This is a genomic window from Pseudomonas sp. LB3P58 (assembly GCF_054897895.1).
In genome coordinates, this window is record NZ_JBUBVE010000001.1 from 113,890 (window position 1) to 171,560 (window position 57,671).

Genomic DNA, 57,671 nt, shown 5'->3' on the forward strand with positions numbered 1-57,671 from the left:
TTCAAACGCACGCCCCCCCTCGCCAAACCTCAAACGGCGCCTTCGTCACTCTTGCGCGCCAGGCTTTGCGACGACCATTTGGGCGGCACCCTTGCCGCCGATCTTTACCAGCGTCTGCTGGATGCGGGCTGGATCGAACAGTTCGATCAGCGGGTCATGATCACCCACAAGGGCGCCACGCAATTGGCGACGCGGGGTGTGTTCATCCAGGCGCTGGCTCATCGCAACAGCCGGGTCGCCTGCGCTTGTCCGGACTGGAGCGAAAGACGCCCGCACATGGGCGGATCACTGGGGGCGGCGTTGCTGCAATTGTTCATGCAGTCAGGTTGGTTGAGCCTGCCCAACGATTCTCGATCCTTGCAGATCACCGCTGCGGGGCAGCGTGAAATCCATCGGTTCGCCAAGGAAACCGAGCTGGAAATGGCGTTGTAGACGCATCGAGATCGACGTTCGAAGCTTCGGGCGTCGTTCAGAGCTGCGAACAGGTCGCATCCAGCAGTAACCCCCAGCAGCTATCGCGCACACTCGTCCGGGGACTTTCGGATTGGGGGAATGTGGCATGGAAACACGAGGCTTCAGCGCGGCAGAACGACTGGAACGGCTGCCCATCAGCGGTTATCACCGGATCATTTTCATCATCATTGCCCTGGCGTTTTTCTTCGACTCCATGGACCTGGCGATGATGACTTTTCTGCTCGGCTCGATCAAAACCGAGTTTGGCCTGAGCACGGCACAGGCCGGGTTGCTGGCCAGCTCGAGCTTTTTCGGCATGGTTGTGGGGGCGTCGCTGTCCGGCATGCTGGCCGACCGCTTCGGGCGCAAACCGGTGTTCCAGTGGAGCATCGTGTTGTGGGGGATCGCCAGTTATCTGTGCTCCACGGCGCAGAACGTCGAAACGCTGACGTTGTTTCGAATCCTGTTGGGGATCGGCATGGGCATGGAGTTTCCCATTGCTCAATCGATGCTCTCGGAGCTGATTCCTGCCAAACGGCGCGGGCGCTACATTGCGTTGATGGACGGTTTCTGGCCGCTGGGCTTCGTCGCCGCCGGGGTACTGTCGTACTTCCTGCTGCCGGTGGTTGGCTGGCGGGACATCTTCCTGGTGTTGGCGGTGCCGGCGGTGTTTGTCCTGGCGATTCGCTTTTTCATTCCCGAATCACCGCGCTGGCTGGAACAGGCCGGGCATCATGACGTGGCAGACAAGGTCTTGCTGCGCATCGAAAATCGGGTCCGGACATCTCTGGGGCGTTCGGATCTGCCTGAGCCGATCCGCCTGCCGAGAGTGGCGAGTACGCCGGGCCATTTCTTTTCCGCGTTGCGGCAGATCTGGTCGCCGCTGTACCGCCAGCGCACGATGATGATCTGGAGCGTCTGGTTCTTTGCCTTGCTGGGGTTCTATGGCCTGACGTCCTGGCTCAGTGCTTTGCTGCAGCAGTCGGGTTTTGCCGTGACCCAGTCGGTGTATTACACGGTGTTGATTTCCCTTGGCGGGATTCCCGGTTTCCTGATGGCCGCCTGGCTGGTGGAGCGTTGGGGGCGTAAACCGGTGTGCGTGGTGACGTTACTCGGCGGCGGGGTGATGGCGTTTCTTTATGGTCAGAGCGCGGTGTTTGGCGGCAACGTCAGCCTGTTGATTGCGTCGGGGCTGTTGATGCAGTTTTTCCTGTTCGGCATGTGGGCGGTGCTTTACACCTACACGCCGGAGTTGTACCCGACATCGGCGCGGGCCACGGGCTCGGGTTTCGCTTCGGCGATTGGCCGCGTGGGTTCGTTGCTCGGGCCAATGGTGACCGGGCTGGTGTTCCCGATGACCGGGCAGGGCGGGGTGTTTGCGCTAGGGGCGATGTGTTTTGCGATTGCGGCGGGGGTGGTGTGGGTGTTCGGGATGGAGACCCGGGGCAAGACGCTGGAGGAGTTGAGCGAGGCGACGATCGTCAGTTAAACACTGAGTAAATGTGGGAGCGGGCTTGCTCGCGAAGGCGGTATGCCAGTCGATATCATCGTTGACTGACACTCCGCCTTCGCGAGCAAGCCCGCTCCCACATTGGATTGCGGTGAACCTTATGGTTTCACTAGCCGCGCATCCAGGCTGTTTTGCGCCAATCGCTTGGCCTGATCCTGGGTCATGCCCAAATGGGTGTACAACGCGTGGAAGTTCTCGGTGACATAACCGCCGAAGTACGCCGGGTCATCCGAGTTCACGGTCACTTTCACGCCACGCTCGAGCATGTCGAGAATGTTGTGCTGAGACATGTGATCGAACACGCAGAGCTTGGTGTTCGACAACGGGCACACAGTCAACGGGATCTGCTCGTCGATGATCCGCTGCATCAAACGTTCGTCTTCGATGGCGCGCACGCCATGGTCGATGCGCTGGACTTTCAGCAAGTCGAGGGCTTCCCAGATGTACTCGGGCGGGCCTTCTTCACCGGCATGGGCGACGGTCAGGAAGCCTTCGTGACGGGCACGATCAAACACGCGCTGGAACTTGCTTGGCGGGTGACCCATTTCCGAACTGTCCAGACCGACAGCCACAAACGCATCACGGAACGGCAGCGCCTGGTCGAGGGTTTTCTCGGCTTCTTCTTCGCTCAAGTGGCGCAGGAAGCTCAGGATCAAACCGCTGGTGATGCCCAGTTGCTGCTCGCCATCCTTCAACGCGGCGGCGATGCCGTTGAGTACCACTTCGAACGGCACGCCACGGTCGGTGTGGGTCTGCGGGTCGAAGAACGGTTCGGTGTGAATCACGTTCTGCGCCTTGCAACGCAACAGGTAGGCCCAAGTCAGGTCGTAGAAATCCTGAGAGGTGCGCAACACGTCGGCGCCCTGGTAATACAGGTCGAGAAACTCTTGCAGGTTGTTGAAGGCGTAGGCCTTGCGCAGGGTTTCGACATCGCTCCACGGCAGGGCGATCTTGTTGCGTTCGGCCAGGGCGAACAGCAACTCAGGCTCCAGCGAACCCTCAAGGTGCAGGTGCAGTTCTGCCTTGGGCAGGGCGTTCAGCCAGTCGTACATAGTCTTTTCTCATCAGGTGCAGATGGCGAGCATTCTACAGATGCCCGTGGAAACAATTAGCAAAACCTGACCAGCCGGTTCATCACAGCGCTTCCTGTTCCCGTCGATAGGCGTAGGTATCGGCGAAGCGCGAGAGCAGGAATTCGGCGCAGGTGGTGGCCGGATACTGTGCCGGGTGCCGTTCATCCTGACAGCCGGGCAGGCATTCGATGACCGTGTCGGGGTGCGGCTCGGCGAAGAACGGCATCGAGTAACGGTCCACGCCCAGCGGGCTGATCACCCTGTGCGGCGTCGACAGGTAACGGTCGTTGCTCCAGCGCGCCATCATGTCGCCGAGGTTGACCACGAACGTGTCGTCGATCGGCGGCGCGTCGATCCACTCGCCTTTAACGTTTCGCACTTGCAGGCCGCCGGCGGCATCCTGATACAGCAGGGTGATGCAGCCGTAATCGGTGTGGGCGCCGGCGCCTTGCTGCTCTTCGGAACTGGCGGTGTGGCGCGGTGGGTAATGAATCATCCGCAGCACGCTGACCGGCTCAACGAAACGGGTGTCGAAAAAGTCGCGCTTGATGCCCAGCGCCACGGTTATGGCCCGTAGCAGGGTTAGGGCCAAGGCCTGCATGTCGACGTAGTGCTGCTCCATCAGCGATTCCCAGCCGGGCATCGACGGATGACGGTTGGGGCCGCGCAGCGGTTTTTCCGCCAGCACCTCAGGGTGATCGGCCGGCAGGTGCAGGCCCATGTCGAAGGTTTCTTTCAGGTCGCTGGGTTTGCTCGGGTCGAGTTGTTCGGTGGCGATGGCGCCATAACCGCGGTGGTGGCGGGTTTGGGTAATGTCGATCTTGAGTTTTTCGGCGGCGGGCAGGGCGAAGAAACGTTGGGCGTTGTCGAGCACGGCGTCGATGCGCGCAGAAGGGATTGGGTGACCCTTGATATAGAAAAAGCCCCACTCGCGGCAGGCGTGGTCGATTTGCGTGGCGATTGATTGCCAGGCGGATGGGTCATGGGTGTAGAGCGGGGCGATGTCGATGATAGGAAGACTGTTCATGCACAATCCTTGAAAGCGATGAAAATCCATTGTGGGAGCGAGCCTGCTCGCGATGAGGCCATCACATTCAACATCCAAGTTGACTGATAGTCCGCCTTCGCGAGCAGGCTCGCTCCCACAGGGTTTTGTGTCTGGCGCTGGGATTACTTCGGAATGTCGGCCTTCATGCCTTCAACGTAGTAGTTCATCGATGCCAGCTCCGCATTGCTCGCCGTCGCGCCCGCCGCAATTTTCTCGACGCCCGCCTGATCCTTGATCGGCCCGGTGAACGGGTGGAAAGCACCGCTCTTGATGTCGGCAATGATCTGCTCTGCCTCGGCTTTCACCGGCGCTGGCACCAGATCGCTGATCGGCAACTCAACCGTACCTTCCTTCAAACCACCCCAGTAATCCAGCGACTTCCACGTGTGGTCGAGCACGCTTTGGGTCGCCTGAATGTAGTGCGGGCCCCAGTCGTTGACGATGGACGTCAGCACCGCTTTCGGCCCGAAGTGCGCCATGTCCGAAGCGTAGCCCACGGCATACACGCCGCGACGTTCAGCCGCCTGGATCGGTGCCGGGCTGTCGGTGTGCTGGAACACCACATCCACGCCCTGATCAATCAACGCATTGGCGGCATCGGCTTCTTTGCCCGGATCGAACCAGGAGTTGACCCACACCACTTTGATCTCGGTGCCGGGGTTGTACTTGTTCAGGGCCAGTTGAATGGCGTTGATGTCGCGGATCACTTCCGGGATCGGGAAGGACGCGACGTAACCGATCTTCTTGGTCCTGGTCATCTTCGCCGCGAGAAAACCGCCGACGTAGCGACCTTCATAGGTGCGCGCCAGGTAGGTGCCGAGGTTCTTGTCCTGCTTGTAGCCGGTGGCGTGTTCGAAGGTCACCATGGGAAATTGTTTGGCGACTTTCAGGGTCGGGTTCATGTAGCCGAAGGACGTGGTGAAGATCAGGTCGTACTTGTCCTTGGCCATGTTGCGGATCACCCGCTCGGCGTCGGCGCCTTCAGCAACGTTCTCCACATAATTGGTGGTGATCTGGTCGCCGAATTTTTCCGCCAGCGCCTTGCGCCCCTGTTCATGCTGATACGTCCAGCCGTGGTCGCCAATCGGACCAATGTAGACGAAGCCGACTTTCAGCGGGTCGGCGGCACTGGCGGTCAGGCTGGCGCTCAGACCGATGGCCGCCGCAACGGCGCAAAGCAGCTTCTTCAACGGACGTTTGTGCATGAATTCGAACTCCATGTTGTTGTGAGGTTGGCAAGGCCAATGCAAGTTGCTGACCAACAGGACAACAAATGCCGAATCCGCGTAACGGCCTTCGCGAGCAGGCTCGCTCCCACAGGAGAACGCATTCCAATGTGGGAGCGAGCCTGCTCGCGAAGGGGCCCGCAATACCAATAAAAGTGCACGCCCTGAACTCGTTGCCATCCACTGGTGCGCTAAGGTGTAACGAAACGTTAGCGCCGCCCCACAGTCAGTAGCTCATCACCCTGGTTTCGCTTCACTCGGCAAAAAGGCCCGCAATGCTCACACTCCTCAAGCAAGAAAAGTTTCTGCTGCTGGCCCTGCTCGCCGCCGTCGTCGCCTATCCGCTGGAACACTGGATGCTGCACAGCGGTCAGCCCATCGCGCTCACCGCAGGCCTGGTGTTGATCGCGTTCATCGTCGTTGCCTCCATGCGCGTCGCCCATCACGCTGAGCTGCTCGCAGAAAAAGTCGGTGACCCTTACGGCACGATGATCCTGACCCTGGCCGCCGTGCTGGTGGAAGTGGTGATCCTGGCGATCATGATGAGCAACGAAGCCTCGCCGACCCTGGTACGCGACACGATTTATTCGGCGGTGATGCTCGACATCAACGGCATCCTCGGCCTAGCTGCGTTGATGGGCGGGCTCAAGCACGGCGAACAGTCCTACAACGACGACTCTGCCCGTAGCTACAGCGTGATGATCCTCACCGCCATGGGTGTGTCCATGGTGGTGCCGGAGTTCATTCCCGAGGCCAGCTGGAAACTCTATTCAGGCTTCACCATCGGCGCGATGATCGTGCTCTACGCCCTGTTCCTGCGCATGCAGGTCGGGCCGCACAGTTATTTCTTCAGCTACAGCTATCCGGAAAAGCGTCGAAAGAAAGTCCCGGAGGAAGAACCTGAACCCATCAATCTGGCGCTGAGTATCGGGACATTGGTGTTTGGCGTGGTGGTCATCGGCGCATTGGCCGAAGTGATGTCCAAAACCCTCGACCTGGGCCTGGAAGGGACGGGCGCACCGCCGGTGATCACTGCGATCCTGGTGGCGGCAATCTCGGCGGCGCCGGAGATTCTGACGGCGTTGCGGGCGGCTCTGGCCAACCGCATGCAGTCGGTGGTCAACATCGCCATGGGCGCGTCGCTGTCGACGGTGATCCTGACGGTGCCGGTGATGGAAGCGATGGCGCTCTATACCGGCCAGCCGTTCCAGATGGCGATGACCCCGGTGCAGACCGTGATGGTCTTCCTCACCCTGATCGTCAGCGCGATCAACCTCAACGATGGCGAAACCAATGCCATCGAAGGCATGACCCACTTTGTGCTGTTTGCGACGTTCATCATGTTGTCGCTGCTCGGTCTCTGAACACACCACAAAACCCATTGTGGGAGCGAGCCTGCTCGCGAAGGGGGCGGATCAGTCAACATAGATGTTGAATGTCAGTCCGCTTTCGCGAGCAGGCTCGCTCCCACAGGGTTGGATTGTGTTGTGTCAGGTGCCGGCGATTAGCTGCCGAGCCGCCTGGCTGTGATCGGCAATCAACCCCTTCAAATCCAGCCCTTCAACCTGCCCATCGATTACTCGCCATTTGCCGCCAACCATCACCCGATCTGCACGATCAGCGCCGCACAGCAGCAACGCCGACACCGGATCATGACTGCCGGAGAACCGCAGCTCATCGAGCTTGAACAGTGCCAGATCCGCCTGCTTGCCCACCGCCAGTTCGCCGATATCGGTACGCCCGAGCAAACTCGCCGAACCCTTGGTCGCCCACCCCAAAACCAGTTCCGGGGTGATCTTCTCGGCGCCATAACGCAGCCGCTGAATGTACAGCGCCTGACGGGTTTCCAGCATCATGTTCGACGCATCGTTGGACGCCGAACCGTCCACGCCCAAGCCCAGCAACGCGCCGGCAGCGGTCAGGTCCAGGGTCGGGCAAATGCCGGAAGCCAGGCGCATGTTCGAACTCGGGCAATGGCAAATCCCGGTGCCGGCGGCGCCGAGGCGAGCGATTTCATCCGGGTTGAAATGGATGCCATGAGCGAGCCAGGTGCGCGGGCCGAGCCAGCCGACGCTGTCCAGATAATCCACGGTGCGCAAGCCGAAGCGTTGCAGACAGAAGTCTTCTTCGTCGAGGGTTTCGGCCAGATGGGTGTGCAGGCGCACGTCGAGTTTGTTCGCCAGTTCGGCGCTGGCGGACATGATTTCCGGGGTCACCGAGAACGGCGAGCACGGCGCGAGGGCGATCTGGATTTGCGCACCGTCGCCACGTTCATGGTACTCGGCGATCAAGCGTTGGCTGTCGGCGAGGATGACTTCGCCTTCCTGCACGGTCTGCTGCGGCGGCAGGCCGCCGTCCTTTTCACCGAGGCTCATGGAACCGCGCGTCAGCATGGCGCGCATGCCCAGTTCGCGGACGCTCTCGACTTGCACGTCGATCGCATTTTCCAGGCCTTCGGGAAACAGGTAATGGTGGTCGGCCGCGGTGGTGCAGCCAGACAGCAGCAACTCGGCCAACGCGACTTTGCTGGCGAGGGCGAGTTTTTCAGGTGTGAGGCGGGCCCAGACCGGGTAGAGAGTTTTCAGCCACGGGAACAATGGCTGATTGACCACCGGTGCCCAAGCGCGGGTCAGGGTTTGATAGAAGTGGTGATGGGTGTTGATCAGTCCCGGCAGGATCACATGCTCGCGGGCATCGAAGACTTGTCCACAGGGTGCGGACGGTTGCTGGCCGGCGGCGAGCACTTCGACGATCAAACCGTCTTGCAGCACCAGGCCGCCACGGGCATCGAGGCCATTGGCAGTGAAGATCGCGAGGGGATTTTTTAACCAGGTACGGGTCGCAGGCATGTTGGCCGGCTCCTCTGAAAGTTGGGTTCAGGTTAGCCAGCTCAGTGATTACCCTGTCTGCTGATCCAGGGTCGTCGCGGGGACGAGGTGCGGAGTCTCAATCAAAAAAGCATCGCAGGCAAGCCCGGCCCGACCAGACGACGCATAACCCCATGTGGGAGCGGGCTTGCTCGCGAATGCGGTGCGTCATGCAACATTGATGTCGACTGACACTCCCTCTTCGCGAGCAAGCCCGCTCCCACAGTAGATGGTGGTGATTACCAAGGAATGGTTTCACCCCTGTAATTCACAAAATGATGCCCGCCCTTGCCGGTATGCGCATTCACCTGATCGACCAACCCACGCGTACTGGTGTCCACATCAATGTCAGCGCCTTCACCGCCCATGTCGGTTTTCACCCAACCCGGATGCAGCGACAGCACGGTGAGTTTCTGCTCGCCCAACTGAGTGACGAAGCTGCTGGTCATCGAGTTCAGCGCCGCTTTGCTGGCCTTGTACAGCGCCAGTTCGGGCGCATCCGGCATGGTCACGCTGCCCAGCACCGAACTCATGAATGCCAGCACGCCACTGTCCGGACGAATCTGCCCGACGAAGCGCTGGGCCAGGTTGATCGGTGCCACCGCATTGGTGAAGAACAGTTGGCCGACCTCGGCCAGGGTCGCACCGCCCGGCGTTTGAACTTCCGGGCCTTTGACCCCGGCATTCACGAACAGCAGGTCAAACACTTCGCCCTTGAGCTGCTGGCTGAGGGCGATGACTGCCTGCTGATCGTCCATGTCGAGTTTTTCGATCCGCACCTTGCCCAAGGCCTGCAAGGCTTCGGCGTTCTGCGGGTTGCGCACGGTGGCGGTGACTTGCCAACCGTCGGCCAGCAGGGTTTTCACCAGCCCGAGGCCCAAGCCTCGGGAGGCGCCGATGATGAGTGCGGTTTTTGCCGTAGACATAAGTGGCTTCCTTGAAAAATGAGGATCACGGATTTAATGGACAACGCTGACCGAGCCGTTGCTGCAACTCCTGACGCAGCGCGCCGAGTTCTTCCATTTGGGTTTCGATCAGTTTGAGTTTGTCTTGCAGCAATTGCGTGACGGCGCTGTCCGGATCGGGCGACTGCCATATCGCAGCGACGCTGTTGCCGATCTCGCCGAGGGTAAAGCCCAATCGCTGAGCGGTCTTGATGTACTGCACCAGTTGCACCATGTCCGCCGGATAGTCGCGGTAACCGTTGGCGCTGCGTTGCGCCGCAATCAACCCGCGTTGCTCGTAGAAGCGCAGCGTGTCGCGGCTGACGGCGCTGGCCTGGGCTAATTCACCAATGCGCATCATGACGTCTCGAGAGGGCTTGACCCTGGAGCATACTCCAGGCTTTAGCCTTGTTGCTCCCTGAGTTTACGGAGCAAGACGGATGTGGACTTCAACGCAATATCGCCGGTTGGTGAAGGGTAGCGCCTGGTATGACTTGATCGTCATGGTGGCGTTTGTCACGCCGTGGAGTTTTGCGGCGTTGCATGGCGTTTTGTTGAGTGTGAGTCAGGCGTTCAACTTGTCTGGCGAGCTGCCGCCGTTTGAGCCGATGCACCTGCTGATGGCCAATCTGTTGGGGTCGATTGTCTGCGTGTGGGCGGTGCTGCGGATTCGGGATCCGCAGCAGGTGTATGGGCGGTATGACGTGGTCGGTAGATTTCTGTTTTCGGCTTGGCAGCTGTATGCCTTGCTCCATGGCGCCAGCTCTTTGTTGGCGATTTTCCTGTTCTTTGAATTGGCGTGGGGCGTAGCTCAGGTGTTGCCTGTTCGGGCGCTTTCGCGAGCAAGCCCGCTCCCACAGGGGATCCGTGTCGACCCGCAATCCTGAGTTAAACCCGGACTACTGTGGGAGCGAGCCTGCTCGCGATGAGGCCGGTGCAGGCAACCGCTAATGCCCAGCCTGCCACGGTTGCCCCAACGACACCGGCGCATACAACCGCGTACGCACCGCATCCCGCGACAACAGCACCAACACCACAATGGTCGCGACATACGGCAGCATCGCCAGCAGACTCGACGGAATCGCCAGCCCCAACCCCTGCGCCACCAAATGCAGGATGCTGGCGAGCCCGAACAGATACGCCCCCAGCAGCAACCGCCACACCCGCCAACTGGCAAACACCACCAGTGCGAGGGCAATCCAGCCCCGGCCGGCGCTCATGTTCTCCGCCCACATCGGCGTATAAGCCAGCGACAAGTAAGCCCCGGCCAACCCGGCCATCGCCCCGCCAAACAGCACCGCCAATGTGCGCACGCCCAACACCGGCAAGCCCATGGCACTGGCCGCATCCGGACTTTCTCCGACCGCCTGAATAATCAGCCCGACGCGACTTTTCACAATCACCCAGGCCACCAGCGCAAACAGCGCGAACGACACATACACCAGCAGATCCTGCGCAAACAGCATCCGTCCGATCAGCGGGATTTCACTCAAATAAGGAATCGCCACCGGTTCGAAACCCGCCAGCGGTTTACCGACCCACGCCGCGCCGACAAAGGTCGACAGGCCCACGCCGAAGATCGTCAGCGCCAACCCGGTGGCCACCTGATTGGCGTTGAACACCAGCGCCACCAGCGCAAACAGGGACGACAACAGCATCCCGGCAAGCATCGCCAGCAACACGCCGAGCCACAGGTTGCCGCTGTTCAGCGCGACGATAAAACCGATCACGGCACCAAACAGCATCATGCCTTCCTGGCCGAGGTTCAGAACGCCGCTCTTCTCGCAGATCAGTTCGCCCAGCGCCACCAACAGCAGCGGCGTGCCGCAACGGACCATGGCGTAGAAAATATTGCTCAGCAGATCGATATCCATCACAGCGCTCCTGCGTGTACGGCGGTGGCTTGTGCACGACGGGACCAGCGCAGGTTCAAGCGTGGTCGGTAGAGAATCAGCACGTCACTGGCCAGCAGGAAAAACAGCATCATTCCCTGGAACAATTGGGTGATTGCCTGGGGCAGATTCATGCTCATCTGCGCGCTCTCGCCGCCGATGTACAGCAACGCCATCAACAGGCTGGAAAACAGAATCCCGACGGGATTCAACCGCCCGAGAAACGCCACGGTGATTGCGGCATAGCCATAACCGGGCGAGACTTGAGGCACCAATTGGCCGATCGGCCCGGTGACTTCACACACCCCGGCCAGCCCCGCCAATCCTCCGCTGATCAATAGCGCCAGCCAGATCAGTCGCTTCTCGCGAAACCCGACGAACCCCGCTGCGCGCTTGTCCAGCCCGAGCACTTTGATCTGGAACCCGATAAAGCTTTTCTGCAGCAACACCCACACAGCCACCAATGCGAGCAAGGCGAAATACACGCCTGCGTGAACCCGACCGTCCTCCATTAACAAAGGCAAACGACTGGCCTCACCGAACATCGCCGACTCGGGAAAGTTGAACCCGGCCGGATCCTTCAGCGGCCCATGCACGCAGAACAACAACAGGTTCAGGGCGATGTAATTGAGCATGATGCTGGTGAGGATTTCGTTGGCGTTGAATCGCGTACGCAACCACGCCGTCAGCCCGGCCCACGCGGCACCGGCCAGGGTGCCGACAAGCAGGATCAACACCAGTGCCCAGCGACTCTCCATGCCGATAATGTTCACAGCGAGCGCACTGCCGGCCAGCGCGCCAAGCAGCAACTGACCTTCGGCGCCGATATTCCAGATTCGCGCTTGGTACGCCACCGCCAGCCCCAACGCGCAGAGCAGAATCGGCAGCGCTTTGACCAGCAGTTCGGAGACGCCATACAGGTCGCTGACCGGGGCGATCAGCAAGGTGTGCAAAGTCAGCAATGGGTCATGCCCCAGCGCAATAAACAGCAGCGAGCCACAGGCCAATGTGAGGGCCGCCGCCAGCAACGGCGAGCACCACAACATCAGTTGCGATTGCTGGCCACGGGGTTCGAGAGAAAGCAGCATGTGAAACTCCGTTAAACCATTGCACGTAATTGAGGAGCGTCGAACTGGCCGGCCATCCAGCCGCCGACATTGATCAGGCGGGTGTCGACCGTGGGCTTGAGCGGTGACAATCGACCACCGCACAAGGCGCCGAGGCGGTCGCTGATCTGGAACAGTTCGTCGAGGTCTTCGGAGATCACCAGAATCGCCGCGCCGGCGTCGCGCAAGGCAATCAGCGCCCGGTGAATGGTCGCGGCAGCGCCGACGTCCACGCCCCAGGTCGGGTGCGCGGCCACCAGAAGTTTCGGTTGCTGCAGGATTTCCCGGCCGAGGATGAATTTCTGCAAGTTGCCGCCGGACAGGCTGCGGGCCGGTGTCTGGGTGTCGGGCGTCTTCACCCCGAAGCGACGGATGATTTCTTCGGCCAGCGCTTCGACCTTGCCGCGCTGGATCAGTCCGTTGCTGACCAGCCCTTGTTGAAAGGCGGTGAGCAGGGCGTTGTCCGCCAGGCTCAAGTCCGGCACTGCGCCGTGACCCAGACGTTCAGCGGGGACGAAGGCCAGGCCCAGTTTGCGCCGTGCATCCGGCCGCAAATGCGCCACCGGTTGCCCGGCGAAACTGATCGTTGCGCCGTCGTTGCGGCTGAGCGGTTCTTCGCCGCTGAGCAGGGCCAGCAACTCATCCTGACCATTGCCCGCGACACCGGCGATGCCGACGATTTCACCGCTGCGCACTTCAAGCTCAATGTCATTCAGCGAGCATCCGAACGGGTCCGGGTTGTGCCAGGACAATCCGCTCACACTCAAGAAGACATCACTGCCGATCACCTTCGGATAATCGGTAATCAACTCTGCCGCTTCACCCACCATCAACTGCGCCAGTTGCCGATCCGAACACTCGACCGGCACGCAATGCCCGGCCACCCGACCGCCGCGCAACACCGTGGCGCTGTGACATAACGCGCGAACTTCACCGAGTTTGTGGCTGATAAACAGAATGCTGCATCCCTCGGCCGCCAGTCGGCGCAAGGTGACGAACAATTCGTCGGCCTCCTGTGGAGTCAGCACCGAGGTCGGCTCATCGAGAATCAGCAGGCGGATGTCCTGCATCAGGCATCGAATGATTTCCACCCGCTGGCGTTCGCCGATCGACAGGCTGTGGACAAGTCGCTCCGGCTCCAGCGCCATGCCGTAGCGCCGGGAGACTTCACGAATCTTTGGCTCAAGCTGTTTCGGTGTACCAGCCGCCGCGCCCATCGCCAAGGCAATGTTCTGCGCCACGCTCAGCGTCTCGAACAGCGAGAAATGCTGGAACACCATGCCGATCCCGAGGCTACGAGCCTGAGCCGGGTTGCGCAGAGTCACGCGTTGCCCTTGCCAGTTCATCTCACCCGAGTCCGCGTGGGTGACGCCGTAGATGATCTTCATCAGCGTACTTTTACCCGCGCCGTTTTCGCCAAGCAGGGCATGGATTTCGCCAGGGGCTATGCTCAAGTCGATAGCATCGTTGGCCAGGCAACCGGGGTAGCGCTTGCTGATTCTGCGCAGTTGCAGACGAGGTGTTGGATCGGGGATCGGCACGGGGTTAGGCATGACAGGCTCGGGTCGATTGAAGTGATGCCGGTGGACACAGCAATTTCCTGGCCATTGAGTCAGAAAAAATCAAATGCGTTACAGATAAAGGCTTTGAGGACGGCGCCTTGCCCTATGTCGATCCCGAACCAGGCACCACTTGAGGGCAGCGCCGTTGATCAGGCTCCGGTTTTGCTCAGGGTGTTTGGTCAAAAAACGAGCAACTGGCGGCAAGCCATACCGGACATGGGGCGGCGACAGCCATGAACGGGTTATCCACAGATTGCTCCACAGTATTTGTGCGCAAGCCCGACGCTCGGGCATAAGCACTGTGCGGCTTTCTTCTAAAGGTGATAAACCGCTCTAACTGATTGTTTTTACGTGGATTTAGCTTTTTTGATGGTGGATTGGACGAAAAGTGAGCAAAGCCCGCAAAGCCGCATGACAGAAGGGTTACAGCCGGGTGTGCTCAGGTTATCCACAGCCGGGTGCACAGTAGATGTGGGCAAATGCACCGGTTCGACGAAAGGGCTGTGAACGTTGTTGGTGCGATTAGTGCTGCAACAAAATGCGTCCGCGGCTCAAGCCCGCCAGCTGCGTTTGCAGGGTATCGATCTGGCTTTCGCTGATCGCCAGTTGCAGTTCTACGCCGTTGGCCGTGAACGTTTCTTCCACAACCAATCCACCCAGTTCCGCCACCCGAAGCTTCACCAGCGGCAACTCTGCAAAAGCACAGGCGCAACTCACCGGCACCCGACTGATCAACTCAACCTTCGCCGCCGCTTGCAGGCACTTGTTGGCGCCGCCGCCATACGCCCGGGCGAGGCCACCGGTGCCGAGTTGAATGCCGCCATACCAACGAATTACCAGCACCGCGACTTGATCGCAATCCTGCGCGTCGATTGCCGCCAGAATCGGCCGGCCAGCGGTGCCGCCGGGCTCGCCATCGTCAGTGCTGCGGTATTGGTCGCCAAGTTTCCAGGCCCAGCAATTGTGCGAGGCATTCAGATCGCTGTGCTGTTCGATGAACGCCTGGGCTTCAACAGGGCTGCTGATTGGCGCGGCGAAAGTGATGAAGCGGCTTTTGCGAATCTCTTCGCGGTACTCGCAAAAACCGCTGAGGGTAAAAGGCATAAGTGTCTTAGATCGTTGGCGTCAGGCCGCAGCCCTTGAGAATGATGCGGATCAGGTTGTTGCCGGCGTCTTCCATGTCCTGCTTGGTGAGCTTGGTACGCCCGCTGACACGGCAGATCTGTGTGGCGAAATCCGCGTAATGCTGAGTGCTGCCCCACAACAGGAAGATCAGGTTCACCGGGTCGACCGGGTCCATTTTGCCGGCGTCGATCCACGCTTGGAACACGCCCGCCCGGCCCTGGAACCAGGCGCGATAATCCTGGTTGAAGTATTCGGTCAGGCATTCGCCGCCGCTGATCACTTCCATCGCGAAGATCCGCGAGGCTTGCGGCTGACGGCGGGAGAATTCCATCTTGGCGCGGATGTAACGCGTCAGCGCTTCGGCCGGATCATCATCAAAGGTCAGGGTGTTGAAGGTGCTGTCCCACAACTGGAGGATGTTGCTCAGCACCGCCACGTACAAACCGAGTTTGTTGGTGAAGTAGTAATGCAGGTTCGCCTTGGGCAACCCGGCATTCAGGGCGATGGTGTTCATGCTGGTGCCTTTGAACCCGTGACGAGCGAACTCGTCTTCGGCGGCTTTGATGATGGTCTCTTCGTTCTTCTGACGAATGCGGCTGGCAGGTTTGCCGCCGTGAGCGGGGACTTCAAAGGTCATAGGCACTTCCGAGCAAGTGAGTGGGTGCAACCAGTGCGTTGATAGCGCACCCACCGGCATCAGACAAGTCCTGACGCGATAAAACCTAGCGTGTCGCCGCCAGGCTCTCCAGAAAACTCTCCAGCACCAAATGCGGGCGACGGCCCTTGCGTGTGACCGATGCAAGGCTCAGGTCATAAAAACGCACCTTTGGTTTCAGCGCACGTAATCGGCCTTGCTGCACCCAGAGGCTGGCGTAGTGGTCTGGCAGGTAGCCGATGTAGCGTCCGGTGAGGATCAGGAACGCCATGCCTTCCCGATCCGAGGCACTGGCCGTGCAATTGAGTGCCTGGTAATGCGCCTGGATTTCCGCGGGCAAACGGAAGGTCGGCGCGATGGCGTCCTGGCTATTGAGGCGCTCGTCATCCAGTTGTTTATCGTCGACATAAAACAACGGATGACCAACCGCGCAATACAGTAGCGAGCGTTCGCTATAGAGCGGCTGATATTCCAGCCCCGACAGCGCGCTGGCCTGCGGCACCACGCCGACATGCAATCGACCGTCGAGCACGCCTTGTTCGACTTCATTGGGCGCGATCATACGGATCTGAATCTGCACGTCCGGCCCGCGTTCCTTCAATTGCGCCAAGGCGTGGGTGATGCGCATGTGGGGCAGGGTGACCAGGTTGTCGGTCAGGCCGATGGTCAATTCGCCGCGCAGATGTTGGTGCAGGCCGTTGACCTCGGTGCGGAAACTTTCCAGCGCACTTAATAGCTGCAAGGCCGATTGGTAAACCTCGCGACCTTCCTCGGTCAGGGAAAATCCAGCGCGACCCCGTTGGCATAAACGCAAACCGAGGCGCTGTTCCAGATCGCTCATTTGCTGGCTGATGGCCGAGCGACCGATCCCCAGCACCGACTCCGCTGCCGAGAAGCCGCCGCACTCCACCACACTGCGAAAAATCCGAAGCAGGCGGATATCAAAGTCACTGACTTGCGCCAGCGGATCGGGGCGACGGCTGCTCATAGTTTAGTGATGACCTGACTGAACGTTAGAAGAGTTGGATTTCACCGACTTTATCCCCGTGGCAATTTAGCTGCAAGAACGCTTTTGATCTCTATGCCGCTTATTGCCCTGCGAGGTTTTGCCCATGAACTTGCCTGAAAACAACCCGACTTCCCTGGCCAGCCAGCTCAAGCTCGATGCTCACTGGATGCCCTACACCGCCAACCGCAATTTCCAGCGCGATCCGCGACTGATCGTGGCGGCAGAAGGCAGTTGGCTGATCGATGACAAGGGCCGCAAGGTTTACGACTCGCTGTCCGGTCTGTGGACCTGCGGCGCCGGGCATACCCGCAAGGAAATTCAGGAAGCAGTCGCCAAGCAATTGGGCACCCTCGATTACTCGCCAGGCTTCCAATACGGCCATCCGCTGTCGTTCCAGCTGGCTGAGAAAATCACCGACCTGACCCCGGGCAATCTGAATCATGTGTTTTTCACTGACTCGGGCTCCGAGTGCGCTGACACGGCGGTGAAGATGGTGCGTGCTTACTGGCGTCTGAAAGGCCAGGCGACCAAGACCAAGATGATCGGTCGTGCACGTGGCTATCACGGCGTGAACATCGCCGGTACCAGCCTCGGCGGCGTGAACGGCAACCGCAAAATGTTCGGTCAGGCGATGATGGACGTCGATCACCTGCCGCACACGCTGCTGGCGAGCAATGCCTACTCCCGTGGCATGCCGGAGTTGGGTGGTATTGCTTTGGCCGACGAGCTGCTGAAGTTGATCGAGCTGCACGATGCGTCGAACATCGCCGCCGTATTCGTCGAGCCACTGGCCGGATCCGCTGGCGTGCTTGTTCCGCCGCAGGGCTACCTCAAGCGTCTGCGCGAAATCTGCGATCAGCACAACATCCTGCTGGTGTTCGACGAAGTGATCACCGGTTTCGGCCGTACCGGCAAAATGTTCGGTGCCGATACCTTTGGCGTCACCCCGGACCTGATGTGCATCGCCAAGCAAGTCACTAACGGCGCGATCCCAATGGGCGCGGTGATTGCCAGCTCCGAGATCTACCAGACTTTCATGAACCAGGCGACGCCGGAGTACGCGGTGGAATTCCCGCACGGCTACACCTATTCCGCGCACCCGGTGGCTTGCGCTGCTGGCCTGGCAGCACTCGATCTGCTGCAAAAGGAAAACCTGGTGCAGAGCGTGGCCGAAGTCGCGCCGCATTTTGAAAATGCGTTGCACGGTCTGAAGGGCTCGAAAAACATCATCGATATTCGTAACTACGGCTTGGCCGGTGCGATCCAGATCGCGCCGCGTGACGGCGACGCCATCGTGCGTCCGTTCGAAGCGGGCATGGCGTTGTGGAAAGCCGGGTTCTACGTGCGCTTCGGCGGCGACACCCTGCAATTCGGCCCAACCTTCAACAGCAAGCCGCAAGACCTTGATCGTCTGTTCGACGCGGTCGGCGAAGTGCTGAACAAGATCGACTGATTCTTCCCTCTATTCCCTCTAATAGAAAGAAAGGCGCCCTTTGAAGGGCGCCTGTGGACAACTTTTCAGGAGTGCTGCATGAGCCTTATCCCGCATTTGATCAATGGCGAACTGGTGACCGAAGAAGGTCGCACGGCCGATGTGTTCAACCCGTCTACCGGCCAGGCGATCCACAAGCTGCCGTTGGCCAGCCGCGAAACCATTCAAAAAGCCATCGACTCGGCCAAGGCTGCGTTCCCGGCTTGGCGTAACACTCCGCCGGCCAAGCGTGCGCAGGTGATGTTCCGCTTCAAGCAATTGCTGGAGCAGAACGAAGCGCGTATCGCTCAACTGATCAGCGAAGAACACGGCAAGACGCTGGAAGATGCTGCTGGTGAACTGAAGCGCGGTATCGAGAACGTTGAGTTCGCTTGTGCTGCACCGGAAATCCTCAAGGGTGAATACAGCCGTAACGTCGGCCCGAACATTGATGCCTGGTCGGACTTCCAGCCGTTGGGCGTGGTGGCCGGTATTACGCCGTTCAACTTCCCGGCCATGGTGCCGCTGTGGATGTATCCGCTGGCGATCGTCTGCGGCAACTGCTTTATCCTCAAACCCTCTGAACGTGATCCAAGCTCCACGTTGTTGATCGCTCAATTGCTGGTGGAAGCCGGTCTGCCTAAAGGTGTGCTGAGTGTGGTGCACGGCGACAAGGCTGCGGTGGATGCGCTGATCGAAGCGCCAGAAGTCAAAGCGTTGAGCTTTGTTGGTTCGACGCCGATTGCCGAGTACATCTACGCCGAAGGCACCAAGCGCGGCAAACGCGTTCAGGCACTGGGTGGCGCGAAGAACCATGCGGTGCTGATGCCGGATGCGGATCTGGATAACGCGGTCAGCGCATTGATGGGCGCGGCTTATGGTTCTTGCGGTGAACGTTGCATGGCGATCTCGGTGGCTGTGTGCGTCGGTGACCAGGTGGCGGATGCGCTGGTGGCCAAACTGGTACCGCAGATCAAGGCGCTGAAAATCGGTGCCGGTACTTCATGCGGTCTGGACATGGGGCCGCTGGTTTCCGGTCAGGCTCGCGATAAAGTCAGTGGCTATATAGAAGACGGTGTTTCTACTGGTGCGACCTTGGTGGTGGATGGTCGTGGTCTGAGCGTGGCCGGTCATGAGGAAGGTTTCTTCCTGGGTGGCTGCCTGTTCGACAACGTCACGCCGGAGATGCGTATCTATAAAGAAGAGATCTTCGGACCGGTGCTGTGCGTTGTCCGGGTTAACAGCCTGGAAGAGGCGATGCAGCTGATCAACGATCACGAGTATGGCAACGGTACCTGCATCTTTACCCGTGATGGGGAAGCGGCGCGTTTGTTCTGCGACGAGATCGAAGTCGGTATGGTCGGCGTCAACGTACCGCTGCCGGTACCGGTGGCTTATCACAGCTTTGGCGGCTGGAAGCGCTCGTTGTTCGGCGACTTGCATGCGTATGGTCCGGATGGCGTGCGTTTCTACACCCGTCGCAAGGCGATTACCCAGCGCTGGCCTCAACGGGCGAGCCATGAAGCTTCGCAGTTCGCATTCCCTAGCTTGTAAGTAGAAGGGAAGAAGGCCGGCCCCTTGGGGCCGGCCTTTGCGTTTAGGGGCTGTTTTTATCTATATGACAGAATTATGAAGATAGGTGTTGACGGCAGATTCTGGAAGTCTATAATTCGCCCCACTTCCGGCGCAGTCGAAACGGAAAACTCCTTGGTAAACAATGAGTTACGCAGTTTTCGACAGCGAGTTGCTTCAGGTTATCGAAGCCCAGAAGGAGTCGGTCAGGCAGGGTGGTTTAGCTTGATTGACGATTCGATCTTCTCGGTCGAAAGCGGTGTAAAAGAGGTGTTGACAGCAGCGAGTAACGCTGTAGAATTCGCCTCCCGCTAACGAGAGATCGAAAGCGCAAGTGGTTGAAGTTGCAAAGGAAACTTTGAAAACTTCGGAAAATAACCGCTTGACAGCAACAGAGGCTGCTGTAGAATGCGCGCCTCGGTTGAGACGAAAGATCTTAACCAACCGCTCTTTAACAACTGAATCAAGCAATTCGTGTGGGTGCTTGTGGAGTCAGACTGATAGTCAACAAGATTATCAGCATCACAAGTTACTCCGCGAGAAATCAAAGATGTAACCAACGATTGCTGAGCCAAGTTTAGGGTTTCTTAAAAACCCAAAGATGTTTGAACTGAAGAGTTTGATCATGGCTCAGATTGAACGCTGGCGGCAGGCCTAACACATGCAAGTCGAGCGGCAGCACGGGTACTTGTACCTGGTGGCGAGCGGCGGACGGGTGAGTAATGCCTAGGAATCTGCCTGGTAGTGGGGGATAACGCTCGGAAACGGACGCTAATACCGCATACGTCCTACGGGAGAAAGCAGGGGACCTTCGGGCCTTGCGCTATCAGATGAGCCTAGGTCGGATTAGCTAGTTGGTGAGGTAATGGCTCACCAAGGCGACGATCCGTAACTGGTCTGAGAGGATGATCAGTCACACTGGAACTGAGACACGGTCCAGACTCCTACGGGAGGCAGCAGTGGGGAATATTGGACAATGGGCGAAAGCCTGATCCAGCCATGCCGCGTGTGTGAAGAAGGTCTTCGGATTGTAAAGCACTTTAAGTTGGGAGGAAGGGCATTAACCTAATACGTTGGTGTCTTGACGTTACCGACAGAATAAGCACCGGCTAACTCTGTGCCAGCAGCCGCGGTAATACAGAGGGTGCAAGCGTTAATCGGAATTACTGGGCGTAAAGCGCGCGTAGGTGGTTTGTTAAGTTGGATGTGAAATCCCCGGGCTCAACCTGGGAACTGCATTCAAAACTGACAAGCTAGAGTATGGTAGAGGGTGGTGGAATTTCCTGTGTAGCGGTGAAATGCGTAGATATAGGAAGGAACACCAGTGGCGAAGGCGACCACCTGGACTGATACTGACACTGAGGTGCGAAAGCGTGGGGAGCAAACAGGATTAGATACCCTGGTAGTCCACGCCGTAAACGATGTCAACTAGCCGTTGGGAGCCTTGAGCTCTTAGTGGCGCAGCTAACGCATTAAGTTGACCGCCTGGGGAGTACGGCCGCAAGGTTAAAACTCAAATGAATTGACGGGGGCCCGCACAAGCGGTGGAGCATGTGGTTTAATTCGAAGCAACGCGAAGAACCTTACCAGGCCTTGACATCCAATGAACTTTCCAGAGATGGATTGGTGCCTTCGGGAGCATTGAGACAGGTGCTGCATGGCTGTCGTCAGCTCGTGTCGTGAGATGTTGGGTTAAGTCCCGTAACGAGCGCAACCCTTGTCCTTAGTTACCAGCACGTAATGGTGGGCACTCTAAGGAGACTGCCGGTGACAAACCGGAGGAAGGTGGGGATGACGTCAAGTCATCATGGCCCTTACGGCCTGGGCTACACACGTGCTACAATGGTCGGTACAGAGGGTTGCCAAGCCGCGAGGTGGAGCTAATCCCAGAAAACCGATCGTAGTCCGGATCGCAGTCTGCAACTCGACTGCGTGAAGTCGGAATCGCTAGTAATCGCGAATCAGAATGTCGCGGTGAATACGTTCCCGGGCCTTGTACACACCGCCCGTCACACCATGGGAGTGGGTTGCACCAGAAGTAGCTAGTCTAACCTTCGGGAGGACGGTTACCACGGTGTGATTCATGACTGGGGTGAAGTCGTAACAAGGTAGCCGTAGGGGAACCTGCGGCTGGATCACCTCCTTAATCGACGACATCAGCTGCTCCATAAGCTCCCACACGAATTGCTTGATTCATTGAAGAAGACGATAAGAAGCAGCCCTAACAGGTTGTAGCTTAGTTGGTTGGAACGCACCCCATGCTCTGTGGTAAAGAGCAGGGTGAGGTCGGCCTTAAAGCTCGAAATTGGGTCTGTAGCTCAGTTGGTTAGAGCGCACCCCTGATAAGGGTGAGGTCGGCAGTTCGAATCTGCCCAGACCCACCAATTTTGTGTGGGAACCTGTAGAAATACGGGGCCATAGCTCAGCTGGGAGAGCGCCTGCCTTGCACGCAGGAGGTCAACGGTTCGATCCCGTTTGGCTCCACCACTACTGCTTCTGTATTGTAAAGCTTAGAAATGAGCATTCCATCGTAGGATGGTGAATGTTGATTTCTGATCTTTAAGATTAGATCGTTCTTTAAAAATTTGGGTATGTGATAGAAAGATAGACTGAACGTTACTTTCACTGGTAACGGATCAGGCTAAGGTAAAATTTGTGAGTTGCTCTTTATGAGCAAGAATCGAATTTTCGGCGAATGTCGTCTTCACAGTATAACCAGATTGCTTGGGGTTATATGGTCAAGTGAAGAAGCGCATACGGTGGATGCCTTGGCAGTCAGAGGCGATGAAAGACGTGGTAGCCTGCGAAAAGCTTCGGGGAGTCGGCAAACAGACTTTGATCCGGAGATGTCTGAATGGGGGAACCCAGCCATCATAAGATGGTTATCTTAAGCTGAATACATAGGCTTAAGAGGCGAACCAGGGGAACTGAAACATCTAAGTACCCTGAGGAAAAGAAATCAACCGAGATTCCCTTAGTAGTGGCGAGCGAACGGGGACTAGCCCTTAAGTGGCTTTGAGATTAGCGGAACGCTCTGGAAAGTGCGGCCATAGTGGGTGATAGCCCTGTACGCGAAAATCTCTTAGTCATGAAATCGAGTAGGACGGAGCACGAGAAACTTTGTCTGAATATGGGGGGACCATCCTCCAAGGCTAAATACTACTGACTGACCGATAGTGAACTAGTACCGTGAGGGAAAGGCGAAAAGAACCCCGGAGAGGGGAGTGAAATAGATCCTGAAACCGTATGCGTACAAGCAGTGGGAGCCCACTTTGTTGGGTGACTGCGTACCTTTTGTATAATGGGTCAGCGACTTATTTTCAGTGGCGAGCTTAACCGAATAGGGGAGGCGTAGCGAAAGCGAGTCTTAATAGGGCGTCTAGTCGCTGGGAATAGACCCGAAACCGGGCGATCTATCCATGGGCAGGTTGAAGGTTGGGTAACACTAACTGGAGGACCGAACCGACTACCGTTGAAAAGTTAGCGGATGACCTGTGGATCGGAGTGAAAGGCTAATCAAGCTCGGAGATAGCTGGTTCTCCTCGAAAGCTATTTAGGTAGCGCCTCATGTATCACTGTAGGGGGTAGAGCACTGTTTCGGCTAGGGGGTCATCCCGACTTACCAAACCGATGCAAACTCCGAATACCTACAAGTGCCGAGCATGGGAGACACACGGCGGGTGCTAACGTCCGTCGTGAAAAGGGAAACAACCCAGACCGTCAGCTAAGGTCCCAAAGTTATGGTTAAGTGGGAAACGATGTGGGAAGGCTTAGACAGCTAGGAGGTTGGCTTAGAAGCAGCCACCCTTTAAAGAAAGCGTAATAGCTCACTAGTCGAGTCGGCCTGCGCGGAAGATGTAACGGGGCTCAAACCATACACCGAAGCTACGGGTATCACTTAGGTGATGCGGTAGAGGAGCGTTCTGTAAGCCTGTGAAGGTGAGTTGAGAAGCTTGCTGGAGGTATCAGAAGTGCGAATGCTGACATGAGTAACGACAATGGGTGTGAAAAACACCCACGCCGAAAGACCAAGGTTTCCTGCGCAACGTTAATCGACGCAGGGTTAGTCGGTCCCTAAGGCGAGGCTGAAAAGCGTAGTCGATGGAAAACAGGTTAATATTCCTGTACTTCTGGTTATTGCGATGGAGGGACGGAGAAGGCTAGGCCAGCTTGGCGTTGGTTGTCCAAGTTTAAGGTGGTAGGCTGGAATCTTAGGTAAATCCGGGATTCTAAGGCCGAGAGCTGATGACGAGTTACCCTTTGGGTGACGAAGTGGTTGATGCCATGCTTCCAAGAAAAGCTTCTAAGCTTCAGGTAACCAGGAACCGTACCCCAAACCGACACAGGTGGTTGGGTAGAGAATACCAAGGCGCTTGAGAGAACTCGGGTGAAGGAACTAGGCAAAATGGCACCGTAACTTCGGGAGAAGGTGCGCCGGTGAGGGTGAAGCATTTACTGCGTAAGCCCATGCCGGTCGAAGATACCAGGCCGCTGCGACTGTTTATTAAAAACACAGCACTCTGCAAACACGAAAGTGGACGTATAGGGTGTGACGCCTGCCCGGTGCCGGAAGGTTAATTGATGGGGTTAGCTAACGCGAAGCTCTTGATCGAAGCCCCGGTAAACGGCGGCCGTAACTATAACGGTCCTAAGGTAGCGAAATTCCTTGTCGGGTAAGTTCCGACCTGCACGAATGGCGTAACGATGGCGGCGCTGTCTCCACCCGAGACTCAGTGAAATTGAAATCGCTGTGAAGATGCAGTGTATCCGCGGCTAGACGGAAAGACCCCGTGAACCTTTACTATAGCTTTGCACTGGACTTTGAATTTGCTTGTGTAGGATAGGTGGGAGGCTTTGAAGCGTGGACGCCAGTTCGCGTGGAGCCAACCTTGAAATACCACCCTGGCAACTTTGAGGTTCTAACTCAGGTCCGTTATCCGGATCGAGGACAGTGTATGGTGGGTAGTTTGACTGGGGCGGTCTCCTCCTAAAGAGTAACGGAGGAGTACGAAGGTGCGCTCAGACCGGTCGGAAATCGGTCGTAGAGTATAAAGGCAAAAGCGCGCTTGACTGCGAGACAGACACGTCGAGCAGGTACGAAAGTAGGTCTTAGTGATCCGGTGGTTCTGTATGGAAGGGCCATCGCTCAACGGATAAAAGGTACTCCGGGGATAACAGGCTGATACCGCCCAAGAGTTCATATCGACGGCGGTGTTTGGCACCTCGATGTCGGCTCATCACATCCTGGGGCTGAAGCCGGTCCCAAGGGTATGGCTGTTCGCCATTTAAAGTGGTACGCGAGCTGGGTTTAGAACGTCGTGAGACAGTTCGGTCCCTATCTGCCGTGGACGTTTGAGATTTGAGAGGGGCTGCTCCTAGTACGAGAGGACCGGAGTGGACGAACCTCTGGTGTTCCGGTTGTCACGCCAGTGGCATTGCCGGGTAGCTATGTTCGGAATAGATAACCGCTGAAAGCATCTAAGCGGGAAACTAGCCTCAAGATGAGATCTCACTGGGACCTTGAGTCCCCTGAAGGGCCGTCGAAGACTACGACGTTGATAGGTTGGGTGTGTAAGCGCTGTGAGGCGTTGAGCTAACCAATACTAATTGCCCGTGAGGCTTGACCATATAACACCCAAGCAATTTGCTGACCTGAAGAGGCACCAGATTGCGGTGTGTGAAGACGAAACGAACCGAAAGTTCGAGATACTCACCAAACACCAAACTATCGCATACCCATTCGCTGGAGCGTAATCCGCAAGGAGAACGACCTGGCTACCGAATTTCTTGACGACCATAGAGCATTGGAACCACCTGATCCCATCCCGAACTCAGCAGTGAAACGATGCATCGCCGATGGTAGTGTGGGGTTTCCCCATGTGAGAGTAGGTCATCGTCAAGATTAAATTCCGAAACCCCTATCTGCGTATGCAGGTAGGGGTTTTGTTTTGTCCGCAGGAAAGTTCTCACAGCAATACCGGACGGCTCCCGGCTGTCACAGTCTCCCGACAATGCTAAGGTTCGGCCCTAGCTTTTGTATTTTCCCAAGGAAGCCTTTATGCCGGACGCGACGTCCCTCAGTGCTGGTTTTATGGTGGTTCACGGCAACCGCCTGGACGAGTTGCGCAGCCTGGTGGTCAGCTGGATGCGGCGTTACCCGCTGGCTCCCTTGGAAAATGAAATTGCCCTGGTACAGAGCAACGGCATCGCCCAATGGCTGAAGCTGGCACTGGCAGAAGACCCTGAAGACGATGACATGGGCGGCTGCGGAATCGCAGCAGCCATCGATGTGCAGTTACCGGGTAGCTTCATGTGGCAGCTCTATCGCATGGTGCTTGGACGTGACGAAATCCCGGTCAAATCCCTGCTCGATAAAGCTCCCTTGACCTGGCGTCTGATGCGTCTGCTTCCGCAGTTGATCAACCAACCGCACTTCGAACCCCTGCAGCGCTTCCTTACGAATGACACAGACTTACGTAAACGCTATCAATTGGCGGAACGACTGGCGGATCTGTTCGACCAATATCAGGTGTACAGGGCCGACTGGCTTGAAGACTGGGCAGAAGGTCGCCATCAATTACGAAATGGCAGAGGTGAAACCAAACCTCTGACCCCGGCTAACTGCTGGCAGGCAGAGTTGTGGCGTGCGCTGTTGCTGGATGTGGGTGAACAAGGCATGGCGCAAAGCCGAGCCGGCGTCCATCAACGGTTTATCGAACGCATCAACAGCCTCGACGTAGCTCCCAGCGGATTGCCTTCGCGGGTGATCGTTTTCGGGATTTCCTCACTGCCCGCTCAAGCCCTGGAAGCACTGGCGGGGCTGGCCCGCTTCAGCCAGGTTCTGCTCTGCGTACACAACCCGTGTCGTCACCATTGGGCAGACATCGTCGCCGATAAAGACCTGTTGCGGCATCAATACAAGCGTCAGGCTCGCAAGAGCGGAATGCCGGTTGTGCTCGACCCGCAAACCCTTCACCAGCACGCCCATCCACTGCTGGCGGCGTGGGGCAAACAGGGGCGGGACTATATCAATTTGCTCGACAGCTACGACGATCCCAACAGCTACCGCTCGGCATTCCGCGATGGCCGTATCGACCTGTTCAGCGATAGCCAGCCACAGAATATGCTCAATCAATTGCAGGACGACATTCTTGAATTGCGTCCCTTGAACGAGACTCGCGAGCGCTGGCCAGCTGTCGATCCGGCAAAGGACGAGTCGATCCGTTTTCACATTGCCCATAGTGCCCAGCGTGAAGTGGAGATCCTCCACGACCAGTTGCTCGCACGCTTCAGTGCTGATCCGGATTTAAGGCCTCGCGATGTGATCGTGATGGTCCCGGACATCGACAGCTACGCACCGCATATTCGTGCGGTATTTGCTCAGCTTGAACGCCACGATCCGCGTTTCATTCCCTTCACGCTCGCCGATCAAGGCCAGCGTGGTCGTGACCCGTTGCTGATTGCTATCGAACATTTGCTCAAGCTGCCCGACAGCCGTTTCCCCGTGAGCGAGATCCTCGATCTGCTGGATGTTCCTGCACTACGTGCTCGCTTCGGTGTAGAGGATCGTGATCTGCCGACCCTGCACCGTTGGATCGAAGGCGCAGGCATCCGTTGGGGCATGAATGCCGAGCAGCGCGCAGGTCTTGGTCTGCCGCAGGAGCTGGAACAAAACAGTTGGCGTTTCGGCCTGCGACGGATGCTGCTCGGTTATGCCGTGGGCAGTGCCAGTGCTTGCGAGGGTATCGAACCCTACGACGAAATCGGTGGTCTGGATGCCGCGCTCATTGGTCCTTTGGTCGCGCTGCTGGATGCATTGGAAATTGCCCACCAGGAACTCTCTCAACCTGCTGCTCCCAAACAATGGGGCTTTCGATTGCACGCACTGGTTCAGTTGTTTTTCCTGGCCAGTAACGAGCATGACGACTACGTGTTGGCCCAACTCGAAGAGCTGCGTGAAACCTGGCTTGAGACGTGCGAGTCAGTTGGCTTGCATGATGAACTGCCGTTGACCGTGGTCCGTGAAGCCTGGCTCGCCGGCCTCGACCAAGGCCGCCTGTCCCAGCGTTTTCTGGCCGGTGCGGTTAACTTCTGCACCTTGATGCCCATGCGCGCGATCCCGTTCAAACTGGTCTGTCTGCTGGGCATGAATGACGGGGACTACCCGCGTGCACAGCCGCCACTGGACTTCGACCTCATGGGCAGTGATTACCGCCCTGGCGATCGCTCCCGACGTGAAGATGACCGCTATCTGCTGTTGGAAGCCCTGTTGTCGGCACGTGACCAACTCTATATCAGCTGGGTCGGTCGCAGCATTCGCGATAACAGTGAACGCCCAGCGTCGGTACTGATTGGCCAATTGCGAGATCATCTGGCCAGCGGTTGGCGACTGCATGAGGTCGACGAAGATCTGCTTGAGGCCATCACTCAGGAACATCCACTGCAACCGTTCAGCTCCCGCTACTTCCATGAAGGCGATGATTTGTTCAGCTACGCGAATGAATGGCAGGTGCTGCATCAAACCAGTGAGCCGTCGACTGATGTTGAGGTACTTGATCCCTACGTTCAGGAGGAGCCGCTGAGTCTCGGTCAACTGCAGGACTTTCTGCGTAATCCTGTGCGACATTTCTTCAGTCAGCGACTGAAGGTGTACTTCGAAGCGGCTGAAGTGCCCTTGGCTGATGAAGAGCCATTTGTACTCGACGCGTTGCAACGTTACAGCCTCAGCGACAGCTTGCTCGAAGCGGCGCTGGGACATCTGGAGAGCACCGACCAGGTACTGGAAGCACAGGCAAAACGCCTTCAAAACAGTGGGCTTCTGCCCATGGCCGGGTTCGGCGAATGCCTTCAGCGAGAGTTGATCGAACCGTTGCCGGATCTGTTGCAGCGTTATCAGCAGCTTTTGGCGTTATGGCCATCGCCGCTCACCAACGCTCTGCCAGTGAATCTGGAGTTGCAGGGTCTGCGTCTGGAGGGGTGGCTCGGCGGCCTGCATCAACGTGCGGACGGTGGTTTGCTATCGGTCACGACAATCCCCAACAGCATCGGCTCGATCAAGTCGCGCAAATGGCATCGACTGACACGGCCATGGGTCAATCATCTGGTTGCCTGCGCCAGTGGTATGGCGATGACCACCGCGTTGGTGGCCAGCGACGACAGTCTGCTGCTCGGTCCGATGGCGGAGGATGCAGCGTTGCGGATTCTGGGCGACCTGTTGATGGCTTGGCAAACCGGCATGCGCCAGCCACTGCCGATTGCGGTGAAGACCGGCTTCGCATGGCTTGGTCAAACTGATCCGCTCAAAGCCCAAGCCGCCGCCCGCAAGGCCTATGAAGGCGATGGCCTGACCACCGACGGCGAGCGTCGCGAAAGCCCGGCACTCGCACGGCAGTTCGCCGACTTCGACACGCTTGTCGCAGACGAAACGTTCCCGGATTGGTGCAACGCGTTGTACCGGCCGTTGCTTGAAGCGCCTTGGCGTTCATTGAACAGCGAGGAGGCGCGCTGATGAGCACGAAACCTCTGGCCTTGGCATTTCCCCTGCGCGGCAGCCAATTGATCGAAGCGAGCGCCGGGACCGGCAAGACCTTCACCATTTCCGCGCTGTATCTGCGCCTGGTCCTTGGCCACGGCGCAGAGTCGAGCGGCTTCGGACGTGAACTGTTGCCGCCGCAAATCCTCGTTGTGACGTTCACCGATGCTGCGACCAAAGAATTGCGCGAACGTATCCGCACGCGTCTTGCTGAAGCTGCACGGTTTTTCCGTGATGAAACACCGGCGCCCGATAGCCTAATCGCGGAGCTTCGTGAGGAGTACCTTCCCGAGCAGTGGTCCGGGTGCGCGAACCGCCTGGACATCGCCGCGCAGTGGATGGACGAGGCAGCAGTTTCAACTATCCACAGTTGGTGTCAGCGCATGTTGCGCGAGCACGCGTTCGACAGTGGCAGCCTGTTTACGCAAACCCTGGAAACCGATCACAGCGATTTGCTGGGCGAAGTCCTGCGCGATTACTGGCGCCTGTTTTGCTACCCGATGCAAGGCGATGCGCTGAACTGGGTGCGCGGAAATTGGGGCGGTCCAGCGGCTTTACTGCCGCGAGTACGTGGTTTGTTCACCAGTGAGCGAGACAGTGTTGAAGGTAAAGAGCCTGCCGAGCTGATCACGGAGTGTCTGCAAGAGCGACGGGATGCGTTGCTCGAGCTCAAGATGCCCTGGCGCCAGTGGGCGGACGAATTGCTTGCCATCTGTCACCAGGGTGTTGCGAGCAAGAGTGTCGACGGGCGCAAGATGCAGGCGCGCTATTTCGAGCCCTGGTTCGAAAAGATCAGGGCCTGGGCTGAAGACGAATCCCTTGAGCAACTGGATATCGGCACCGGATTCACGCGCCTGACACCCGAGGGTATGGCTGAAGCCTGGAAAGGCGAAGTACCCAGTCATCCTGGGCTGGATGCCATGCCCGGCCTCAAGGCCAGTCTCGATGGATTGCCGACACCTGATGCCGCCGTGCTGCAACACGCCGCCCAGTGGGTCGGTGCACGGTTCGAGGAAGAAAAGCGTCGCCGCGCGGAGATGGGCTTCGATGACATGCTGTTGCGTCTTGATGCAGCGTTGCAATCCGATGGCGGTGAGCGGCTGGCAACCTTGATCCGCGAGCAATTTCCGGTGGCGCTGATCGATGAGTTCCAGGACACCGACCCAGTGCAGTACCGGATCTTCGAGAGCATCTATCGCATCGAAGACAACAATCCCGAATGCGGTCTGTTCCTGATCGGCGACCCCAAGCAAGCGATCTACGCATTCCGCGGTGCCGACATCTACACCTACTTGCGCGCCCGCCAAGCCACCGCTGGCCGACTGCACACCCTGGGTACGAATTTCCGTTCCAGCCATGGCATGGTCAATGCCGTGAACCATGTATTCGAGCGTGCCGAGTCTCGCGAGACCGGGCGAGGCGCGTTCCTGTTTCGTGAAAAGAACGGTGAGAACCCGGTACCGTTCCTGCCCGTCGAATCCCAAGGGCGCAAAGAAATTCTGCACATTGACGGCCAGGTCGTGCCAGCCCTGAACATTTGGCACCTGTCTGCCGATCAGCCGCTGTCCGGCGCGGTGTACCGACAACAACTCGCCGCTGCCTGCGCCAGTGAAATCACCGCTTTGCTCAACGGCGGGCAACAAGGTCGCGCGGGTTTCATACAGGACGGAAAGGACTTCAGAGGGCTGCTGCCAGCGGATATCGCGATCCTGGTCCGCGACGGTAAAGAAGCCCAGGCTGTGCGTGGCGAACTCTCCGCACGTGGCGTGCGCAGCGTCTATCTGTCGGACAAGGACTCGGTGTTCGCCGCCCAAGAGGCCCACGATCTGCTGACCTGGCTCAAGGCTTGTGCCGAGCCGGATGTCGAGCGCCCGCTGCGAGCCGCGTTGGCCTGTATCACGCTGAACCTGTCACTGGCTGAACTGGAACGCCTCAATCAGGACGAACTGGCCTGGGAAGCGCGGGTCATGCAGTTCCGCCATTATCGCGAGCTCTGGCGCAAGCAGGGCGTGTTGCCCATGCTGCGGCGATTGCTGCATGACTTCCAGCTGCCTCAGACATTAATCACGCGCAGTGACGGCGAGCGGGTGCTGACCAATTTGCTGCACCTGTCCGAATTGCTGCAACAGGCGGCCGCCGAACTCGATGGTGAACAAGCGCTGATCCGTCATTTGTCCGAGCATCTGGCGTTGTCCGGTCAGGCCGGCGAAGAGCAGATCCTGCGTCTGGAGAGTGACGAACAACTGGTCAAAGTCGTGACCATTCACAAGTCCAAGGGGCTTGAGTACCCCTTGGTGTTCCTGCCGTTCATTTGCTCGGCGAAACCGGTGGATGGCAGCCGTCTGCCATTGCATTACCACGACGCCACGCGCAAGGCCCAAGTGACCTTGAAGCCGACGGCCGAGTTGATTGTTCAGGCGGATGATGAGCGTCTTGCCGAAGATTTGCGCTTGCTTTACGTGGCCCTGACCCGGGCGCAACACGCCTGCTGGCTCGGAGTGACTGATCTCAAACGCGGCAATAACAACAGCTCGGTGCTGCACCTGTCGGCATTGGGTTATCTGCTGGGCGGCGGAGCACCATTGGCCGAGTCGGCAGGTTTGAAGCGTTGGCTGGAAGACCTGCAGCAGGACTGTCCTGCGCTGAACTACGGTGAAATGCCTGAAGCGACCGTCGAGCACTACCATCCGCCGCACAACGATGCGACGTTGCTTGCTCCGCTGATACCCAAACGCAAGGCCAGCGAAAACTGGTGGATTGCTTCCTACAGTGCCCTGCGCATTGGCGACAGCATGAGCGTGGGCACTGATGAAGCGCCGGAGAGCCCGCAAGCGCAAAAGCTATTCGACGACGAACGCCTCGATCCGCAAGCACCACGAGAAGTGGTGGCCGGTGGTGCTGATATCCATCGATTCCCTCGTGGGCCGAACCCCGGCACCTTTCTCCATGGTTTGCTCGAATGGGCTGGTGATGAGGGTTTTGTCGCCACGCCGCAAACGGTGGAAGATGCCATTGCCCGTCGCTGCAACCGCCGTGGCTGGGAGGGCTGGATCACCGCCCTGAGCGACTGGCTGCAGCATCTGCTTACGTCCCCGCTGCATATCGGCGGCGGGCAGGCCCCCGTGGTATTCGAGCGGCTCACCCAATACCGGGTCGAGATGGAGTTCTGGTTCGCCAGTCATAAGGTCGATGTGCTCAAGCTCGATGAACTGGTGCGTCAATACACCCACAACGGCGTGGCCCGGGTGGCTGCCGAGCCGGTGCTGCTCAATGGCATGTTCAAAGGCTTCATCGACCTGACGTTCGAGCACGACGGCCGCTACTACGTCGCCGACTACAAATCCAACTGGCTGGGCGTCGATGACGCGGCCTATACCGAGCAGGCCATGGAGCAGTCGATTCTCGACAACCGTTACGACCTGCAATACGTGCTGTATCTGTTGGCCCTGCATCGCCAGCTCAAGGCGCGACTTGCCGATTACGATTACGACCGGCATGTCGGTGGTGCGCTGTACCTGTTCCTGCGCGGTACGCGCGCGTCCAGCCAGGGCGTGTATTTCGCCCGTCCTCCAAGAGAGCTGATCGAACGTCTGGACCGGCTGTTCCAGGGCAAGCCAGAACCCAAGGCCGAACCCGCCTGGGAACAGGGAGTTTTGTTATGAGTCGCACTTTCGCTGATTTGCTGCCCACTTCGTTGACAGCCGAAAGCCTGGCGGATCTGGCGCCGTTGAGTCGCGCCGATGACTTGCTGCTGTTGCTGACGCGCTGGGTTGAGCGCGGCTGGCTGCGAGCGCTGGACAAAGCCTTCGTCGCTTTTCTTCATGAGCTCGCTCCCGGCGATGATCCACTGGTGCTGTTGGCCGCCGCGTTGGCCAGTCATCAACTGGGCCACGGTCATGTGTGCCTGGATTTATTCGAAACGCTAAAGGAACCGGACTTCGCACTGTCGCTGCCACCGGAAGGCGATCCGCAAAATGGTGCGATGTTGTTGCCGTCGCAACTGCTTGAGGCGCTGGACGGTGCCCATTGGTGCAAAGTCCTGGCCTCCAGCAGTCTGGTCGCTTTGGCGGTCGACGGCCGCGAGGCGGCGCAGCATCGGCCATTGGTGTTATCGGGCAAACGCCTGTACTTGCGTCGCTACTGGGCTTACGAACGGCGTATCGACACCTCGCTGCGTCAACGCCTGGTCGAACACGAAACCACGCCGGATGATTTGTCCCAACGCCTCACCAGCTTGTTCGGCCCAGCCAAGCCCGGTGAAGTGATTGACTGGCAAAAGCTCGCCTGTGCCCTCGCCACCCGCAGCGCATTCAGCATCGTTACCGGTGGCCCGGGGACCGGCAAGACGACGACGGTCGTGCGTTTGCTGGCGTTGCTCCAGGCGCCGGCGGTGGAGGCGGGCAAACCGCTGCGCATCCGTCTCGCTGCACCCACCGGCAAGGCTGCAGCCCGACTGACGGAGTCCATCAGTCAGCAGGTCAGAACCCTGGAAGTCGATGAAACCGTACGAGTGAAGATCCCGTCAGACGTCACCACCGTGCACCGTCTGCTCGGCAGTCGTCCCGGTACTCGACACTTCCGTCACCACGCCGGTAATCGCTTGCCGCTGGATGTCTTGGTGGTGGACGAAGCCTCGATGATCGATCTGGAAATGATGGCCAACCTGCTCGATGCGTTGCCGGCCCATGCCCGTCTGGTGCTGCTCGGTGACAAGGACCAACTGGCATCGGTGGAGGCCGGCGCCGTTCTGGGTGACCTGTGCCGCGACGCCGAGGCCGGTTGGTACAGCCCACAGACTCGCCTGTGGCTGCAAGCGGTCAGTGGTGAAAGCCTGGATGCCAGCGGTTTGCAGGAAGACACCCAAGGGACTCATCCCCTGGCCCAGCAAGTTGTGATGCTGCGACATTCACGCCGGTTCGGCGAGGGCAGCGGCATCGGCCAACTGGCTCGCTGGGTCAACCAGCAGCAACCCGAGGAAGCCCGCAAGTTGTTGGCGGCTCGAAGCCATGACGACGTGTTTTCCCTGTCCCTCAAGGGGGAGCAGGACCGGGCGCTGGAGCGCTTGCTGCTTGAGGGGCATGGCGATGGACCGCAGGGTTATCGCCATTACCTGAGTCTCTTGCGCAGCCTGCGACCACCGCTCGACAGCACGCTTGATGATCCCTGCTGGACCGATTGGGCCCGGCAGGTGTTGCAAGCCTTCGACGCCTTCCAATTGTTGTGCGCCGTACGCAAAGGGCCGTGGGGCGTGGAGGGGTTGAATCAACGCGTGACCGCCGCGCTGCTCAAGGCTCGGCTGATCGACAGCGACCAGCAGTGGTACGAAGGTCGGCCAGTGCTGATGACCCGCAACGACTATGGTCTGGGATTGATGAACGGCGACATCGGCATTGCCCTCAAGCTGCCGGAGCGCGAGGGGCCAGAGGTTGGGAAGCAGGTACTGCGTGTGGCGTTCCCGCGTAATGATGGTCAGGGCGGCGTACGGTTTGTACTGCCGAGCCGGCTCAATGATGTCGAAACCGTGTACGCGATGACGGTGCACAAATCCCAGGGCTCGGAATTTGCTCATACGGCGTTGATTTTGCCGGATGCCCTGAACCCTGTACTCACCAAGGAATTGATCTATACCGGAATTACCCGGGCGAAAAACTGGTTCACCCTGATCGAGCCGCGTCCCGGCGTATTCGAAGAGGCGGTGCGGCGCAAGGTCAAGCGTTTGAGCGGGTTGATGCTGGAATTGGGCACCGACTAATCAGCGAACAGCATCTCCCGACTTTCACCCATCAACAGCCCCTGATTCTGCTCGGTGACCGCGCGGATGTAATCCCACAACAGGGTGATCCGCTTGAGCTTGCGCAGGTCTTCGCGGCAGTACATCCAGAACTGTCGAGTGATGTTGATCTCCTCCGGCAACACCGGCAGTAACCGCGGATCCTGGGCCGCCAGGAAGCACGGCAGAATCGCCAGCGACCGCCCTTGCTGCGCGGCCACGAATTGCGCGATCACGCTGGTGCTGCGCAGGTTGGCACTGGCGCCGGGCAACACATTTGCCAGATACAACAGCTCCGAGCTGAACGCCAGATCGTCGACGTAACTAATGAATGAATGTTTACCCAAGTCAGCCGGGCGGCGGATCGGTGGGTGCTTGTCGAGATAATCCTGCGTCGCGTAGAGCTGTAATTTGTAGTCGCAGAGTTTGCAGCAGACGTATGGACCATGCTCCGGGCGCTCCAACGCGATGACGATGTCTGCCTCGCGCTTGGACAGGCTGATGAAATGCGGCAGCGGCAGGATGTCTACGGAGATTGCCGGGTAGGCGTCGACGAAATGGCTCAGCTGCGGGGTGATGAAAAAGCTGCCGAAGCCTTCGGTGCAGCCCATGCGCACATGCCCCGACAAGGCCACGCCAGAACCTGACACCTGTTCGCAGGCCATGTGCAGCGTGCTTTCAATCGACTCGGCGTAACCGAGCAGCCGCTGGCCTTCGGCGGTCAGGACAAAACCGCTGGTCCGGGATTTCTCGAACAGCAAAGTGCCCAACGCCGCCTCCAGCGAACTGATGCGCCGCGACACGGTGGTGTAGTCGACCGCCAGGCGCTTGGCTGCGGTGCTGGCCTTGCGGGTGCGGGCGACTTCAAGGAAAAACTTGAGGTCATCCCAGTTCAACGAGCCTAGAGACGTGATGTTTTTTTGCATGATGGACCGGCTTTTATGTGCGTTCTTATTAGAAGTTTGCACATCTATACTCCAAAAACAGTCCGACAACCAATTCGCGACACACGCCTCATCTCAAGGCGACTTTCTCGCCTTGGCTCCATAGATAGCTCTCTAAATAAGAACAACGTCCCGGAGACCCAACATGAACGCATCGCTCACGCCAAACGAAACCACTGTCCAAACGGTAAAGCTGTTGATCGACGGCGAGTGGGTCGAGTCCCAGACCACCGAGTGGCACGACATCGTCAACCCGGCGACCCAGCAAGTGCTGGCGAAAGTGCCGTTCGCAACCGCGCAGGAAGTCGACGCCGCGATCAGCGCCGCCCATCGCGCCTTCCAGACCTGGAAGCTGACGCCGATCGGCGCGCGGATGCGCATCATGCTCAAGCTCCAGGCGTTGATTCGCGAACACTCCAAGCGCATCGCCGTGGTGCTCAGCAACGAACAAGGCAAAACCATCGCCGACGCTGAAGGCGATATCTTCCGCGGCCTGGAAGTGGTCGAACACGCCTGCTCCATCGGCAGCCTGCAAATGGGCGAGTTCGCCGAGAACGTTGCTGGCGGCGTCGATACCTACACCCTGCGTCAGCCAATCGGCGTTTGCGCCGGCATCACCCCGTTCAACTTCCCGGCGATGATTCCGCTGTGGATGTTCCCGATGGCCATCGCCTGCGGCAACACCTTCGTGCTCAAGCCGTCCGAACAGGACCCGATGTCGACCATGCTGCTGGTGGAACTGGCGATCGAGGCCGGCGTTCCGGCGGGCGTGCTCAACGTCGTTCATGGCGGTAAAGACGTGGTAGATGCGCTCTGCACCCACAAAGACATCAAAGCTGTTTCCTTCGTCGGTTCGACCGCTGTCGGCACTCATGTCTACGACCTGGCCGGCAAACACGGCAAACGCGTGCAATCGATGATGGGCGCGAAGAACCACGCCGTTGTGCTGGCGGATGCCAACCGCGAACAAGCGCTCAATGCGCTGGTCGGTGCCGGTTTCGGTGCGGCTGGGCAACGCTGCATGGCCACATCCGTGGTGGTGCTGGTGGGCGCGGCCAAGCAATGGCTGCCGGACCTGAAGGCGCTGGCGCAGAAACTCAAAGTGAATGCCGGCAGCGAGCCGGGCACTGATGTCGGCCCGGTGATTTCCAAGAAAGCCAAGGCGCGAATTCTTGATCTGATCGAGAGCGGCATCAAGGAAGGCGCCAAGCTGGAACTGGACGGTCGCGATATCACCGTTCCAGGCTTCGAGAAGGGCAACTTTGTCGGCCCGACTCTGTTCTCCGGCGTAACCCCCGAAATGCAGATCTACACCCAGGAAATCTTCGGTCCAGTGCTGGTGGTGCTGGAAGTCGATACCCTCGATGAGGCCATCGCACTGGTCAACGCCAACCCGTTCGGCAACGGCACGGGCCTGTTCACCCAGAGCGGTGCGGCGGCGCGTAAATTCCAGACTGAAATCGACGTTGGCCAGGTCGGCATCAACATTCCGATTCCGGTGCCGGTTCCGTTCTTCAGCTTCACCGGTTCGCGCGGGTCCAAACTCGGCGACCTCGGTCCGTATGGCAAGCAAGTGGTGCAGTTCTACACTCAGACCAAGACTGTCACCAGTCGCTGGTTCGATGACAACAGCGTCAACGACGGTGTGAACACCACCATCAACTTGCGTTAAGGAGCCGGACATGAAAATCGCTTTTATCGGTCTCGGCAACATGGGCGCGCCGATGGCGCGCAACCTGATCAAGGCGGGCCATGCTCTGCAGCTGGTCGACCTGAACAAAACCGTTCTGGCAGAGCTGGAGCAACTGGGCGGCAGCATCAGCGCTTCGGCGCGTGAAGCCGCTCAAGGCGCAGAACTGGTGATCACCATGCTGCCAGCCGCTGTGCATGTGCGCAGCGTGTGGCTGGGTGAAGACGGCGTGCTGGCGGGGATCGCCAAGGGTGTGCCGGCAGTCGATTGCAGCACCATCGATCCACAAACGGCGCGTGATGTTGCCGCGGCGGCGGCCAAGCAAGGCGTGGCCATGGCGGATGCGCCGGTCTCCGGTGGTACTGGTGGTGCTGCGGCCGGGACGCTGACCTTTATGGTCGGCGCCACGCCTGAACTGTTCGCCACCCTGCAACCGGTATTGGCGCAGATGGGCCGCAACATCGTCCATTGCGGTGAAGTCGGCACCGGGCAAATCGCCAAGATCTGCAACAACCTGCTGCTGGCGATCTCCATGGTCGGCGTCAGCGAAGCCATGGCGCTGGGCGATGCGCTCGGGATCGACACAACAGTGTTGGCGGGGATCATCAACAGTTCCACCGGCCGTTGCTGGAGTTCCGAGATGTACAACCCGTGGCCAGGCATCGTCGAAACGGCGCCGGCCTCGCGCGGCTACACCGGCGGTTTCGGTGCCGAACTGATGCTCAAGGATCTGGGGCTGGCTACTGAGGCGGCACGTCAGGCGCACCAACCGGTGGTACTCGGCGCGGTGGCCCAGCAGTTGTATCAGGCGATGAGCCAGCGTGGGGAAGGTGGCAAGGACTTCTCGGCGATCATCAACAGCTATCGCAAACCCCAATAATCGGGCTGGAAACCTGTGGGAGCGAGCCTGCTCGCTCCCACAATGGCTGCATGTTCCTATCGACATTTACCGGGAAATCACGTCGGGTGATCTCCCGGTTTTTTTGCATCAGGCAAACACGAAATACTTGCGCACGGTTTCAACCACTTCCCACGTGCCTTTCATCCCCGGCTCGATGACGAAAATATCACCGGCGCGCAGATGGATCGGCTCCTTTCCTTCTGGGGTGATGATGCAGTACCCCTCGCGGAAATCGCAGTATTCCCACTTCACGTATTCCACATACCACTTGCCCGGCGTGCAGATCCAGGTGCCCATGATCTTGCTGCCGTCTTCGCTGGTGTAGGCGTTGAGGTTGACGGTGTGCGGGTCGCCTTCGAGTTTTTCCCATTTGCAGGCGTCAAGCACCGGCAGTGGGTGGGTATCGCGAAGAACGGTAATAGGTGCGGTCATGTGGACTCCGGGGCAATCGACTAGAGAACTGAAGTCGCACCCTATAGCGCCCGTCCACCGGTCAGTTGTCTGTGCTCGACATTGAGCTGTCCAGAAACGCGCATTGCCCTCAAAGACTGTTCAGCGGGCAATCGAACCGGCTTTGTTCGAGGCTGGCTTCGAACTCGACCAATTGCGAATGCTGCTGCGACAGCGCAGCGATCCGTTCGCTGATTTCCTGCTTCTTGGCAGCGATGACCCGATGGGCCAGTTCCCATGGCATTTGCGGCCCTTGATGTCCGGCGAAGATCGACTGCAATTCCTTGAGCCTGAAACCCAGCTGCTGCGCGCACTTGATGAAGATCAGCAGGTCTACGCTTTGCTGGTCGTAGACGCGGTATTTGCCCAGCCGCTGAGCGGCAGGCAGCAGGCCGATCGACTCGTAATGACGGATGCTCTTGATCGTGGTTCCGGAGCGTTGCGCGGCTTGGCCGATATACATGGAAAGTCCCTTTTCGCCGTGGTATCCCGGTGCATTATCGGCAGACTCAGCGGCTGGCGATAGCCTGGGCCTGCAGCAACCAGGTTTCACGCTGATCAGCGCTGGAACCGAGAATCGGGCCGAACGTGAGCGTGCGTTGTGGCTCGATGCCGCAGAACGCGAGCGTGGTTTTGCGCACCTGATGTAGGCCAGGCATGCGATAGACCCCGCGGTAATACCAGGGTGGCGTGTCCATGGTCACCAGCAAATGGGCGCTGCGACCATGCAGGAGTTTGTCGGGAAAGGCTTTGCCTTCGCGGTATTTGAACGCGAAACCCGGCAGGAACACTCGATCGAAAAAGCCCTTGAGCAACGCCGGAACTCCGCCCCACCAGATCGGATAAACCAGCGTCAGGTGCTCGGCCCACACAATGTCCGCCTGGGCGCGGCGCAAGTCGGCTTCCAGTGGCTGGACCTGTTGATAACCTTCACGCAGCACCGGGTCAAAGTCCATTGCGCCCAGAAACAACTGGCGCACCTCATGCCCGGCGCGCACCGCCGACTGGGCGTAACGTTCGGCGAGTGCGCCGCAGAAACTGTTGCTCGCCGGATGACCCAGAATCACCAGAATTCGTTTGCCCATCGTCTCTGTCCTTGAAGATGAAAACTCAAGGGTAAAGTCTGCCCCTCAGGGGAGAGTCAAGGCGTGCAGCAAGGCCTTGGCGTAACCGGGCAATGCGCTGAAATCCCGAGCGCAGAGCAACAGTTTGCGTGTGGCCCAAGGTTCTTGCAGGGCGAGACTCTTGAAGGATTGTTCACCACGCCAGCGCTCAACTGCCGCAAGAGGCACAATCGCCAATCCGGCCCCCCGGGCGACCATGCGCATCACGCCATCGAAACCGTCGGCACGAATGCGGATTTGCATGCGCGACCCGGTGTGCAGCGCCTGCTCCTCCAGATACACCGCCAACGCGCTGTTGGCGTTCAGACCGACATAGTCGTGGTGCAAGGTGTCGCTGAAGCTCACGACACCTGCGTGTGCCAAGGGATGATCGCGGGGCATGATCAGCACCAGCGGATCGTCGCGAAACGGGCGAGTCTGCAGGTCATCGGTATCCACGGCGTCAGAGACGATGCCCAGGTCAGCCGCACCTTGGCGCAAGGCATGGGTGATGCGTGCACTGGGCAGTTCTTGCAGATCGATGTCGAGGTTGGGGTGGTCGCGAAGAAAGTCCGCGAGCAACTCGGGCAGGTACTCAGTGATCGCCGTGGTATTGCACAACAGTCGCACTTGACCTTTGACGCCCTTGGCGTATTCGGCCAGATCCTGCTGCATGCGTTCGGCCTGTTGCAGCAGGACGCGGGCGTGTTGCGCCAGGGCCTTGCCGGCCGGGGTCGGGCTGACACCGCTGCGACCTCGCTGCAGAAACTCGATCCCCAACGAAGCCTCCATGGCGCGGATGCGCGCACTCGCCGCCGCCAGGGACAAATGGCTGCGAGCGGCGCCGGCGGTGATGTTGCCGCTGTCGAGGATGTTCAGGTAGAGGCGCAGGTCGGTCAGGTCGAAGTGCATCGGCAACCTCTTGATCTGTGTTGTCAGGACGGACGCTATCGCGAGCAAGCTCGCTCCCACAGTGGACCGAGTCGGTGCGGATGACGCGGTCACCTGTGGGAGCGAGCTTGCTCGCGATAGCGTCCTTTAAAACGACGAAGTTTTCAGCCTATTGCTTGACGAGAGGCTGCCTCAGTATATGGCAGATTTTCAAGCAGCCAATCCGGGCTCACGATAGCGCCATGAATACTCTCGCCGCGTTCTATCAAAACCTCGGTCTGGCCCTTTCACTGATGGTCATCGCGACCTTTCTGCTGGCCGGCATGATCAAGGGCGTGATCGGCCTCGGACTGCCGACCATCGCGATGGGCCTGCTCGGTCTGGCTATGGCGCCGTCGCAGGCTGCCGCGCTGCTGATCATCCCCGCAACGCTCACCAACGTCTGGCAACTGGCATTCGGTGGGCATCTGCGAGGGTTGATCAAACGGTTGTGGCCGATGCTGTTGGCGATCTTCATCGGCACCGGGGCCGGCACGTTGTGGATCGGCATGGCCGGTGGTCATTGGGTCGTGCGGGGATTGGGCGCGGCGCTGTTGCTCTATGCGTTGAGCGGATTGTTTCTGCCGACCTTGCGTGTCGGCCGTCACACCGAGCGTTGGCTCGGTCCGCTGTGCGGCCTGTTGACGGGCGTCATCACCTCGGCCACCGGCGTCTTCGTGATTCCGGCCGTGCCTTATCTGCAAGCCTTGGGCTTGAGCAAGGATGAACTGGTGCAGGCGCTGGGTCTGTCGTTCACCGTCTCGACCCTGGCCTTGGCCGCCGGCCTGTTATGGCGCGGCGCACTCGGCGGTGGTGAGTTAAGTGCGTCGTTGCTGGCGCTGATCCCGGCGGTGCTCGGCATGTTGCTGGGGCAATGGCTGCGCCAGCGGATCAGCGCCGTGCTGTTCAAACGTGTGTTTTTCATCGGCCTGGGCGTGCTCGGCGGCCACTTGCTGATCAGCGGATAGCGGACGACGGGCTGAGCATGTCGATGGCGCGGATATCGAAATCCCGTTCCAGGTACTCATCGCGCTGCTCGAGGAACTGCTTCATGTGCGGAAGGTTCGAGTGCACGTCCAAGTGAGCCTGGGACTGCCAGATCTCGTAGAAGATAAACAGCGTCGGGTCCTGTTTGTCGCGCAGCATGTGGTATTCGATGCAACCCGGCTCGGCGCGGCTCGCTTGCACATAAGCGCTGAAAAACGCTTCGAAGGCGTCGGATTTTTCCGGGCGGGCCTTGGCGTGCAGGATGAAGCCTTGCATTTCACTCATCAGAAATCTCCTCAAGTTCAGAATCGGCGCAAGTTTATGGCAACAATCGCCTATCGATTCGTGCGTATTCGTCAAATGAATTTTGTGAATTCAGCGCTTATTCCGCGCGAGGCAGATCGCTACGCTGCCGCCATCGAATTCCAACCTTCCGAGACTTCCCATGAAAAAAGTCCTGTTGCTCAATGGCGGCAAAAAATTTGCCCACTCCGATGGCCGCTACAACGCCACCCTGCATCAAGCTGCGCTGAGCGTCCTGGATCGCGGCGGTGTGGATGTGAAAGCCACCTTCATCGATGAGGGTTACGACGTCGCCGAAGAAGTCGCCAAATTCCTCTGGGCCGACGTGATCATTTATCAGATGCCCGGCTGGTGGATGGGTGCGCCCTGGACCGTCAAGAAGTACATCGACGAAGTCTTCACCGAAGGCCATGGCAGCCTCTACGCCAGCGACGGTCGCACCCGGTCCGACTCGTCGCAAAAGTACGGCAGCGGTGGTCTGTTGCAGGGCAAGCAATACATGTTGTCCCTGACCTGGAACGCGCCGCAGCAAGCCTTCGATGACCCGACCGACTTCTTCGAAGCCAAGGGCGTGGACGCGGTGTACTTCCCGTTCCACAAGGCCAACGAGTTCCTCGGCATGACCGGTTTGCCGACGTTCCTGGCCGTCGATGTGATGAAGCGCCCGAATGTCGAAGCCGATGTGGCGCGCTATGAGCAGCATTTGACCGAGGTGTTCGGCCTGCCGGCGTAAGGTTCCTTTTGCCCCGCATCCAGCTACTATCAAGCCAGTTTTGAATGAGGGGCACCCGTGAAAGCCAGATCCGATGAGTTGCAGATTTTCGTCTGCGTGATTGAGTGCGGATCGATTTCCGCTGCGGCCGAACAGGTCGGGCAAACGCCTTCAGCGGTCAGTCGTACGCTGTCGCGGCTGGAGGCGAAACTCGATACCACGCTGATCAATCGCACCACGCGGCGCATGGACCTGACCGAAGAGGGCAAGTACTTCTTCGAGCACGCCAAGCTGATTCTCGATCAGATGGACGAGCTCGAAGAGCGCCTGACCTCACGCCAGCAAACGCCGTCCGGGCGTCTGCGGATCAATGCCGCATCGCCGTTCATGCTGCACGCCATCGTGCCGTACATCGACGAGTTCCGCCGGCTCTATCCGGACATCCAGCTGGAACTCAACAGTAACGACCTGATCATCGATTTGCTCGAGCAAAGCACCGACATCGCCATCCGTATCGGCACGCTCGCCGACTCGACCTTGCACGCCCGCTCTTTGGGATGCAGTCCGCTGCACATCGTCGCCAGCCCGGCCTATCTTGAAAAACACGGTGTACCGGCTGAAGTGGCGGATTTGTCCGGGCACACGCTGCTGGGCTTCACCCAGAACGAGGGCCTCAACCAATGGCCGCTGCGTTACGTTCACGGTGATCGCTGGCCGATTCAGGCGTCGATCAGCGCCTCCAGCGGCGAGACAATCAGGCACTTGGCGCTGGAAGGCCAAGGCATTGCCTGCTTGTCGCACTTCATGACGATTGATGACATCCGCGCCGGACGTTTGCAGGTGCTGCTGGCGGATTTCAACAGCGGTTATCGTCAGCCGATCAATGCCGTGTACTACCGCAACTCGCAACTTGCCCTACGGATTCAATGCTTCCTGGACTTCATCCAGGGCAAATTGGCGGCTTATGCGAACGCGGATTTCAAGGGTTGATTCGTGACCCCTGCGCAAGAGTGAATTGGGCAACGCCGTCTGTTTCCACAGGCATCGGTCCTCGATACTGGCTGCATCACTTATTAACGCAGGGAGTTTCTCCATGAACGTATTCGTCACCGGCGCAGCCGGTTTTATCGGCGGCTCCATCGCCACCGGTCTGGTCCAGGCGGGTCACAAGGTCACCGGCCTGGTGCGCAGCACCGAACAAGCTAATGAATTGCGCGGTCTGGGTATCACCCCGGTAGTCGGCACGCTTGACGACAGCGCACTACTGGCCGAACAGGCCCGCGCTGCCGACGCCGTGATCAACGCCGCCAGCAGCGACCATCGCGGAGCGGTAGATGCGTTGCTCGATGCACTTCGCGGTTCCAACAAAGTGTTCCTGCACACCAGCGGCTCGAGCATCGTCGGCGATGCGTCGGGCGGTAAATCCAGCGACGTTATCTATTACGAAGACAACCTGCCGGCACCTACCGTCGACAAGGCTGCTCGCGTGGCCATCGACAACCTGATCCTCGCCGCAGCAAAGGACGGGGTGAACTCGGCAGTGATCTGCAACACCCTGATTTACGGCCACAGCCTGGGCGTCAATCGTGACAGCGTGCAGTTGCCGCGTTTGCTGAAACAGGCGCGTAAAAGTGGTGTGGTCCGGCATGTCGGTACCGGCCAGAACATCTGGTCCAACGTGCACGTCGAAGACGTGGTTTCCCTATACCTGCTTGCGCTGACCAACAACATACCGGGCACCTTCTACTTCGTCGAAAGCGGTGAAGCGTCGTTCATCGACATGACCACTGCGATTGCCCAAGCGCTGAATCTGGGTGAGCCACAGGACTGGCCGTTGAAGGACGCCGAAGCCGAGTGGGGTTATGAAATGGCCAACTATGGCCTGGGCTCCAACAGCCGGGTTCGCGGTAAAAAGGCGCGTGAATTGCTGGGCTGGGTACCGAAGCGGACATCGGTGATTGAATGGATTCGTGACGAGATGGTGTGAGTTCGCTCTAGACAGCGTCGCTGCCTTCGCGAGCAAGCCCGCTCCCACATGTTGATCTGCACAGGACACAGATTTTGTGTCCGACGAAGATCCACTGTGGGAGCGGCGGTGAGACGATTCGACTTGCTCGCGAAGGCGTTTTCAGCAGCCCAACAACTGGCCGGGCCGCCCTCAATTCCGTAACATCCGCTCCCTCTTTTCCCGCCTGTATTTTAGGTCAGCCATGAAACCCAAACGTCTGCGCGCCGATGTCCTGGCCGGGCTCACTACGTCTTTCGCTCTTCTACCCGAATGCATCGCCTTCGCGCTGGTTGCTCACCTCAATCCATTGATGGGGCTTTACGGCGCTTTCATCATTTGCACCCTGACCGCGCTGTTCGGTGGGCGGCCGGGCATGGTGTCTGGCGCTGCCGGATCAATGGCCGTGGTGATCGTCGCGCTGGTGGTGCAGCACGGTGTGCAGTACTTGCTGGCCACCGTGTTGCTGGGTGGGCTGATCATGCTGGCGTTCGGGCTGCTGAAGCTGGGCAAGCTGGTGCGCATGGTGCCGCACCCGGTGATGCTCGGCTTCGTCAACGGCCTGGCGATCATCATTGCCTTGGCGCAGCTGGAGCACTTCAAGAGCGGTGACGTCTGGCTCAGCGGCACGCCGCTGTACTTGATGGCTGGGCTGGTTGCCGTGACGATGGCCATCGTCTATCTGCTGCCGCGTCTGACGCGCGCCGTGCCGCCAGCGTTGGTGGCGATTCTGGGCGTCGGTTTGGCGGTTTATCTGCTTGGTTTGCCGACCCGCACCTTGGGTGACATGGCGCACATCGCCGGCGGCTTGCCGACCTTTGCGCTGCCAGACATCCCCTGGAACCTGGAAACCCTGCGCATCATCGCTCCCTACGCGATATTGATGGCGTTGGTCGGTCTGCTGGAAACCCTGCTGACCCTGAACCTCACCGATGAGATCACCGAGAGCCGTGGCTATCCGGATCGCGAGTGTGTGGCGCTGGGCGCGGCCAACATGGTCTCCGGTGTATTCGGCGGTATGGGCGGCTGCGCCATGATCGGCCAGACGGTGATCAACCTCAGTTCCGGTGGTCGCGGTCGGCTGTCCGGTGTGGTGGCCGGGGTGATGATCTTGCTGTTCATCCTCTTCCTCTCGCCGCTGATCGAGCGCATCCCGCTGGCTGCATTGGTCGGGGTGATGTTCGTGGTGTCGCAGCAGACGTTTGCCTGGGCTTCGTTGCGGGTGGTGAACAAGGTGCCGCTGAACGACGTGTTGGTGATCATCGCGGTAACGGTGATTACGGTGTTCACCGATCTGGCCACCGCCGTGCTCTGCGGGATCATCATTGCGGCGCTCAACTTTGCCTGGCAGCAGGCCCGCGAGCTTTATGCCGACAGTCACCTCGAAGCCGATGGCAGTAAGCTTTACCTTCTGCATGGCACGCTGTTCTTCGCCTCGACTGCGCCTTTTCTCAACCAGTTCGATCCTGCCAATGACCCGTCCGTGGTGACGATCGACTGTCGCCACATGAGCTTCGTCGACTACTCGGCCATCGCCGCGCTCAAGACCTTACGCGAGCGCTACGCCAAGACCGGCAAACAGCTGCGCGTGCTGCACTTGTCCGAACGCTGCAAGAAACTGCTCAAACGCGCCCGCGTGAATCACGACTGAGAGTGATCGATCGTTCCCACGCAGAGTGGGAACGATCATGTAAATAACTCCCCTCGATTTTCATAACCTGCGACCGCTCATACCTCTGCGCGACAACCCTTATCCCTCCACGAAAATTACTTTCACCTAGTTTGAAAATCACGCCTCGAAATGTTTTATGAGTTTCACAACCCATTCGACGTGACCCTTTCGAGGAGTACCGCATGACACCGTCCTTCGGCTATTGGCTGCTGGTTTACGCCGCCATCGCCATCATCGCGCTGATCGTTCTGATTGCCCGTTACCGACTCAATCCGTTCATTGTCATCACCCTGGTGTCCATCGGCCTGGCGCTGCTGGCCGGGATGCCGCCGTCGGGCGTGGTGGGGGCGTACGAGGCGGGTGTCGGCAAGACGCTGGGCCATATCGCGCTGGTGGTCGCACTGGGCACGATGCTCGGCAAAATGATGGCCGAGTCCGGCGGTGCCGAGCAGATGGCGCGAACGTTGATCGACCGCTTCGGTGAGAAAAATGCGCACTGGGCGATGGTCTGCATCGCTTTCCTTGTAGGACTGCCGCTGTTCTTCGAAGTCGGTTTTGTACTGCTGGTGCCGATTGCTTTCACCGTGGCGCGGCGTGTGGGCGTTTCGATTCTGATGGTCGGTTTGCCGATGGTCGCCGGGCTCTCGGTGGTCCATGCCCTGGTGCCGCCACACCCGGCGGCGATGCTGGCGGTGCAGGCCTATCAGGCCTCGGTGGGGCAGACCTTGCTCTACGCGATCCTGATCGGGATTCCGACCGCGATCATCGCCGGCCCCCTGTACGCCAAGTTCATCGTGCCGCGCATTCAACTGCCGGAAGATAACCCGCTGGAGCGTCAGTTTCTCGAGCGTGAACCGCGCGACAGCCTGCCGGGTTTCGGCATCACCATGGCGACCATTTTGTTGCCAGTGGTGCTGATGCTAGTCGGTGGCTGGGCCAATCTGATTTCTACGCCGGGCAGCGGTTTCAATCAGTTTCTGTTGTTCATCGGCAATTCGGTGATCGCCTTGTTGCTGGCGACCTTGCTGAGCTTCTGGACGCTTGGCCTGGCCCAAGGATTCAACCGCGAATCGATCCTCAAATTCACCAACGAATGCCTGGCACCGACTGCCAGCATCACTTTGCTGGTCGGCGCGGGCGGTGGCTTGAACCGGATTCTGGTGGACGCTGGCGTCACCGATCAGATCGTCAGCCTGGCCCAGGTATTTCACCTGTCGCCGCTGTTGATGGGCTGGCTGTTTGCTGCATTGATGCGCATCGCCACCGGTTCTGCCACGGTGGCCATGACCACCGCGTCGGGCATCGTCGCGCCGGTGGCCATTGGTCTGGGTTATCCCCATCCAGAGCTGTTGGTGCTGGCGACAGGCGCGGGGTCGGTTATCTTTTCCCACGTCAATGACGGCGGTTTCTGGTTGATCAAGGAATACTTCAACATGACCGTCGCCCAGACCTTCAAGACCTGGACGGTGCTCGAGACCATAATCTCGGTCGTCGCCTTCGGTCTGACGGTGGGTCTTTCCTATCTGCTTTAGCCGGAGCCACCTGCCATGGACATCCTCTACCAGATCCGCGCCCGTCAGGATTCCTTCAGCGCAGGCGAAGGACGCATCGCTCGGCTGATGCTCGACGACGTAGGATTTGCCTCCGCCGCCAGTCTCGATGAACTGGCGCTGAGAGCGGAAGTCAGCACCGCCACGCTCTCGCGTTTTGCTCGCACCGTCGGCTGCCGCGACTTGCGCGATCTGCGGCTGCAACTGGCCCAGGCCAGTGGCGTCGGCAGTCGGTTCCTCGACCCGGCGGGCACGCCCGAGCAGTCGGCGTTTTATGGGCAGATCGTTGGTGATATCGAGTCGACCTTGCGCCAGCATCTGGCGGCCTTCGATGAGTCGCGTTTTGCCGATGCGGTGAAACTGCTGGGCAAGGCGCGGATGATTCATGCGTTCGGCATGGGCGGTTGCTCGACCTTGTGCAGTGATGAACTGCAAGTGCGGCTGGTGCGATTCGGTTACCCGATTGCGGTGTGCCACGACCCGGTGATGATGCGCGTTACCGCCGCCAGCCTCGATGCCGAACGCGCAGTCATTGCCTGCTCGCTGACCGGCATCACCCCCGAACTGCTCGAGGCCGTCGAGCTGGCGCGCAGCTACGGCGCACGAATTCTCGCCATCACCCGGGCTGAGTCGCCGCTGGCGCAATTGGCTGATGTGCTGCTGCCGCTGCAAGGCGTCGAAACCTCCTTTATCTACAAACCCACGGCGGCGCGCTACGGCATGTTGCTGGCCATCGACGTGCTTGCCACCGAGCTGGCGCTTGCCAATCCTGAAGACAATCAAGAGCGTCTGCGGCGGATCAAACTCGCCCTCGACGATTACCGCGGCGGCGACGATCACTTGCCGCTGGGAGACTGACATGATGTACGACACGCTGATCCGCAACGCCCTGATTATCGACGGCAGCAACGCGCCCGGTTATCCCGCCGACGTGGCGATTCTGAACGGCCGCATCGAGCGTATCGGCGACTTGCACGATGCCAGCGCCACCGAAGAAATTGACGCCGCCGGCCGTGTGTTGGCGCCAGGTTTCATCGACGTGCATACCCACGACGACACCGTGGTGATCCGCCAGCCGCAGATGCTGCCCAAGCTCAGCCAGGGCGTGACCACGGTGATTGTCGGCAACTGCGGGATCAGCGCTTCTCCGGTGAGTTTGCGCGGCGATCCGCCTGACCCGATGAACCTGCTCGGCACCGCAGCAGCGTTCGTCTATCCGAGGTTCAGCGACTACCGCACAGCCGTCGAAGCGGCGAACACCACGCTGAACGTGGCCGCACTGGTCGGCCACACGGCGCTGCGCAGCAACCACCTCGACGACCTGTTCCGCACGGCCACTGCGGATGAAATCTGCGCGATGCGCGAGCAATTGCGCGAGAGCCTTGAGGCCGGTGCCTTGGGCTTATCCACGGGGCTTGCCTATGCCAACGCGTTCTCGGCTTCCACCGATGAAGTGATGCAACTGACCGAAGAGCTGACCGCCTTCGGCGCGGTCTACACCACCCATTTGCGCAGCGAATTCGAGCCGGTGCTGGAGGCCATGGACGAGGCATTCCAGATCGGCCGTCATGCGAAAACACCGGTGATTATTTCCCACCTTAAATGTGCTGGCGCCGGTAACTGGGGGCGCAGTCCGCAACTGTTGGCGTCGCTTGAACAGGCCGCGAAAACCCACCCGGTGGGCTGTGACTGTTATCCCTACGCGGCGAGTTCATCGACGCTGGACCTCAAACAAGTCACCGACGCTCATCGCATCACCATCACCTGGTCAACGCCGCACCCTGAAGTGGGTGGCCGTGACCTGATGGACATCGCCGCCGAGTGGGGCGTGCCACTACTTGATGCCGCTCGACGCCTGCAACCGGCCGGCGCGGTGTACTACGGAATGGACGAAGCCGATGTACGAAGAATCCTCGCCCATCCACTGTCGATGGTTGGTTCTGACGGCTTGCCGGAAGACCCGTTTCCGCATCCTCGTTTGTGGGGCGCTTTCCCACGCGTGCTCGGACATTTCAGTCGAGACGTAGGGCTGTTTCCGTTGCACACCGCCGTGCACAAGATGACCGGGTTGTCGGCGGCGCGATTTGGCTTGAAGGAGCGTGGCGAAATCCGTGAAGGACATTGGGCGGATCTGGTGTTGTTCAATCCTGTGACGATTCGCGATGTGGCGGATTTCAATGATCCGCAACGAGCGGCGGAAGGTATCGACGGGGTTTGGGTCAACGGTGTCTTGAGTTACAGCGAAGGCCAGGCAAACGGGAGAAGGGAAGGGCGGTTTCTGGCGCGGCAAGGGGACTTGCGTGACGGATTCCAGTAAACATTCCGAGTGCTGCGTCACAGTGATGGCACATTGAGACTAAAGAAAGCCATCGCCAAGCCGAAGCGCTGACATCTCGCCCAGCTACACTCTGGGCCTTATCAGTCTGGGAGCAACTCCATGAGCTTCGGCAAAACCACCCCGATCCTGCGGATTTTCGATGAAATCAAGGCCGTGGAGTTCTACGTCGACTTCCTGGGATTCAAGATTGACTGGCAGCATCGTTTCGAGCCCAACTTTCCGTTGTACCTGCAAGTCTCCCGTGGTGAGTGCGTGCTGCATCTGTCCGAACATCACGGCGACAGCACACCGGGCTCGGCGTTGCGGATCGAGACCGATGAGCTGGAGGCCTTTCAGCAACAATTGTTGGCGAAGGAATATACGTTCGCACACCCACAGATCCAGGCCATGCCGTGGGGCAGCCAGGACATGACGATCAGTGATCCGTTCGGGAATCGGTTGGTGTTTACCAATGCGATTTGTGTCTGAACGAAAGATAGACTTCGCGAGCAGGCTCGCTCCCACAGGTTACTCATTGAACCTGTGGGAGCGAGCCTGCTCGCGAATGGTTCTTTCATTCACCACAAAGTGAATGTCAGACCCGGAAGTGGCTGACCATCTGCTGCAACTGACTGCCCAACCGCGCCAGTTCAACACTGGACGCAGCGGTTTCGTCGCTGGCGGCGGCGGTCTGTTCGGACACGTCGCGCACGTTGATGATGCTGCGGCTGATCTCTTCGGCCACGGCGCTTTGCTGCTCGGCGGCGGCGGCGATCTGCTGGTTCATCGACTGGATGTTGGACACCGTGCGGGTGATGTTTTCCAGTGACACACCGGCCTTGCGAGTCAGCGCGACGCTGCTGTCGGTCAGGGCGCGGCTGTTGTTCATCACCGCCGACACTTGTTGAGTGCCATTCTGCAGACCGGCCACCAGGCCTTCGATTTCTTCGGTGGACTTCTGCGTGCGCTGAGCCAGGCCACGGACTTCGTCGGCAACCACGGCAAAGCCTCGACCGGCTTCACCGGCACGGGCGGCTTCGATAGCGGCGTTGAGCGCCAGCAGGTTGGTCTGTTCGGCCACGGCCTTGATCACGTCCATGACGCTGCCGATCTTGTCGCTTTCCTGTTGCAGCACGCTCATGGCTTCGGTGGAGCGCGCCACTTCAGTGGCCAAGCGTTCGATTTGGGCGATGGCTTCGTTGACAACCTTGTCGCCTTCGCGGGCTTCGCCGTCAGCAGCAGCGGCCGCCTGGGAGGCTTCTTCGGCGTTGCGCGCGACCTCCTGCACGGTGGCCGTCATCTCGTGCATGGCGGTGGCCACTTGATCGGTTTCGATCTTCTGGCTGTTGACCCCGGCGCTGGTTTGCTCAGTCACGGCGGACAGCTCTTCGGCAGCGCTGGCGATCTGGGCGACGCCGTCGCGGATGCCGCTGATCAAGTCGCGCAAGGTCACGCCCATGCGAGCGATGCCTTGTTGCAATACACCGAGTTCGTCGCGGCGAGTCACTTTGACGTCCTGGGACAGGTCGCCGCTGGCGATGCGCTCAACCACGGCCAAGGTGTCGCGCAGCGGGCCGGTAATCTGACGGGTGATGATCACGGCAGCAATGATGCCCACCAGCAGCGCCAGCAAGGTGCTGATCAGCTGCAGGGTGCGAGCTTGGGCGCTTTCGACGTCACGGCGGTCGAGCTGGATCTGATACAGCTGATCGCTCAGGGTCACGATGGCGGCGCCTTGGTCGGTCATTTCCTTGCGCGCCTGCACCGCATCGCTGTTCGCCGCTTTATAAGCCAGCAAGGCGCTGCGGTAGTTGGTCAGTGCGGTTTCCAGCTGACGCAGGGCGTCTTGCTGAGTGTCGGCGAAATGCACATTGAGGGGTTTCAGGCTGGCGATGGCCAGGTCCAGTTGGCCGACGGCCTTTTGCTCGGTCTCGGCGTTGGTGGTCGCGGTGTAGCCGCGCACTTCGTAGCGGGCCAGCAAGAAGGCTTCCTTGGCCGCCGTGATGGCCTGGAATTGTTCGAAGCGTTGGTCGCTCAGAGGCATTTGCTGCACGCGGGTGTTGATGGCGTTGATCAGCGTGTTCGCGGTGTCGGCATTGGCGCCCATGGTGTCGCGCGCGCTGTTACCGGTGCGGTACGCGCTGCGCATTTTGTTCAGGGACGTCTTGTAGGCGTCGATGACGGCGCCTTGCTCTTTGAGCAGCTTGAGGTTTTCCGGGCTCTTGAATTTCACCAGCAGCGCTTGTTGCTGAGCGGAGAACGCCTCGAGCGTGGTCTGGACGTTCTGTGCGGCGGTTTCGTCGCCGTTGGTCAGCATGTATTGCAGGCGAACCACACGCAGCTTGGTCAGGCCGGCATTGAGCTGGGTGATGTCGCTCATCCAGTTGCTGCGGTCAATCAATCCGCCCAGGCTCGTCCAGCCGGTCAGGGCGAGGACGCAGGTCAGGGCCAGGACCAGGCCGAACCCCAAGCCCAGCTTCATGTTCACGCTGATATTGCCGAACCAGCTATTCATCAAAAGTCCTCCAGGAACGTTGTGCTTCTAGATCGTCGGTTGGCTGGAAGATTGTTGTTTTTGGTAGCCAGCAAGGTGTGTAGCAGGACTGTATCGGCAGCAATTGCGAGAGCTGAATGGTTTTTGTAGGACCGATGTGTAACAAGACTTTCGTGCGGTCTTAAGCTTTTTTTCACATGAGTTTCACCGGCTGCCGACGCCAGCCTCTTTACCCTCGCGGCATCGAATGACAGTGATGCGTGCCGGTGAGGCGGTTTGATGTGGAATTGAGACTGAGGCTGTTCGGGATAAAACGCTCGATTGATCTGAGCCGTTTTGCCCGCTATCGCAATGCGGCTGTCGTGCTCACCTCGGCGCTGTTGGTGATTGCACTGACGGTCTGGCTGTTGCATCCTGCCGCTGTACCGGACCTGGCCCACGGCAATGTGGCCGGCGCCCGGGCGTTGAAGGCCGATTGGGCCAAGGGCAACGTGATCGTGCTGGTGCGTCACGTTGAACGCTGCGATCATTCCAGCGCCCCCTGTCTGATCGGTAACGATGGCATTACCGAACGCTCTCGCAGCGTCGCGGTGGAGGTTGGTGCGCAGTTCGAACAACTGGGGTTGAACAAGGCCGACATCTACAACAGCCCCATCCTCCGTACAGCGCAGACCGCTGGCTACATGTTCAACAAGGTCGGGGTCGGTGAAGAATGGTTGATCAATTGCAAGGGCACCATGCTGCGTGACGCTTTGGCGCACAAGGTGGCCGGGCGAAACCTGATTCTGGTGACCCACAGCGAATGCATGTCACAACTTGAGAAAGACCTCAAATTGCCGACCGCTACCCTCGGCTACGGCGCTTCTTTGTTTATCTCGGCCGAAACACCTCAGGCACCTCGGATGCTCGGTGTCATCGAAGCCTCGGATTGGCACTCGGTGACCGCCGAATGAATTCACTTTCTGGATCAGGACACACGATGTTGACTTCTTCCCGCTACCGCTTTTACTGGGTGAACTTTGGCATTCCGCTGGCCTGTGCGGTCGTGGTTTTCCTGCTGTTCGACCTGACCAAAATCGACATCGCGTTCAATGATCTTTTTTATGACCCGGTCACGCAGACGTTTCCGCTGGATCATGTCCATCTGTTCGAAAAGATCACCCATAAATGGGCGCGGATCATCCCGAACTGGACCGGAGAGATCGCGATCGTCGGCGCCTTGCTGTCGTTTCTGTGGCCTCGTCTGAAGGCTGAAAAGCATTCGAAAATCATCGCATTTCTGGAAAAAATCAAAGTCGCGCCGGTGCTTCGGTTCGCCAGCAAGCACCGTCGGGACTTCCTCTACGTGGTGTTCGCGTTCTCCATCAGCACCGGTGTGATCCACTACCTCAAGGGCCACACCAGCGTGTACTGCCCGGTCGAAACGACCCAGTACGCAGGGAAGATCGAGCACAAGGAGTGGTACCAGAATTTTGATCTGCTGAAAGTCGCTGGGCCCGGTCGCTGCTGGCCGGGCGGCCATGCCTCGGGCGGTTTCACCATGCTGGCGTTGTACTTCGTGGCGCGTCGTTACCGCTGGCGCTATTCCAAAGCGGTGATGTACGGCTCGCTGCTGCTCGGTTTCGTCTACGGCACGACGCGAGTTGTGCAAGGCTGGCACTACATGTCCCACACCTTCTGGGCCGGGATCTTCGTATGGCTGGCGTGTTTGCTGACAGCGCTGGCGTTCTATGGGCGAGCGCGGCTGGAGCAACCGGTGCTGCAAGCGCATGAGCGACCTGAAAGCGTTGCACAGCCGCAGACGGCTAGCTGATTCAAAAGACTTGAACGACAAAACCCGCCAACCCTGAAGAGGGTGGCGGGTTTTTTGTTGTCCGTCTTGTGGGGCGGTGTTCGGGAAATTGCCTTCGCGAGCAGGCTCGCTCCTACAGAAAAACAACGGGCTAAAAAAGGTATACGGGGCGAGTTCTTAACAAAGTGTGAACAACTGGTGTGATCTATTAATAGCAACCCTTGCTTTCCCTTAATGCCTGGCTGGCCATGCCAAGTGAGCCCTTGATTGAAACGCCCCCCAATTCCATCGCCGGCTGCAAAACGTTTTGTGCCCGGAAAAGCTGTTCGCAGGTTAAGCATCGTCGCGGTCATCCTACTGATTGGCGCAGCGATGGTCGGGTACTGGATGTTTATACCGCCGGCGCGGTTTGTTCCGTTGAGTGGTCTGGATCCTTCCGCCGTGTCGATGATTGCCTTGGGCGATCAGGGCAGTGGTGATCTGCAACAGTGGCGGGTGGGGCAGGCCATGGAGCGAGTCGCGGCCAGAGACGGGCGGCTGGACATGGTCGTTTTGTTGGGCGACAACTTCTATGGCAAACCGCTGACCAGTACCCACGACCTTGGCTGGCAAATGAAATTCGAGCGCGTCTATTGGGGCCAGTGGCTGAGTCATGTGCCGTTCTTCGCTGTGCTGGGCAATCACGATTACCCCGTGTCGCAGAAGTTCGAACTCGAATATGGCCAGCAGCGCAAGGGCTCGGGTCGCTGGCAGATGCCGAGCAATTTCTACGTCAAGGATTTCGGCAGCGTCGAGGGTCGCCCGTTGGTGCGAATGGTGTTCCTCGACACCTCGGCGCCACGGGAATCCTTTCAGCGTCAGATCGACTTGCTTGACCAAGCCTTCCAGCAGCCGGGACCGGCGCCTGTATGGCGCATCGCGGCGGCCCATCACCCGGTCCGCAATCATGGCCAGCATGGTGAGGACGGTGAACTGGTCAACCTGTTGTTGCCCGCGCTGGAACGCAACAAGGTCGACGTGTTCCTGGCCGGGCACGACCACAATCAGCAACTGCTGCTACGCGCTGCCGAGCCAGCCTGGGTGGTTTCCGGGGCCGGGGGCCAGAAACTCTACGCCGTTGGCGCCGGAGCGCAGGACACCTCGTTTGCCACCGCACACGCCGGTTTTGCCAAACTTGATTTGAATCCCAGCCAATTGCGGCTGAACTACTATGACGATCGAGGCAACCTGGAAACCGGTTATCGTTGGGACCGGGATTGTCAGTGGATGGCCAAAGGCTGCCTGTTGCCCGATGTTGCGCAAAAGGTGGTTGTGCAATAACACGATGAGCGTTTAGCGGAACGCGGCATTCGGTGCTGGGTTGATCAACGCCGTCAGCACATGATCCTGCCAGCGCCCGGCGATACTCAGGTAGGCCTTGGCATAGCCCTCACGTTCAAATCCCAGACGCTCCAGCAGCCGCGCGCTGCGTTCATTGCCAGGGATGTAATTGGCCATGATCCGGTGCAGCTTCTGCTCATCGAACATGTAGCCGATTCCCGCTTCCAGTGCTTCCTGCATCAAGCCCTGGCCCTGATGAGATTCGTCGATGTGGTAACCGAGATAGCAGGCCTGAAACGCTCCGCGAGTGATGCCGCTGAAGTTGCAGGCGCCGATCATCTGGCCGTTGTCCGGATCCAGCAACGCGAAATGCACCGCCAGACCGGCCTGGAAAGCGCTGGCTTGCACCTCAAGGCGCGGGCGGATGCGTTCAGGGCTGTGGTAATCGACGGGGCGAATCGGCGACCACCGGGCGAGATGCCTCAGGTTGCGCCGGTAGAAGTCGCTTTCCAGCGCCGCCTGTTCAGGGTCGAGCACCGCCAGCGTCAAGCGCTTGCAGGGTAGGGATAGCAGCGGCATAGGGCGCTCCGGTTCACGGGGATCGTCGCGCAAGCATTGCGTGGCCAGCGTGGAAACACAACAAAACAGCAGGCAAAAAAAAGCCCGCGGGAGGGCGGGCAAACCGTAGTTTCTTGAATGAGCGAGTTCAATGTACCGTTTGGTGAGAGGTCGTGGGGTGAAGAAAAATTCATGTCGATGAGTGCCCGCCGTTTCACACCCTGAGACACGCCTACGGCAAATGATCCGCCGCAAAGTCCGCTTCCGAGCGCGCCCGCAAACGGCCCTTGCGGCAGGCCTGCTGGAACTGTTCGAAGTCGCGCTCATTCTGCGCGGTGTAGCTTTGCGCATACTTGAACAGCGCGTCGGCCAGCGCATCGCTCTTGCCGATGTAGCCGCTGATGTGTGCGGCGTTCCCCGACGATTTGGCGTGTGCGCGGGCCAGTGCGCGGCCACAAATGCGTCCGTAGGCGGCGAAGGTGTCTGCATCGAACGTCTCGAGCTCAGCCGAGACTTTCATGTCGCGCAACTGGCGCACATAGAAGTGTCGACCGCTGGGGCCAGTGGTCCAGCCGAGGAACAGGTCACTGGCCGATTGCATCAACCGTTGACCATCGACCACGCGCTGACCGTTGTGCCGAACTCGCGATTTAGTCTTCACATAATCGGCAAGCACCGAACGACGTGCCTCCTTGAACTGCAGGAACAGCGGGAACTCCTGATCATCGGTCAGCAGGGCCACCAGGCAACGAGTCCCGACGCTGCCCACACCGACCACTTTGAACGCCATGTCGTGGGCATGAAAACGCGACAACAGCGCGCGACGGTCGGCTTGCAGCGTGCCGGGATAGTCGCGCATGAACGCGTCGTAAAGCGCACGCCAGTTCGACAGGCGCAGCCAGTCGTCGTCGGCATCCAGCAGCGTGGTGTTTTCGTGTAAATGGAAAATTTCCGGCAGGTCATCGCGAATGATCAGTCGGCCATGTGCGTCACGGTCACTGATTTTCGGCAGCAGTTCAGCGTGGGTGCGACGCTCGGCTTTTTCGATGGCGCGCTCTACATGCTCCAGTGTCGCTTTGCTCGCCTGCTGCCGCAGATCGCGGTAGCTGATGGACTCGTACCAGGTTT

At 59.1% G+C, this 57,671-nt stretch carries 44 protein-coding genes, 2 tRNA genes, 3 rRNA genes and 1 pseudogene (2 of these 50 only partly in view); 28 read left to right on the plus strand and 22 right to left on the minus strand.

Annotation, left to right across the window (positions count from 1 at the left end):
* Window positions 1-432: the 3' portion of an ArsR/SmtB family transcription factor gene (locus tag ACYZTZ_RS00500; RefSeq protein WP_056746146.1), read on the plus strand. 303 nt of this gene lie to the left of the window's left edge; the window shows 432 of its 735 coding nt (coding positions 304-735); the start codon falls outside the window, past its left edge; its stop codon occupies window positions 430-432.
* 127 nt (window positions 433-559) lie between these two features.
* Window positions 560-1,942: an MFS transporter gene (locus tag ACYZTZ_RS00505; protein ID WP_461996896.1), complete on the plus strand. Its 1,383-nt coding sequence runs from the start codon at window positions 560-562 to the stop codon at window positions 1,940-1,942.
* A gap of 119 nt (window positions 1,943-2,061) precedes the next feature.
* Here the strand turns inward: ACYZTZ_RS00505 and ACYZTZ_RS00510 are convergent, their stop codons facing one another.
* The 3 genes from ACYZTZ_RS00510 to ACYZTZ_RS00520 all read right to left on the minus strand — a co-directional run bounded on the left by ACYZTZ_RS00510 (window position 2,062) and on the right by ACYZTZ_RS00520 (window position 5,289).
* Window positions 2,062-3,015, minus strand: coding sequence for an adenosine deaminase (locus tag ACYZTZ_RS00510; protein WP_056746142.1), 954 nt, complete (start codon window positions 3,013-3,015; stop codon window positions 2,062-2,064).
* Between the two features lie 82 nt (window positions 3,016-3,097).
* Entirely contained in the window at window positions 3,098-4,063 is a 966-nt protein-coding gene (locus ACYZTZ_RS00515) for a 2-oxoglutarate and iron-dependent oxygenase domain-containing protein (RefSeq protein WP_461996897.1), read from the minus strand.
* Between the two features lie 143 nt (window positions 4,064-4,206).
* Window positions 4,207-5,289 carry a BMP family ABC transporter substrate-binding protein gene (locus tag ACYZTZ_RS00520; RefSeq protein ID WP_461996898.1) on the minus strand — a complete coding sequence of 361 codons (1,083 nt, stop codon included), beginning with the start codon at window positions 5,287-5,289 and terminating at the stop codon, window positions 4,207-4,209.
* Window positions 5,290-5,585: 296 nt separating this feature from the next.
* On the opposite strand from ACYZTZ_RS00520, the gene ACYZTZ_RS00525 reads away from it, so the two are divergent.
* On the plus strand, window positions 5,586-6,674 hold the full coding sequence (locus ACYZTZ_RS00525; RefSeq protein WP_461996899.1) for a calcium:cation antiporter: 1,089 nt from the start codon (window positions 5,586-5,588) through the stop codon (window positions 6,672-6,674).
* A 126-nt stretch (window positions 6,675-6,800) separates the two neighbouring features.
* Here the strand turns inward: ACYZTZ_RS00525 and ACYZTZ_RS00530 are convergent, their stop codons facing one another.
* From ACYZTZ_RS00530 to ACYZTZ_RS00540, 3 genes are all read right to left on the minus strand, one after another.
* The gene (locus ACYZTZ_RS00530; RefSeq protein WP_046044710.1) at window positions 6,801-8,159 is read right to left on the minus strand and encodes an 8-oxoguanine deaminase; all 1,359 of its coding nucleotides are present in this window, start codon (window positions 8,157-8,159) and stop codon (window positions 6,801-6,803) included.
* 257 nt (window positions 8,160-8,416) lie between these two features.
* On the minus strand, window positions 8,417-9,103 hold the full coding sequence (locus ACYZTZ_RS00535) for an SDR family oxidoreductase (RefSeq protein ID WP_461996900.1): 687 nt from the start codon (window positions 9,101-9,103) through the stop codon (window positions 8,417-8,419).
* A gap of 25 nt (window positions 9,104-9,128) precedes the next feature.
* Window positions 9,129-9,479 (minus strand): MerR family transcriptional regulator, encoded by a 351-nt coding sequence (locus tag ACYZTZ_RS00540; RefSeq protein WP_462000629.1) that lies wholly within the window; start codon window positions 9,477-9,479, stop codon window positions 9,129-9,131.
* Window positions 9,480-9,561: 82 nt separating this feature from the next.
* Here ACYZTZ_RS00540 and ACYZTZ_RS00545 point away from each other — a divergent pair, with 82 nt between their 5' ends.
* Window positions 9,562-10,008: a hypothetical protein gene (locus tag ACYZTZ_RS00545; RefSeq protein ID WP_461996901.1), complete on the plus strand. Its 447-nt coding sequence runs from the start codon at window positions 9,562-9,564 to the stop codon at window positions 10,006-10,008.
* A 60-nt stretch (window positions 10,009-10,068) separates the two neighbouring features.
* On the opposite strand, the gene ACYZTZ_RS00550 is transcribed toward ACYZTZ_RS00545, so the two are convergent.
* The 6 genes from ACYZTZ_RS00550 to ACYZTZ_RS00575 all read right to left on the minus strand — a co-directional run bounded on the left by ACYZTZ_RS00550 (window position 10,069) and on the right by ACYZTZ_RS00575 (window position 16,449).
* A complete protein-coding gene (locus ACYZTZ_RS00550; protein WP_461996902.1) occupies window positions 10,069-10,995 on the minus strand; it encodes an ABC transporter permease in 927 nt (308 codons plus the stop codon).
* Window positions 10,995-12,101: an ABC transporter permease gene (locus tag ACYZTZ_RS00555; protein WP_461996903.1), complete on the minus strand. Its 1,107-nt coding sequence runs from the start codon at window positions 12,099-12,101 to the stop codon at window positions 10,995-10,997. The genes ACYZTZ_RS00550 and ACYZTZ_RS00555 overlap by 1 nt, the downstream gene beginning before the upstream one ends.
* A gap of 11 nt (window positions 12,102-12,112) precedes the next feature.
* A complete protein-coding gene (locus ACYZTZ_RS00560; RefSeq protein ID WP_461996904.1) occupies window positions 12,113-13,672 on the minus strand; it encodes an ABC transporter ATP-binding protein in 1,560 nt (519 codons plus the stop codon).
* Window positions 13,673-14,203: 531 nt separating this feature from the next.
* On the minus strand, window positions 14,204-14,785 hold the full coding sequence (locus ACYZTZ_RS00565; RefSeq protein ID WP_461996905.1) for an IMPACT family protein: 582 nt from the start codon (window positions 14,783-14,785) through the stop codon (window positions 14,204-14,206).
* Between the two features lie 7 nt (window positions 14,786-14,792).
* Entirely contained in the window at window positions 14,793-15,443 is a 651-nt protein-coding gene (locus tag ACYZTZ_RS00570; protein ID WP_056746120.1) for a TetR/AcrR family transcriptional regulator, read from the minus strand.
* An 85-nt stretch (window positions 15,444-15,528) separates the two neighbouring features.
* Window positions 15,529-16,449, minus strand: a complete 921-nt coding sequence (locus ACYZTZ_RS00575) for a LysR family transcriptional regulator (protein ID WP_046044702.1) — start codon at window positions 16,447-16,449, stop codon at window positions 15,529-15,531.
* A 124-nt stretch (window positions 16,450-16,573) separates the two neighbouring features.
* Here ACYZTZ_RS00575 and aptA point away from each other — a divergent pair, with 124 nt between their 5' ends.
* From aptA to recD, 10 genes are all read left to right on the plus strand, one after another.
* On the plus strand, window positions 16,574-17,923 hold the full coding sequence (aptA, locus tag ACYZTZ_RS00580) for an omega-aminotransferase AptA (protein WP_046044701.1): 1,350 nt from the start codon (window positions 16,574-16,576) through the stop codon (window positions 17,921-17,923).
* Between the two features lie 78 nt (window positions 17,924-18,001).
* Window positions 18,002-19,495 (plus strand): CoA-acylating methylmalonate-semialdehyde dehydrogenase, encoded by a 1,494-nt coding sequence (locus tag ACYZTZ_RS00585; protein ID WP_461996906.1) that lies wholly within the window; start codon window positions 18,002-18,004, stop codon window positions 19,493-19,495.
* A gap of 625 nt (window positions 19,496-20,120) precedes the next feature.
* A 16S ribosomal RNA gene (locus ACYZTZ_RS00590) occupies window positions 20,121-21,659 on the plus strand.
* Between the two features lie 161 nt (window positions 21,660-21,820).
* Window positions 21,821-21,897: transfer RNA gene (locus ACYZTZ_RS00595), tRNA-Ile, on the plus strand.
* Window positions 21,898-21,924: 27 nt separating this feature from the next.
* Window positions 21,925-22,000: transfer RNA gene (locus tag ACYZTZ_RS00600), tRNA-Ala, on the plus strand.
* Between the two features lie 249 nt (window positions 22,001-22,249).
* Window positions 22,250-25,141: ribosomal RNA gene (locus ACYZTZ_RS00605) — 23S ribosomal RNA — on the plus strand.
* 158 nt (window positions 25,142-25,299) lie between these two features.
* A 5S ribosomal RNA gene (rrf, locus tag ACYZTZ_RS00610) occupies window positions 25,300-25,415 on the plus strand.
* The 16S, 23S and 5S rRNA genes sit together here with 2 tRNA genes alongside, the layout of an rRNA operon.
* A 156-nt stretch (window positions 25,416-25,571) precedes the next feature.
* The gene (gene recC, locus ACYZTZ_RS00615; RefSeq protein ID WP_461996907.1) at window positions 25,572-29,021 is read left to right on the plus strand and encodes an exodeoxyribonuclease V subunit gamma; all 3,450 of its coding nucleotides are present in this window, start codon (window positions 25,572-25,574) and stop codon (window positions 29,019-29,021) included.
* Window positions 29,021-32,707 (plus strand): exodeoxyribonuclease V subunit beta, encoded by a 3,687-nt coding sequence (gene recB / locus ACYZTZ_RS00620; protein WP_461996908.1) that lies wholly within the window; start codon window positions 29,021-29,023, stop codon window positions 32,705-32,707. Before recC ends, recB begins: the two co-directional genes overlap by 1 nt.
* Entirely contained in the window at window positions 32,704-34,797 is a 2,094-nt protein-coding gene (gene recD / locus ACYZTZ_RS00625) for an exodeoxyribonuclease V subunit alpha (RefSeq protein ID WP_461996909.1), read from the plus strand. The genes recB and recD overlap by 4 nt, the downstream gene beginning before the upstream one ends.
* On the opposite strand, the gene ACYZTZ_RS00630 is transcribed toward recD, so the two are convergent.
* Window positions 34,794-35,741, minus strand: coding sequence for a LysR family transcriptional regulator (locus ACYZTZ_RS00630; RefSeq protein ID WP_109627838.1), 948 nt, complete (start codon window positions 35,739-35,741; stop codon window positions 34,794-34,796). The genes recD and ACYZTZ_RS00630 overlap by 4 nt on opposite strands.
* A 163-nt stretch (window positions 35,742-35,904) precedes the next feature.
* Here ACYZTZ_RS00630 and ACYZTZ_RS00635 point away from each other — a divergent pair, with 163 nt between their 5' ends.
* Window positions 35,905-37,431 carry a CoA-acylating methylmalonate-semialdehyde dehydrogenase gene (locus ACYZTZ_RS00635; RefSeq protein WP_046045739.1) on the plus strand — a complete coding sequence of 509 codons (1,527 nt, stop codon included), beginning with the start codon at window positions 35,905-35,907 and terminating at the stop codon, window positions 37,429-37,431.
* A 10-nt stretch (window positions 37,432-37,441) separates the two neighbouring features.
* Window positions 37,442-38,329 (plus strand): 3-hydroxyisobutyrate dehydrogenase, encoded by an 888-nt coding sequence (gene mmsB / locus ACYZTZ_RS00640; RefSeq protein WP_046055589.1) that lies wholly within the window; start codon window positions 37,442-37,444, stop codon window positions 38,327-38,329.
* Window positions 38,330-38,437: 108 nt separating this feature from the next.
* Here the strand turns inward: mmsB and ACYZTZ_RS00645 are convergent, their stop codons facing one another.
* The 4 genes from ACYZTZ_RS00645 to ACYZTZ_RS00660 form a co-directional block, all read right to left on the minus strand.
* The gene (locus ACYZTZ_RS00645; RefSeq protein WP_007946320.1) at window positions 38,438-38,782 is read right to left on the minus strand and encodes a cupin domain-containing protein; all 345 of its coding nucleotides are present in this window, start codon (window positions 38,780-38,782) and stop codon (window positions 38,438-38,440) included.
* Window positions 38,783-38,891: 109 nt separating this feature from the next.
* On the minus strand, window positions 38,892-39,263 hold the full coding sequence (locus ACYZTZ_RS00650) for a MerR family transcriptional regulator (protein WP_461996910.1): 372 nt from the start codon (window positions 39,261-39,263) through the stop codon (window positions 38,892-38,894).
* Between the two features lie 46 nt (window positions 39,264-39,309).
* Window positions 39,310-39,885, minus strand: coding sequence for an NAD(P)H-dependent oxidoreductase (locus ACYZTZ_RS00655; RefSeq protein WP_461996911.1), 576 nt, complete (start codon window positions 39,883-39,885; stop codon window positions 39,310-39,312).
* 45 nt (window positions 39,886-39,930) lie between these two features.
* Window positions 39,931-40,815 carry a LysR substrate-binding domain-containing protein gene (locus ACYZTZ_RS00660; protein WP_461996912.1) on the minus strand — a complete coding sequence of 295 codons (885 nt, stop codon included), beginning with the start codon at window positions 40,813-40,815 and terminating at the stop codon, window positions 39,931-39,933.
* A gap of 221 nt (window positions 40,816-41,036) precedes the next feature.
* Between ACYZTZ_RS00660 and ACYZTZ_RS00665 the strand changes: the two genes are divergently transcribed.
* Entirely contained in the window at window positions 41,037-41,801 is a 765-nt protein-coding gene (locus ACYZTZ_RS00665; RefSeq protein ID WP_461996913.1) for a sulfite exporter TauE/SafE family protein, read from the plus strand.
* Here the strand turns inward: ACYZTZ_RS00665 and ACYZTZ_RS00670 are convergent.
* On the minus strand, window positions 41,791-42,105 hold the full coding sequence (locus tag ACYZTZ_RS00670) for a putative quinol monooxygenase (RefSeq protein ID WP_056740972.1): 315 nt from the start codon (window positions 42,103-42,105) through the stop codon (window positions 41,791-41,793). The genes ACYZTZ_RS00665 and ACYZTZ_RS00670 overlap by 11 nt on opposite strands.
* A gap of 160 nt (window positions 42,106-42,265) precedes the next feature.
* Between ACYZTZ_RS00670 and ACYZTZ_RS00675 the strand changes: the two genes are divergently transcribed.
* The 8 genes from ACYZTZ_RS00675 (at window position 42,266) to ACYZTZ_RS00710 (ending at window position 50,868) form a co-directional block, all read left to right on the plus strand.
* Entirely contained in the window at window positions 42,266-42,856 is a 591-nt protein-coding gene (locus ACYZTZ_RS00675) for an NAD(P)H-dependent oxidoreductase (RefSeq protein WP_461996914.1), read from the plus strand.
* A 57-nt stretch (window positions 42,857-42,913) separates the two neighbouring features.
* Window positions 42,914-43,825, plus strand: coding sequence for a LysR family transcriptional regulator (locus tag ACYZTZ_RS00680; protein ID WP_095129547.1), 912 nt, complete (start codon window positions 42,914-42,916; stop codon window positions 43,823-43,825).
* A 103-nt stretch (window positions 43,826-43,928) separates the two neighbouring features.
* The gene (locus ACYZTZ_RS00685) at window positions 43,929-44,822 is read left to right on the plus strand and encodes an NAD-dependent epimerase/dehydratase family protein (protein ID WP_461996915.1); all 894 of its coding nucleotides are present in this window, start codon (window positions 43,929-43,931) and stop codon (window positions 44,820-44,822) included.
* Window positions 44,823-45,045: 223 nt separating this feature from the next.
* A complete protein-coding gene (locus tag ACYZTZ_RS00690; RefSeq protein WP_461996916.1) occupies window positions 45,046-46,491 on the plus strand; it encodes a SulP family inorganic anion transporter in 1,446 nt (481 codons plus the stop codon).
* A 203-nt stretch (window positions 46,492-46,694) separates the two neighbouring features.
* Window positions 46,695-48,044 (plus strand): GntP family permease, encoded by a 1,350-nt coding sequence (locus ACYZTZ_RS00695; RefSeq protein ID WP_008149082.1) that lies wholly within the window; start codon window positions 46,695-46,697, stop codon window positions 48,042-48,044.
* 15 nt (window positions 48,045-48,059) lie between these two features.
* On the plus strand, window positions 48,060-48,920 hold the full coding sequence (locus ACYZTZ_RS00700; protein ID WP_461996917.1) for a MurR/RpiR family transcriptional regulator: 861 nt from the start codon (window positions 48,060-48,062) through the stop codon (window positions 48,918-48,920).
* 1 nt (window position 48,921) lies between these two features.
* Complete coding sequence (locus ACYZTZ_RS00705; RefSeq protein ID WP_461996918.1) at window positions 48,922-50,379, plus strand: N-acyl-D-amino-acid deacylase family protein; 1,458 nt, start codon at window positions 48,922-48,924, stop codon at window positions 50,377-50,379.
* Between the two features lie 120 nt (window positions 50,380-50,499).
* Window positions 50,500-50,868 (plus strand): glyoxalase superfamily protein, encoded by a 369-nt coding sequence (locus tag ACYZTZ_RS00710; RefSeq protein WP_461996919.1) that lies wholly within the window; start codon window positions 50,500-50,502, stop codon window positions 50,866-50,868.
* Window positions 50,869-50,974: 106 nt separating this feature from the next.
* Here the strand turns inward: ACYZTZ_RS00710 and ACYZTZ_RS00715 are convergent, their stop codons facing one another.
* Together ACYZTZ_RS00715 and ACYZTZ_RS00720 are read right to left on the minus strand one after the other, a co-directional pair.
* Window positions 50,975-51,838 carry a methyl-accepting chemotaxis protein gene (locus ACYZTZ_RS00715; protein ID WP_462000630.1) on the minus strand — a complete coding sequence of 288 codons (864 nt, stop codon included), beginning with the start codon at window positions 51,836-51,838 and terminating at the stop codon, window positions 50,975-50,977.
* Between the two features lie 42 nt (window positions 51,839-51,880).
* A pseudogene (locus ACYZTZ_RS00720) lies at window positions 51,881-52,894 on the minus strand (methyl-accepting chemotaxis protein); the annotation flags it as partial.
* A 260-nt stretch (window positions 52,895-53,154) separates the two neighbouring features.
* On the opposite strand from ACYZTZ_RS00720, the gene pmrG reads away from it, so the two are divergent.
* The 3 genes from pmrG (at window position 53,155) to ACYZTZ_RS00735 (ending at window position 55,985) form a co-directional block, all read left to right on the plus strand.
* Window positions 53,155-53,826 carry a lipopolysaccharide core heptose(II)-phosphate phosphatase PmrG gene (gene pmrG, locus ACYZTZ_RS00725; RefSeq protein ID WP_461996920.1) on the plus strand — a complete coding sequence of 224 codons (672 nt, stop codon included), beginning with the start codon at window positions 53,155-53,157 and terminating at the stop codon, window positions 53,824-53,826.
* Between the two features lie 26 nt (window positions 53,827-53,852).
* Window positions 53,853-54,686, plus strand: a complete 834-nt coding sequence (locus ACYZTZ_RS00730; protein ID WP_461996921.1) for a phosphatase PAP2 family protein — start codon at window positions 53,853-53,855, stop codon at window positions 54,684-54,686.
* Between the two features lie 366 nt (window positions 54,687-55,052).
* Entirely contained in the window at window positions 55,053-55,985 is a 933-nt protein-coding gene (locus tag ACYZTZ_RS00735) for a metallophosphoesterase (RefSeq protein ID WP_461996922.1), read from the plus strand.
* A gap of 12 nt (window positions 55,986-55,997) precedes the next feature.
* Here ACYZTZ_RS00735 and rimJ read toward each other — a convergent pair whose 3' ends face one another.
* Both rimJ and ACYZTZ_RS00745 read right to left on the minus strand, forming a co-directional pair.
* On the minus strand, window positions 55,998-56,564 hold the full coding sequence (rimJ, locus tag ACYZTZ_RS00740; RefSeq protein WP_046045769.1) for a ribosomal protein S5-alanine N-acetyltransferase: 567 nt from the start codon (window positions 56,562-56,564) through the stop codon (window positions 55,998-56,000).
* Between the two features lie 211 nt (window positions 56,565-56,775).
* Window positions 56,776-57,671, minus strand: partial view of a DUF2252 domain-containing protein gene (locus tag ACYZTZ_RS00745; RefSeq protein WP_461996923.1) — the 3' portion only. It continues 511 nt past the right edge of the window; the window shows 896 of its 1,407 coding nt (coding positions 512-1,407); its start codon lies off the right edge, out of view; its stop codon occupies window positions 56,776-56,778.

Coding starts and splice junctions, on each gene's coding strand:
- aptA (WP_046044701.1), top strand. CDS start 16,574: ATGAACTTGCCTGAAAACAACCCGACTTCCCTGGCCAGCCAGCTCAAG.
- ACYZTZ_RS00715 (WP_462000630.1), bottom strand. CDS start 51,838: ATGGGCGTGACCTTGCGCGACTTGATCAGCGGCATCCGCGACGGCGTC.
- ACYZTZ_RS00645 (WP_007946320.1), bottom strand. CDS start 38,782: ATGACCGCACCTATTACCGTTCTTCGCGATACCCACCCACTGCCGGTG.
- ACYZTZ_RS00540 (WP_462000629.1), bottom strand. CDS start 9,479: ATGCGCATTGGTGAATTAGCCCAGGCCAGCGCCGTCAGCCGCGACACG.
- ACYZTZ_RS00670 (WP_056740972.1), bottom strand. CDS start 42,105: ATGAGTGAAATGCAAGGCTTCATCCTGCACGCCAAGGCCCGCCCGGAA.
- ACYZTZ_RS00635 (WP_046045739.1), top strand. CDS start 35,905: ATGAACGCATCGCTCACGCCAAACGAAACCACTGTCCAAACGGTAAAG.
- ACYZTZ_RS00735 (WP_461996922.1), top strand. CDS start 55,053: ATGTTTATACCGCCGGCGCGGTTTGTTCCGTTGAGTGGTCTGGATCCT.
- ACYZTZ_RS00505 (WP_461996896.1), top strand. CDS start 560: ATGGAAACACGAGGCTTCAGCGCGGCAGAACGACTGGAACGGCTGCCC.
- ACYZTZ_RS00730 (WP_461996921.1), top strand. CDS start 53,853: ATGTTGACTTCTTCCCGCTACCGCTTTTACTGGGTGAACTTTGGCATT.
- ACYZTZ_RS00560 (WP_461996904.1), bottom strand. CDS start 13,672: ATGCCTAACCCCGTGCCGATCCCCGATCCAACACCTCGTCTGCAACTG.
- recB (WP_461996908.1), top strand. CDS start 29,021: ATGAGCACGAAACCTCTGGCCTTGGCATTTCCCCTGCGCGGCAGCCAA.
- mmsB (WP_046055589.1), top strand. CDS start 37,442: ATGAAAATCGCTTTTATCGGTCTCGGCAACATGGGCGCGCCGATGGCG.
- recC (WP_461996907.1), top strand. CDS start 25,572: ATGCCGGACGCGACGTCCCTCAGTGCTGGTTTTATGGTGGTTCACGGC.
- ACYZTZ_RS00545 (WP_461996901.1), top strand. CDS start 9,562: ATGTGGACTTCAACGCAATATCGCCGGTTGGTGAAGGGTAGCGCCTGG.
- ACYZTZ_RS00705 (WP_461996918.1), top strand. CDS start 48,922: ATGATGTACGACACGCTGATCCGCAACGCCCTGATTATCGACGGCAGC.
- ACYZTZ_RS00685 (WP_461996915.1), top strand. CDS start 43,929: ATGAACGTATTCGTCACCGGCGCAGCCGGTTTTATCGGCGGCTCCATC.
- ACYZTZ_RS00530 (WP_046044710.1), bottom strand. CDS start 8,159: ATGCCTGCGACCCGTACCTGGTTAAAAAATCCCCTCGCGATCTTCACT.
- ACYZTZ_RS00650 (WP_461996910.1), bottom strand. CDS start 39,263: ATGTATATCGGCCAAGCCGCGCAACGCTCCGGAACCACGATCAAGAGC.
- ACYZTZ_RS00535 (WP_461996900.1), bottom strand. CDS start 9,103: ATGTCTACGGCAAAAACCGCACTCATCATCGGCGCCTCCCGAGGCTTG.
- ACYZTZ_RS00675 (WP_461996914.1), top strand. CDS start 42,266: ATGAAAAAAGTCCTGTTGCTCAATGGCGGCAAAAAATTTGCCCACTCC.
- ACYZTZ_RS00570 (WP_056746120.1), bottom strand. CDS start 15,443: ATGACCTTTGAAGTCCCCGCTCACGGCGGCAAACCTGCCAGCCGCATT.
- ACYZTZ_RS00520 (WP_461996898.1), bottom strand. CDS start 5,289: ATGCACAAACGTCCGTTGAAGAAGCTGCTTTGCGCCGTTGCGGCGGCC.
- ACYZTZ_RS00525 (WP_461996899.1), top strand. CDS start 5,586: ATGCTCACACTCCTCAAGCAAGAAAAGTTTCTGCTGCTGGCCCTGCTC.
- ACYZTZ_RS00660 (WP_461996912.1), bottom strand. CDS start 40,815: ATGCACTTCGACCTGACCGACCTGCGCCTCTACCTGAACATCCTCGAC.
- ACYZTZ_RS00585 (WP_461996906.1), top strand. CDS start 18,002: ATGAGCCTTATCCCGCATTTGATCAATGGCGAACTGGTGACCGAAGAA.
- ACYZTZ_RS00555 (WP_461996903.1), bottom strand. CDS start 12,101: ATGCTGCTTTCTCTCGAACCCCGTGGCCAGCAATCGCAACTGATGTTG.
- ACYZTZ_RS00665 (WP_461996913.1), top strand. CDS start 41,037: ATGAATACTCTCGCCGCGTTCTATCAAAACCTCGGTCTGGCCCTTTCA.
- ACYZTZ_RS00510 (WP_056746142.1), bottom strand. CDS start 3,015: ATGTACGACTGGCTGAACGCCCTGCCCAAGGCAGAACTGCACCTGCAC.
- ACYZTZ_RS00630 (WP_109627838.1), bottom strand. CDS start 35,741: ATGCAAAAAAACATCACGTCTCTAGGCTCGTTGAACTGGGATGACCTC.
- ACYZTZ_RS00515 (WP_461996897.1), bottom strand. CDS start 4,063: ATGAACAGTCTTCCTATCATCGACATCGCCCCGCTCTACACCCATGAC.
- ACYZTZ_RS00655 (WP_461996911.1), bottom strand. CDS start 39,885: ATGGGCAAACGAATTCTGGTGATTCTGGGTCATCCGGCGAGCAACAGT.
- ACYZTZ_RS00710 (WP_461996919.1), top strand. CDS start 50,500: ATGAGCTTCGGCAAAACCACCCCGATCCTGCGGATTTTCGATGAAATC.
- ACYZTZ_RS00700 (WP_461996917.1), top strand. CDS start 48,060: ATGGACATCCTCTACCAGATCCGCGCCCGTCAGGATTCCTTCAGCGCA.
- ACYZTZ_RS00690 (WP_461996916.1), top strand. CDS start 45,046: ATGAAACCCAAACGTCTGCGCGCCGATGTCCTGGCCGGGCTCACTACG.
- rimJ (WP_046045769.1), bottom strand. CDS start 56,564: ATGCCGCTGCTATCCCTACCCTGCAAGCGCTTGACGCTGGCGGTGCTC.
- ACYZTZ_RS00575 (WP_046044702.1), bottom strand. CDS start 16,449: ATGAGCAGCCGTCGCCCCGATCCGCTGGCGCAAGTCAGTGACTTTGAT.
- recD (WP_461996909.1), top strand. CDS start 32,704: ATGAGTCGCACTTTCGCTGATTTGCTGCCCACTTCGTTGACAGCCGAA.
- ACYZTZ_RS00695 (WP_008149082.1), top strand. CDS start 46,695: ATGACACCGTCCTTCGGCTATTGGCTGCTGGTTTACGCCGCCATCGCC.
- ACYZTZ_RS00565 (WP_461996905.1), bottom strand. CDS start 14,785: ATGCCTTTTACCCTCAGCGGTTTTTGCGAGTACCGCGAAGAGATTCGC.
- ACYZTZ_RS00550 (WP_461996902.1), bottom strand. CDS start 10,995: ATGGATATCGATCTGCTGAGCAATATTTTCTACGCCATGGTCCGTTGC.